Origin of the sequence: Paraburkholderia polaris (assembly GCF_012927345.1) — a bacterium.
Classification (GTDB): Bacteria; Pseudomonadota; Gammaproteobacteria; order Burkholderiales; family Burkholderiaceae; genus Paraburkholderia; species Paraburkholderia polaris.
On sequence record NZ_JABBGJ010000017.1, the window covers coordinates 112,856 to 166,411 of the forward strand.

Consider the following 53,556-nt stretch of genomic DNA (forward strand, 5'->3'; position numbering starts at 1 on the left):
AGCGCCTCGTGGCCAGCGGTTTCAGCGGCCGTTTTTCCGCACAATCCGCTTGAGCCAGATTCCCGGCGCGTAGACTGCCGGACACGTCGCGTACAGAAACATGCGGATGCGCAATCCGAGCTTCACTTTGGGACTGCGTGTAAGCAGGCCAATACGTTCTCCGATGCCGCCGGCTTCGAACATCGCGTGAATGAATTGTTCGCGTGCGAGCTTGGGCGCCATCGCCGCGCGCATGCGTTCGCCCACACCGCCGATCTCAGCGTCGCGCTGCAACTGCGCGAGTTCCGCCAGCCCATAGCGATTACTTTGGCGCATTCGCGCAATCAACTCATCCACCGATCCATAACGGCGTTTGCGCGACAGTCCGCCGCGCCGGTAGCGCACCAATGGCTCGCGCAGACTCGCGGCCCCGCCTGACAGGATTGCGCGCAGCACCATGAGCTGATCTTCCGCGGCGGCGCCTGGCAGCATGGGTCCGAAGCGCTCGAACAACCGTCGCGACCATGTGTGCGCGGCGCCGATGAGCCACGGGCGGCCGGCGAGCCAGTCGTCGAAACTGCGATAGGTGTCGAGTTCGGTTGGCGTCATCCGTTCGTGGACGTTGCCGGCTTCGTCCATGTCCGCGAGGTCGGTGGCGATCAGGTCGGGGCGGCGATCGTGCGCGAGCCAGAAGTCGACCACCCGCTCACAGCGATTCGGCGCGGACATGTCGTCGCCTGCGGCAACGAACAGCAGTTCTCCCTCAGCCAATTGCGCGAGTTGCGACAGATGTGCGCTGATGCCCTGATTGGCCGCGTTGCGGCGCGCAATGACCTTGTGCGGTCCGCGGTAGCCGGCGATCGCAGCTTCGATCGTGGTGAACGTGGCGTCGCTGGAGGCGTCGTCCGAGATAATGATTTCGAGCGGCGTATAGGTTTGTGCGAGGGCGCTGCACACTGCGTCGGCAATCTGCTTTTCCTGGTTGTAGGCGATCAGCAGGATCGATACGAGCGGGCGGTCAGTGTCCGACGGTGCAGGGGCAAGGTTGGTCGACGGGCTATCGGTCATGGAATAGGGTGGGATGCGGTTCGGCTAGATTCTAATCGGTGACGGGAGGGCTGCGACATGTAGCACCCCCAAGCCCATCCTTTACAATTGCCGCTGTCCTGAAATCCAGGCCGCACGGTCTTTCGCCGCGCGGGCGCTTCATAGAGAACCGATCCTTGTCCGACCCGACCCGCCGTCCTGTCACCGACATCGCCCTGACCGCCCAGGCGCTGAAAAATAGCGGCGGCGCCGAACGCTACACGCGTGACGTGATTGCCGGCTTGCATCGGATGGGCCTGCGTCCTACGCTCTTCGCCCGCGAGATCGATCGCGCGCTGCCTGAGGCGGCATGGATCGACGCTCAACCGCTCAATGTCCGCTGGGCGCCGCGCAAGCTTCGCAATCTGGCGTTCGACTGGCGTCTCAAGCAACGGCTGAAACGGCATCGTCCGGCATGCGTCTTTTCGATCAATCACTCCACGCATGCCGACGTCGCGTTGTGCGGCGGCACGCATCCGGGTTCGCTCGAGGCTGCCGGCCGCGTCGCGCGCCGCAGCGACGAATGGCAGATCGACATGGAGCGGCGCGTCTATTCGCAGGCGCGTTCGATCGTCGCGCATTCGCAATTGATGAGCCGCGAGTTGCAACGCTTTTACGGCGTGCCCGCCGACCGTATCGACGTGCTTTATCCGCCGGTGGACACAGCACGCTTTCAGCCGCTGAACGATGCCGAACGAGCGGCGGTGCGCCGCCAGTTCGATCTGCCCGAAGACCGCGTGATCTTCGTGTTTTCGTCGACCAGTCACGAACGCAAAGGCTATCCCTTGCTGGAAGCGTTTTTTGCTCAGACCACGCTGCCGGTTTGCCTTGTGGTGGCCGGCCGTCCGGTGCCGAAAACCAGTGACACGATTCGCTATGTCGGGTACTGCAAAGAAATCGAAAAATTGTTCGCCGCAGCCGATTTCACCGTGGTGGCGTCGGCGTACGAGCCGTTCGGACTGGTGGGTGTCGAGTCGGTGATGTGCGGCACGCCGCTTGTGATCGCCGATAACGTCGGATCGGCGGAGACGGTCACCGGCGCGGCGAAGATCGAGTTTTCGCGGCAGTCGGCGGGGAGTTTCGATCGTGCCATTCAGGCCGCGGTGGAGCGTGTGCAGGGCGGTGACGCGCGTATCGCCGAGCCGCTGCGCAGCCTGGTCTACGACCCGAGCGTCGATGCGCATGTCGCCGCGCTCTACGAGATGTTCACGCGTTGAGGCCGCCGCGCCGAGCGCAGATGCCGGGTGCGGCTGAAATAGGGGTGAAGTCGGGCGAAGTCAGCTGGACGTCGAGTTCGAGCCGGCCGAGGTGAACCGGAGCCGGATCGACGTCAACCCCACGCCGTGCTCGAATCAGGCCTTGACGCCTGTCGTGGGTTGACGGGCGGCGCGTGTCCCTACAGGTTGCGCCGTAGCCAATTCACGCTTGCGTGCATCGATCACCGCCAAAAACGTAGCGACCAGCAACGCCAGCAGCACCGTGACCATGATCGGCACGAGGACATCGATGGTCAGTCCGAAAATCACCGTGCTGGTGGCGACCGCCAGACCCGCATAGGACGCCGCGCGAATCGTCGGATCGTTCGACAGCCTGTGACGCCAGAAGTACACCGAGATGCCGTAGTAGAACAGCAACAGGCACATCACGCCGATTGCGCCCATCTCGGCGAGGGTCGAGAAAAAGTCGCTATGGGCGCGCTCGTTGACGATCTCGGTCTTCACTTCGCCACGCTTGGCCAGCAGACCTAGCTCGTCCACCAGACGCCCCTTGCCGACGCCGTACACCGGATGATGCGTAAAGATCAGCCGCGATGCATCCCACAACTGAAGGCGCAGGCCAACCGACGTGTAGTCTTCGCCCTGATGCATCATCGAGACATCGTTCGTCACTTCGCCGAGGCGCTTCTGAATCCGCTCGGTCGACAGCAGCGCACTCGCGCCGATCACGATCGCCAGCGTCGTAATCAGGAGACGCTTCTTGTGCGCATACCACTGATACTGCATGCCGAGCAGCACGACGAACACGGGCACGGCCAGCCAGCCGCCGCGGCTGCCCGACAGGTACGACGCGTAACCGCCGCCCACTATGGCCAGCAGTCGAAGCCCCAGCACGCGCCAGTCACGCGGCTTGTCCCAGCCTACCGTGAAGATCGAAAGAAAACCGAGCAGCAATGCGGTGTCGCCGAACGGAATCGCATTCGTATAAGAATTGGCCAGACGATTCGCATCCGTCCAGCCGCCGGCGGGCTGATCGACGAGTGCCCAGATGCCCACCGCCAGTGCGCCGGCGGCGCAACCCCAACCGATCACGCGCAGATGCCGGGACGGCAATTGCCGCAGCAGCAGAAAGATCGGCAGGGCAAGGACGAAGCGCGACAACGCGTCGAACTGACGCGGCAGCCAATAACCGAACAAGGCTTGCTGGACGGCGATTGCTACGACGAAAGCGAGCATGCCGATCGTGAACCAACGATAGGTGCGCAGGCCGGAGAAATAGCCGGGCGTGCGGCGGTTGGCCACCGCGGCGCCGAGCGCCAACGCGAGAATTGCGAAAAAGCAGTAGCCGGTGCCGCCGCGCCACACGAGATTGACCGCGGGCGCGAAAAACAGCAGGGCTGTGCTGAGCCAGACCAGACTGGGAGCAAAAATCATAGGGCAACAATATGTAAGAACACTACCGTTCCGGTGGTGGAGTTGCTATAGCCGGATCCTTGGGGGCACTTTTTAAGACGGTAGAGCGATGGCGATTATAACCGTGCGTCTCCTTGCAAAATGCTTGCCGATGCACACAGTAAGTTGCCCCTCGGCGAGGCCCGGCGACCGGTGTCGTCTTACACGGAAGTCCTGCTCAAGGACGGCCGCCATGGCTTTCAAACCGGGGATTTGTCATACGAGCGGGCGACGGCGGTACAATCCCCGGCGAAACTTATTAGCGACGCTGTTTGGGCCACCGGCGCGGTGCCAGGTTCCCGCGGCGCTCGCAGGCACTCGCGCCGTCAGCGCTTCTCCGACGCCGCGCCCGGACGAAGTCGCCGTGACGGCGGCCATTTAAATTGCATTGCACTGCACCACGCCGGATTGCCAATGCGGAGTTGAACCGCGTTCGCACCGACGCCAAGCCCAACGGACCGAATCGATGTTCTCAATCATCATCCCGACCTGGAACAACCTGCCTTACCTGCGGCTCGTGATCGAGAGCCTGCGGCGCCATTCCACACACGCGCATCAGATCATCGTGCATGTGAACGACGGCTCGGACGGCACGCTGGCCTGGGTGCGCGACGAGGGCATTGAACACACCGCGTCGCCCGGCAACATCGGCATCTGTCACGCGGTCAATATCGCGGCGGCGCGCGCCACGCAGGACTACATCGTTTACATGAACGACGATATGTACTGCTGCCCCGGCTGGGACGACGCGCTCGTCAGGCGTCTCGCGCAGATGCCGGCCGACAATCTGTTCATGCTGTCCGGCACGATGATCGAACCGGTCGACTCCGGCAATCCGTGCGTCGTCGTGCAAAATTTCGGCCGCGACGTGGAAAATTTCCGCGCCGAAGACCTGGTGGCTGCCGCGCCGAAACTCGTGCGCGCCGACTGGCGTGGCGCCACGTGGCCGCCGACACTCGTGCATCGCGACTGGTGGCATAAGGTCGGCGGCTACAGCAGCGAATTGAGCCCCGGCATGAGCAGCGACAACGACTTTTCGATGAAGCTGTGGGACGCCGGCTGCCGGGTGTTTCTCGGCGTCGGCGACAGTCTGGTTTATCACTTCCAGCAGAAGAGTACCGGGAAGGTCGTCAAGAACGATGGGCGCCGACAGTTCCTGAACAAGTGGGGCATGACGCAAGCCACCTTCGATCGTTATTTTCTGCGGCGCGGCACGGCGGTGCAAGGCGGTCTGGCGGTCAGCGAACCGGAGCGGACCGGCCGCTTGCAGCGCGCGCTGCTCAAGTCGCGCATCAAGCGTGCGTTCAGTTGACGCAGGCGTGCGTGTTCGCCGGGCGCACATGCACTATGTTCCGCAACGTGTAGCGGCGTAAGCCTGGCGGAGGCCTCGCACGTGCAAAAGCACGGGCGTTACACGCCGCCCGTCACCAGCGGCAGCACCGTCAAATCCGGGTGCGTGCCATCGACGATGCTGCGCCCCACATGTACCCCTTCGTAGAGCGCCTCTTCCATGCCGGCGAAGCTCTCCTCGCCGTCCGCATGGAACGGCACCGCATGCCCCGGGATGGCCGGATCGGCGCCAGGATGGCACACGTAACCGACATACGTGTAGCGGTTATCAGCCACGGCTGACGGCTTCGTTTCGTCGGGCGGGTTTTTCTGAAAGGGCGCCACGTGAATTTCGAATCCCTCGTACTCCACCATCTGCCAGGGTGCGGTTTCATCGGCCATGGCCGCCTCCGTCTATGTCAAGCGCCTCTCAAAAAGTCTAGATGATTTGAACGCAAAGCGCGCCCCAAGACTGATGCGGCTAAACCACTATGGCGTGATCGCGCCGAGTTGCTTGAGCAGCGTCAGATTGTCTTCGAGATGCCAGTTTTCGACGATGCGGCTGTTCTTCGACACGGCACGCTCGCTCCAGAGAAGTTGATTTGATGGAGCGCATTTTCTGGCTAACGGCTGCGTTTGATAATTGGTCTGTCACTTAAAGGGTTTTCGGGTTGTATTTGAAAATGCTCGTTGCGGCGGCGCCGCTTCGGCGTAGCGCGCGAGTACGCCCCCGACCGCGCCATCGTCGCCGCGTCATATAGAATGACGCGCTTTGCCCGTACAAGACCCTGCCCATGTGGTTCAAAAACCTTCAGTTGCACCGTCTTCCCGCTCCGTGGTCCGTCCCCCCTGAACAAATGGAGAAATGGCTCGCGCCGCATGCGTTCGCGCCCGGCAACAGCGTCGAGATGCAAAGCCACGGCTGGGCGTCGCCGCGCGACAACGACTCGCTGGTCTATTCGCTCAATGGCCAGATGCTGCTGGTGTTTCGCGCGGAAAAGAAACTGCTGCCTGCTTCGGTCGTCACGCAAGTGACCAAGGCGCGTGCGCTCGAACTCGAAGAGCAGCAGGGCTTCAAACCCGGCCGCAAGCAGATGCGCGAACTCAAGGAGCAGGTGACCGACGAACTGCTGCCGCGCGCCTTCAGCATCCGCCGCGACACGCGTGTGTGGATCGATACCAAAAACGGTTGGCTCGTGATCGATGCGGGCTCGCAAGCGGTCGCCGACGAAGTGCGCGGCCTGCTGGTGAAATCGATCGATCAACTGCCGCTCGGCACCGTGCGCGTCACGCAATCGCCGGTTGCGGCGATGACTGAATGGCTGCTTTCCGGTGAAGGTCCCGCGGGCTTCACGCTCGACCAGGACACCGAGTTGCGCTCGCCGACGGAAGGCAACGCGACCGTGCGCTACGTCGGACATACTTTGGACGCCGAAGATATGCGCCGCCATATCGAAGCCGGCAAGCAATGCATGCGGCTCGCGATGACGTGGAACGATCGCGTCTCCTTCGTGCTGACCCCCTCGCTGATAATCAAGCGTATCGCACCGCTCGATGTCCTCAAGGAAGCGAGCGATCCCACCGCGCAGAACGACGATGAGCGCTTCGATTCCGACGTTACGCTGATGACCGCCGAACTCGACTGCATGCTGTGCGATCTGCTCGACGCGTTGGGCGGCGAGCAGGGCGTGGAAATGCCGCAAGCCGTGGCTGCCTGAGTTACGTTCGCCCTGGTTACGTTTGTTCGAGTTACGTTTGTTCGAGCTACGTTTGCTTGAGCCGCGTTCGCCGGGGCTGCGTTTATCCGCTGTAAGCCGGCGCGACAGGATCCCTGCGAGGCGCAGGACCCAGACCGGCTACCGCCAAACGCCTCGATATACTCTTGCGACGATGCGGCCGTGCATGGGGCCGCAATGTCGCAAGGCGCGGTGATGCTCCATGAATGCGTCGGCGTACGCAAACATGACCCGCGTAGCTGAGCGTCTGCTCCTGTACCGTGAATATGGTTAAGATTGCGATCAGAAAGGCGCATCGATCACGGAGGGCTTGCGATGGTTCGGCTGGTTATGATCCTGCTGGGTGTCGATTACCTGCGCACGCGCTGGCGCTCGTTGCAGTTGATCGGCTGGGTGAGCCTGGTGCTCGGCGTCGCGGTGTTCATCGATGCACTCGATAGCGCACTCTATTTCCCGATCACGCCGTTTGCTTTATTGCTGCTGCTCGAAGGGCTCGCCACGCTGGCCGTCGCCTGGACCGGCATGGGCGGGCAACGCACGCTGCGCTATGTGAAGGGCCTCGCATTCTGCTTTGCGGCGGCGCTGATTCTCGCCGGCCATCATCACGGCAACTTCATTCTGTCGATGATCTTCGGCACGCTCTTTCTGGCCGACGGTCTGCTGCAGATCGTCTCCGCGAAGGTTGTCCGCTATCGCACCTGGCGCCTCGCGATGATCGGCGGGGGCGTTGAAATCGCGCTGGCGGTCTTCTTCTATCAACCTTATCCGACGCACTATGTGGGCACCGTGCCGTACTGTCTCGGCCTCGGCCTGATATTCGGCGGCTGGAACATGATTTTGCTGAGTACGCGCGTGCGGCGTCTCGCGTCGAATCCCGCGGTTGCTTCGGATGATGCAACCGCGGATGCAGCCAACTCCGCTGCGAGTGCGGTTGCTCCCGGTCGGCTGAGTGCGGTCGAATGGGACGGCCCGCCCACTGCTGATGAAGACGCATTGACTGTCCATGTGTGGACGCCGGTGGGTTCGTCCAAGGGCGAGGCGCGGCGGCAATTGATCGTCGACCGCTATATCGCGGCGGTGGATCGTAACGGCGTGATTTCGACCGGGCATGCCGCGCTCGAATCGCCTGAGGGCATCTATATCAGCTTGTATCCGGGCGTCGAGATCGATCGTTCGCCCGACGATTTCGCGCGGCTTCTGCGAGCGACGCGCGAGAACGACGTGCCCGGCGTATTCCAGCCCGATTACCTGACCGAGTCGAAAGCGTGGTGTCCGTCGACAGTTCAGGTGCGCATACGCAATTACGATCCGGCGCGGTTGCGCCGCTTCTGGGACACCTATCGTCAGGACACGACCTACAACCTGACGCATCGCAATTGCTCCAGCAGCGTATCGCGCGCGCTGGAAGCGGCGATCGAAGGCGCGTCGGCGCGCGTATGGGGGAGCCTCGGCGGCTGGCGGCCGTTTTTGCGTGTGATTACGACGCCGGAATTGTGGGTGGCCGCGCAATTGCGCAAACGCGCCGCGACGATGGCGTGGACGCCCGGTCTCACGCTCGATTACGCCCGCGCGCTCAGCATGCTCGCCGACCCGCGGCCGTCGGGATGGGTCAAGATGGCGCGTCTCGCCGTGCGCAGAATGGTGCGTTCTCGGCAGCAATGGCGCGAAGAAGAGCGCGGCGCGCCGACCTCACAGGATGCCGGGCCCGGGCATGCCGCGGGCGCGGTGCGCGATTGATGTGCTTGACGCGTTTGACGCCGGCAGGCGGAGGCGGAGATTCGACGGCAAAGTGCAGTCCCCGCAGCGATTTAGCCACAACTCAGCCACAACCTCCGCACGACACGGCCAGGCGCCTGGTTTGCCCAAGTTCGATGAAGCGGTAAAAAGAGCAGATGTATCAAGTGCTTGCCGATTTTGCCGGTTAGTTATACACAGATTTCTGAACAGATTCTGTTGATAACTCCCCCGTGCGCGGCGTCGCTATCAAATGAGTGATTTCAATCAATATGGCGGGTGTATGCTCAAAGCGAAAGCTGCTCGTTGAGCGCACTCGACCACGCCGAAGCTTGGCCGTGGCTCATTCAGGATCAAACCGTGCCGGGCGCTCAGCGCCTGCTGCGGCAGCGGGTTTTACCAGCGTGAACGTGATGCCCAGGACGAACCCAGTTGCATCCATCGGCCTGTCAGATGATTGAGCCCCAGCGTTTCACGGTGCGTCACGTCAGCGTCTACCGATACTCGGAACCCGTGCGGTTTGGCGAACACCGGATGATGTTCCACCCGCGTGCCAGCCACGATTTGCGCCTCGTCACGAACCGGTTGGTGATTACGCCGACGCCGTCGCGGCTGCACTGGCTGCACGACGTGTTCGACAACTCCGTGGCGGTCGCGAGTTTCGCGGGGAGGGCGAGCGAATTGCGCTTCGATAGCGAAGTGACACTCGAACACTTCGAAACGCCCATGCCCGATTACGCGCTCGAGCCGTACGCGGTGAAGTGGCCGTTTGCGTACACCAACGAGGAAGCTTCCGATCTCGTGAATGCGCGCAGCCGCCAGTATCCGGACAACGACGTGGACGAGTGGGCTCGGCGCTTCGTTCCTGTGCCGGGAACCGGCGGCGCGAGCGGCAAGAATGGCAACGGCGGCACGATGGCGCTGCTGCGCGCGATGACGCTCGAAATCAAGAGCACGTTTTTTTATGTACGCCGCACGGAGAAGGGCGTGCACCGTCCTGGCGACACCTTGCGCAACCGCAGCGGCAGTTGCCGCGATTTCGCGGTGCTGATGATGGACGCAGTGCGCTCGCTCGGTCTCGCGGCGCGCTTTGTGAGCGGTTATCTGTTCGTGCCCGAGCACGACGCGACACAAGGCGGCGGTGCGACGCATGCATGGCTGCAGATCTATTTGCCGGGCGCCGGCTGGGTCGATTTCGATCCGACCAATAGCATCGTCGGCAATCGCCATCTGATTCGGGTGGCGGTGGCGTGGAACTACTACCAGGCCTTGCCGTTGTGGGGCACATGGCATGGCGCGCCGCATTCGTTTCGCGGTTTGCAGGTCGATGTGAGCGTGACCGAAGGTAAGTGACGGTGCAGGCCGGGCGGCTTGGGCTTGTACGAATCGAACGTGTTAGCTGGGAGCGTCAACCCGGGTTGCTCATCGGGCGCGTCAACTGAACGTTTCAACTGGAAGAGGGTGTCGCGATGAAATTGCGCGTTGGCTACGAGCTGGTCTATGAGTGCGTGCAACCGACGCCGATGATGTTGATGTTGAACACGCACTATTCGCATGCGAAGGAAGTGCTGAGTCCGGATTTACTGGCGGTCAATCCGCCGGTTCCGATCAGCCAGTATCGGGACGGCTTCGGCAATCTGTGCAGCCGGATCGTGGCGCCGCAGGGACTGATTGCGTTGTCGACGAGTGCCGTACTCGATGTGTCGTCCGAGCCGGAGAGGCGGCCGCCGTTTACCGAGCAGCATGCGGTGGAGGCGTTGCCTGACGATACGCTGGTATTTCTGCTGGGCAGTCGCTATTGCGAAACTGATTTGCTATCCGAATTCGCGTGGCAGACGTTCGGCAAGATGCCGCTCGGGCGCGGGCGGGTCGATGCAATTTGCAACTATGTGCACGAGCACATTGTGTTTGGATATGATTTTGCGCGCCCGACCAAGACGGCGTGGCAGGCATGGCAGGAGAGAAAGGGTGTGTGCCGCGATTTTGCGCATCTGGCCGTGACGTTATGCCGGGCGATGAATATACCGGCGCGGTATTGCACGGGATATATCAGCGATGTCGGCACGCCGCCGCCGTATGCGACGATGGATTTCGCCGCGTGGTTCGAAGCGTATGTTGGCGGCTGTTGGCAGACCTTCGATCCCCGGAATAATGTGCCTCGCACGGGGCGGGTTTTGATGGCGCGTGGGAGAGATGCCGCCGATGTCGCGATCAGCAATGCGTTCGGGGCGACGCAGCTAATGAAGTTCGATGTTGTCTGTGAGGCGATATAGGTTTTTTGCCTTTACCGACGCGCAAGGCGTGCGCGGCGTCATTCCCCAAGCGCCAGCGCGCGCTTGCGCCGCAACAGCGCCGAGCTGACCGACACCACCCCGCCGATGCAGCCCATCGCTACCGAAAGAGCCACGATCAGCAAGCCGATTTGTGCCCGCGCCGAAAACACGCCAACCAGCAAACCGGCGAGTGGTTGCGTCATGTTGTTCAACAGAATCACCACGCCGGTCGTCTTGCCGTAGTCCTCGGGCGGAATGATTTTCTGCCGCGCGCTGCGGATGTAGACATTGAACATCTTGTCGAAGCCCACAATCAGCAGAAAGCCGAGCGCATAGCCCCAGGGCGCCGCGCTTGCACCGGCGATCACGCCACCGGCACAGATTGAAATGAACGCGACCCGGCCGAGTGTCTGCGCAGGCCAGGCGTTACGCGCGATCGTCAAAAGAATCAGCACCGTGGCCACGGCGCCGGCGGTTTGCAAGCCGGCATAGTAGCGGTTCGATTGCGCGTGAAAGCCGGTCACCATCGCAGCGGATGTTGCGAGGGTCACGCCGATCACCAGATTTTCGGCGGCGGCGAGCAGCACGACTTTTTTCAGACCGGGTAGCACCAGCACATGGCGCAGCGCGATGCGCAGGGGCATCGTCCAGTGACCCGGTGCGGCGGGAGAGGGATTGCCGGCGCGGAAGGCGCTGGTGCGTTGCCACAGCAGCAGCGCCGCATCGGCAAGCAGAAACAGCACGCCGGTTGCGCCGACTACCCACTCCCAGCGCCAGAGACCGAGCAGCAGTGCCGCCAGCATCGGGCCCAGTACGGAGCCCAACTGGTCGGCCAACTGCGAGTAGGCGAGCACACGCTGGAACTGCTGTGTGCTGAAAATCTGCGGCAGCATCACTTCGCGCGCGACCAGCCCCTGGCTCGTGAGCACACCGCATAACGCCGACAGCGCGATCAGCCAGCCGATGCCGCCAAACAGCGCATAAGCCAGCACGCCGCCGAAACATACCAGCGCGCGCACCGTCTGACTGACCCGCATCAGCCGCAGAGGCGGGATGCGATCGCATAAGGCGCCGAAGAAGGGGAAGACCAGGTAGCGCGGCAGCGTTTCGATAAAGAACGCGAGACCTGACCACGATACCTGGTGTGTCGTCTGAAACACGACGAGCGGCACGAGAAACAGCAGCACCTGATCGGCGAGACGCGCGACAAACAGCGAGCAGAAGAAAGCCTGATGGTTGACGCGCACCGTTCATGTCCCGCCGTTTATGGGTCAAGACCGATCCTATCAAAGATCGCGTCAGCCGCCCCGATAAGCCTGTTCGAGCAACGCGATATCGAGCTTGACCATTTTCATCATGGCCTGCATCACACGGCTCGCTTTCGCGGCATCCGGGTCGCGCAGCATCTGGGGGAGTGCGTCCGGCACGATCTGCCACGACACGCCGAACTTGTCCTGAAGCCAGCCGCATTGCATCGGCGCGCCGCCGTCCAGGAGCTTCGCCCAATAGCCATCGACTTCCTGTTGCGACGCACAGTGCACGAACAGCGAAATGGCCGGCGTGAAGCTGTATTGCGGGCCGCCATTCAAGGCCATGAACTCCTGACCTTCCAGCTCGAAGGTGACGAACAGCACGTCCCCCTTCGGGCCGGGGCCGGCATCCGTGTAGTGCATCGTGGTGGTGATGCGCGAATCGGGGAACACCGACGTGTAGAAGTGTGCGGCTTCTTCCGCGTTACCGTCGAACCACAGGCATGGCGAAATCTTTTGCATACGACCTCCTCGTGCTAAATGGCGTGCGCGGCTTATTTCTGGCCGCCCTCCATAGCCTGCATACCTTGCTGAATCTGTTCCGGGCTCAGGTCGCGCTTGTGCGTGGCGAGCGACCAGCTGTGGCCGAACGGGTCCTTCAACTGACCGTAGCGGTCGCCCCAGAACATGTCGGTAAGCGGCATGACGACGGTCGCGCCGGCCTCGACGGCCTGCTTGAAGCTGGCGTCGACGTCTTCCACATAGTGGTGAATCGTGACCGGCGTGCCTTTCAGCGCGTGCGGGCCGAATGTATTGTGATCAGGCCATTCGTCGGTCAGCATCAGCATGGAGTCGCCGATTTTCAGGCAGGCATGCATCACTTTGCCGCCGGGGCCGGGCAGGCGGAACTGCTCGACGGCGTTAAAAGCCTTCGCGTAGAACGCGATGGCGTCCGCGGCGTTGGCGCAAATCAGATACGGGGTCAGCGAGTGCATCCCGTCCGGGATCGGTTTGACAGCGGGGCTGGACATGACGGCGACTCCTTGAAGTAACAGGTTCGTGAGTTGAAAGACCGGCTGCGTGAGCCAGGCCTTCAACGTTACGACGAGTGCATCGCCTTTGAATCGACACTCCGGAAAAAATATTTTCAGCACGCCTGTGCGGCTTGCAGCTTGAGGCTTGCAGTTTGCGGCGTGGGCGCGCCGGTCGCGCCGAGGGCGCCGGCGAGTGTCAGAACGCGGGCGCGCAAGGCGGCATGGCAGTGCGGCGGTGCGGCGCGTGGTTGTCGCGCAGGTTCAATCAGTCGAGTCGTCTTTTTCCGGCAGTGTTTCAACCGGCCGGATTGTCGTCGTCCGGCGGCGTTGCGGGGGTGAACGGAGCTTGCGGCGTCGCCGCTGCGCCGCCCGGTGCGCCAAGGATGCTGATCTGGAACGTCGGGGTCGCCGCGAGCGATTGCAACGTCGCGTCTTCCGGAATGTGTTCGAACAGCGGCAGGATCACCGAGCCGCCGATCACCGCGCGCCGGCTATTGTCGGCCGGACGTAAGCCCCATACGTCCTGGTAGACCACCGGCACGGCGACGCCGTTGCGGGTCGTGTTGCCGATGTACAGCATCACATGGCCGCCGATGTAGATCAGCGTGCGCAACGGTTCGCCATGCAGGGCGAGGTAGTCGAGCCGTTGCGCCGGCGTCGATGCGGATAAATCAATCATGCGTCCCGCGCTCATCTGCGTCGACGAATGGCGCGGCAGCCACACGCCGAACGTCGCGAAGATGCTTTGCAGTTCCGACGAACAATCGTTGTAGAGACCGCTATTGCCCCAGCCGTACGGCCGCCCGATCAGCGTTTTCATCAGCATCGCCAGATGCCGCGGGGTGGCGGCGAGTGGCATGGGGGCGATCTGCGCATCGCTCAGTTCGGCGGTGCGGATGATCGCCTGGCCGTCCACATCGCGGGCCGGGACCAGGAGTGTGCGGGAGGCGGGGGCGTCGGCGGCTGCGCTTGCTGTTTTATTGGCCTGTGTCGCGGGTCGCGCGGCGTTGTCCGGGGCGAGCGGCAGCAGCGTGCCGGCGGGCGCGTCGAAGCGGAACACGCCGCGGCTGTCGCGCACCGGCGCCGAGGCTACCGTCACCGCGCCCAGCGACTTCGCGGAGGCGGCGCGCCACCTGTCGACGAAGGTGTCGTCGGTCATGCCGACGCCGTCGCTGCGCACCCAGCCTTGCACGTCGGGCGTCTGCACGTAGCGCCATGCGCCGTCGACGCTGCTGCCCAGCACATACAGCGGCGTGCCAGGGCGTACTGCTGAGATCTGCAGGTTGTCGAACGGATAGCCTTCGCCGGCCAGGCGGTGATCGTAGAACGACGGGTCGATGGTCGGCAGTTCGCGCACCATCAGATTGCCGGTGGCGATCGCGCGGCGTTCGGGCTTGTAGACGGCCTCCTGCGTGAACTGGTCGACCGCCATGTTTTGCGCGATGGCGTCGATCCACGCCTTGTCGTGCGGCCGGAAATTCTCGCCGTAGCCGAGCGCCGCGCCGCTCTTGCCGGTGTTGTCGAACTTGTCGATGCGGCGCTGCTGCAGCGCGACAATGTCCGCGCCTTGCTGACGGTAGACGCGCATCGTTACGTATGCGGAATTCCACGGCGACGGCGCGGTCGTGCCGGTGCCGAAATAGCGCGCGTAGAGGGCGCTGAAGTGCGCCTTCTGCTCCGCTGGACTCAGGAACGGCTGGTCGTAGTCGGGGCTGTCCGGTTCAAGCCAGTGGTCGACGTTCTGGTCGTAATTGGCGATCGGGAACAGCGCGACCGTGTCGACATTCGCGTGGGCATCGCGTGTCGGCGACGGATTGCTGCAGGCGGTGAGGGTCGCGGCGACTGCGATGATGGCGCATAACGTGGCGGCACGGCGGTCGTGCGGCAATCGGGCGGCAAAGCGTGCGGCAGTGCAGGGCAGGACGGCGACGGGCATAGGGTTCGACGGTAATGGTCCAAGGGCACGATGATACGGTGTCGCGCGACGGGCCAGGCGGTGGATGTATATCGCACCTCAGGCGGAAACGACCGCACACCGCGGCAGTTTCGTTACACTCAGCACATCGCCTCGAATCGTCTTTCACGAGGCTCCACAACCAGGAGAACAACATGCAAACCAGCGCACGCAATCAATTCGCCGGCGAAGTCGCCGAAGTCAAACACGGTGCCGTGAACGACGAAGTCACATTGCGCACCCAGGACGGTCTCGAGATCGTTGCGATCATCACGCACGGCAGCGCGACGTCGCTCGGCCTCGCTGCCGGTAAGAAGGCGTTCGCGCTGGTCAAGGCGTCGTCGGTGATCGTGATGGTCGACGTGGCGAAGAGCCAGGTGTCGGCGCGCAACTGCATCGCCGGCACCGTGTCGGCTGTCACCAAGGGCGCAGTGAATTCGGAAGTGTCCATCAGCGCGGGCAACGCGCAGATTGCCGCGATCATCACCAATGAAAGCGTCGACCGCCTCGGCCTTGCTAGCGGCAAAGCGGCGACGGCGATTTTCAAGGCATCGAGTGTGATCATCGGCATCGAATGACGCTTCGGGCATGGTGTTGTCCACAGGGCTAACGTCTGGACAAAGCCATCAGGCCGCACGTAGAGCGGACGGAAAGAGCGCGGCATGCGCAGCAGGGCGTGCCGTGAAGGAAACGGCGGCTTGATTTACACTGCACGCCTCGCTGTTCCTCTTTCCGCTTTCATTACGGACACCGTCATGTTCGAAGTCTCCTCCGCCTCGCATCTCCCCAAAGCCGCGCAATACGAAGAACTGGTCGCCCAGGCGCGCGCGCTGCTCGCCGGCGAAACCGACTGGATCGCCAACGCCGCGAATTTCTCCGCGTTCGTGTTCCATTCCCTAAGTGATCTGAACTGGGCCGGCTTCTACTTCCACGACGGTCGCGAACTGGTGGTCGGGCCGTTCCAGGGCAAGCCCGCTTGCGTACGCATCGCGCTCGGCAAGGGCGTGTGCGGCACGGCAGCACAAACCCGTCAGACACAAGTGGTGCGCGACGTGCATGAATTCCCCGGCCATATCGCTTGCGATTCGGCATCGCAATCGGAAATCGTCGTGCCGCTCGTCGCGCCGGACGGCACGCTGATCGGCGTGTGGGACGTTGATAGCCCGGTCGTCGCGCGCTTCGACGCAGAAGACGCGAAGGGCATGGAAGCGCTGTGCGCGGTGTTTATCGAAGCCGCGCTGCCGCGCGCGTCGTAGGCGTTTCAGGAAGCGTTGATCCAGCGGTGCGGCGGCACCCTATGCTTTTTCGTACATAGACTAGATGCACTTCAGGGGATGGGTCGGCGGACCTCATCCCGCTATCGTTCTCTCCACGCGCTCAAGACGCCCCGTAGGAAGTCCCCTTGGGAGACAGCACATGAGCGCGACGAACCCCCACCAGGTTTTGGAGACATGCATGAGTTCCGCTACTGCTACAGCCACCACTTCGCCGCTGACATTCCAACGTTCCCCCGCTTTACCCCGCAATTGCACCTTCGATAGCCACGACTGGGAGATTCTCAGCCGCTACTGGCATCCGGTAGCGTTCGCCGCCGACGTGACCGACAAACCCATCAGCGTGACGCTGCTCGACGAACCTTTGGTCGTGTTCCGCTCGAACGGTCAACTGGTGAGCGCGCGCGACATCTGTCCGCATCGCGGTGCGCCGCTCAGCCAGGGGTGGGTCGATAACGGCAACATCGTGTGCCCCTATCACGGCCTCGCGTACGGTAGCGACGGCAAGTGCAAGCACATTCCGTCGCAATCGGACGGCCCGATTCCTGATCGTCTGCGTCTCGTCACGTATACAACGCAGGAAGCCTACGGACTCGTGTGGGTCTCGCTGGGCGGCGGCACCGAAGCCTTGCCTGCGTTTCCCAGCTGGGACGATCCCGATTTCCAGCAGATTCTGCCGCCCTCGATCGACATCAATGCTTCGGCGGGACGTCAGACCGAAGGCTTCATCGATGTCGCACATTTCGCGTGGATTCACCACGACAGCTTCGCCGACCGGCACAACCCGGTGGTGCCGCAGTATTCCGTCGAGCGGCGCGAACGCGGCATGCATGCGGAGTATGTAAGCACGGTCAGCAACTTCCCGAAGTCGATGCAGCATCGCGCACCGGAGGGTTATCTGTGGCGCCGTTTCTTCGACGTGGATGTGCCGTTCTTTGCGCGCCTGACCGTGCACTTTCCCGATAACGGCCGCCTGTCGATCCTGAATGCCGCGAGCCCGGTATCCGCGCGTAAGACGCGTCTGTTCGTGCCGATCGTGCGTAACTTCGACAAGGATTTGCCGCTCGAGGACGTCTACGCGTTCAATCGTCAGGTGTTCGAAGAAGATCGCGCGATCGTCGAACTGCAGTGTCCGGAAGATTTGCCGATCGACCGTGCGGCTGAAGCGCCGATTCTCGCCGACCGTTCGTCGGGTGCCTACCGTCGAGCGTTGGCCGAGATCGGCCTCGGCCAGGCCTATGTGCGCTAGTTCGCGGTGCAGGTTCGTGATCGGTGATTGGTGATTCTGGAGAGAAGCCATGAAAGTATGGGAATGCGTGATCTGCGGCTTTCGCTATGACGAAGCACTGGGTCTGCCGGAAGCAGGCATTGCAGCGGGAACGCGCTGGGAAGACGTGCCGGACGACTGGCTGTGCCCGGACTGTGCGACCGGCAAACACGATTTTGAAATGCAGGTGATCGCATGACGGCCGCTCAGCACGAGGAAAATGGACAGCCGGTAGTGATCGTCGGCACCGGCATGGCGGGCTATACGGTCGCGCGCGAATTGCGCAAGCTCGACAGCACGGTGCCGATCGTGATGATCAGCCGCGACGACGGCAGCTTCTATTCGAAGCCGATGTTGTCGAATGCATTGGCGATGAAGAAAGAGCCGCAAACGCTAGCGAGTTTCGACGCCATGGCGATGGCCGCGCAGCTGGGCGCGTGGATTCGTGTCAATCAGCGTGTGGAGCGCATTGTGCCGGCTGAGCACACGCTGGTTGTCGATAATGCGTTGCTCGGCTACAGCAAGCTGGTGCTGGCCACGGGCGCGGACCCACGACGCCTGAAGGTGGCGGGTGATGGCGCTGCCGACGTGATGTCGATCAACGATCTCGGCGACTACGCGCGCTTCAGGTTGGCGCTCACGCGTTGCCGCTCAGTGGCGATTCTGGGCGCGGGTCTGATCGGCTGCGAGTTCGCCAACGATCTGGCGGCCGCCGGTTATGCGGTCAGTCTGATCGATCCCGCTTCGACGCCGCTGGCTCGCTTGCTTCCGCGAGACGTGGGCGAGATCTTCGCTCGCGCGCTGGACGACGGCGGCATCCGCTTTCATCCTGGCCGCAGTGTGGATCGTATCGACCGCTTGTCGGACGGTTACCGTTTGACGTTCGCCGAAGGTGAGCCGATCGACGCGGATCTGGTCGTGTCGGCGGTGGGCCTCGTGCCACGTACGGCGCTTGCCGCGGCAGCAGGTCTTGAAATCGATCAGGGCATACGAACCGATGCGTGGTGCCGCACCAGCGCGCCGGATATCTATGCACTCGGCGACTGTGCCGCGATCGACGGCAAAGTGCAGCCGTATGTCCTGCCGATCATGCACGCCGCGCGAGCGCTCGCGCGCACCCTGGCCGGGCAGCCGACGCGCGTCGCCTTTCCGGTGATGCCGATTACCGTGAAGACGCCCGCGAGTCCCGCCGTCGTTGTGACGCCCGAGGGCGAGGGCGCATGGTCGATCGAAACCGCCGGCGACGCGGCGAAGCACGCAGCGCGCGCCGTGTGTCGGCATGCCAGCAGCGAGCGTCCGTTGGGCTTTGCCCTGCTAGGCGCGGCGATCGAGGGCAAAGCCGCGCTGATCAAGGCCATGACAGAAGGGCCATTAGCTACGAGCTAACCCATAACAATCTTCCGTCTGACCGACCTCACTTTGTGATCGCTCGGTGTTTTTAAAGGGCCTGTCACCTGGAATACATCCGTTGATCGCATTCGCGCCGCAAGCTTTGCTTGCGGCGTTTTTTTATCTGCTTGAAGGATGTGCGTTTCGCGTAGCTAATGCTTAGGAAGCCAGATCTTTGGCGACGTTGGCAATCAACCTGCGCAGCCAGATTGCGGCGACGCTGCGATGCGTGCGGTCGTGCCAGAGCTGATAGTAAGTGAGCGCCTGCGGCTCACCAGGAATCGGCTCGATACGCAGTGGCAGCAGCTTCGTGTAGTGCGTGGCGAGCGCGCGGGTGGTGGTGAACAGCAGATTGGAGCGCGCCAGCACGTAGGGTGCCATGCCGAAGTAGGGCAGCGTCGTGGTGACGGTGCGCGATAAGCCATTGCGGGCGAGTTCGACATCGACCGTGCCCCACGACGTCGTGTTGTAGGTCATCACGGCCAGGTGTTCCGCTTCTTCGTAGACGGGCTTGCTGAGCCGCCCCGGTTTGATTGGGTGGCCGTTGCGCATCAGGCACACCAGTTCGTCCTTGCACAGCGGCTGCAAATGCAGATGCTCCGGCGGCGTGCGCCAGTTGCCGATCACCAGATCGAGAAAACCGCTTTCCAGTCCGTGTTCGTAGCCGCCGTCCACCATCATCAGATGCCTGAACTCGAGCTTTGCGCCCGGCGCTTCGCGATGAAATGCGTCGACTACGGCGGGGACGAAGAACGCATCGAGATAATCCGGCGAGCCGATCCGAAAGGTCTGGCTGGTGGTGGCCGGATTGAACGACGTGGTGGGATGCAGAATGGCCGCGATATTGTTTAATGCTTGCGCCGCGGGTTCGATCAGCGTGAGTGCGTGCGCGGTGAGAACCATCCGGCTGCCGCTTCGCACCAGCAGCGGATCGCCGGTCATGTCGCGAAGTTTGCGCAGCGCCACGCTGACGGTTGGCTGCGATTGTCCAAGCAAGGTTGCCGTGCGCGATACGCTCGATTCGGTCAGAAGCGTGTGCAACACTTTGAGAAGGTGCGAATCGATGATTTCCTTGGACATGAAAAGCGGGATCCTGTTTCGTGCGGATCCATGCAGTGAGGCGGTGGTTTTTTACTGAAGGATCGCGAGCAAAATATATCGACGGATATAACGGTCGTCAATCCGGCGAAGCCCTGTGCGAAGGCGACGAAAGCCGGTGCGCGTTGGGTCATGAGGCGCGGAGTATCCCGGCAATAGCGAACGCTTTATGATGTGCGCGATGACAGGCGCGCTGCCGCCGGAATTGGGGAAATACACCAAGGGCAACGATTGCCGCCAGGACGGCGAGGCTGGCGCGGCGGCTCCGGCCAGGAAAGCCGCTATCATACTCACCGTTGCCCGGCGGATTGGACCGAATCTGCCGGCTTTGCCGGTTGCGCCGTACGCGTCAAGAAAAACGTCATTCGCTTTCAATACCCAGGAAATTCAAAGGCCGGCGCGATGCAAGATCATTACTACGCCGAAGCGCGCACACGCGACGCCGCGCTTGCGGCGGCGCCCTACGGCATGTTCATCTGCACAGCCGACGGCACGCTCCACTCCGTCAACGCTGCTTTCGAAAGGCTGACTGGTTTTACCGCCGAAGAATTGATCGGCCGGCTTACCTTTGAGTCCTTGCTCGACCCGGCTGAACTTGCGAGGCGGCGCGCCGAATTGCCGCCGTTGTCGGCGGTAGGCTCACGCTATGAAGGCGAATGGACCTATGTGCGGCGCAACGGCACCTCGATTCGCGTGGTGTTCGCCCTCGCGCCGCTCGCCGCCGAGCCGGCGCATGCAGGCGGTGTAGCCACGGGGCCCGCCCGCTATGTCGGCATCGCCATTGACATGACGCGTTACGCGCAGTCCGAAGCGCGCCTGTGGTACGTCGCGCACCACGACGGCGTGACTCGCCTGCCGAATCAGACACTTTTCACCGAACGCCTCGAACTGACGATCGCGCGTTGTCAGCGTAGCGGCAACGGCTTTACGGTGCTGATCGCCGAGCTCGACCATTTGCGCAAACTGCGCGATGCACTCGGTTTGCACGCGGCCGAGCTGGTGTTGCAGATCGTCGGCGAGCGGCTGCGCGGCCTCTTCCCTAATGACGGTACGATCGCCTCGATCGGTGGCACGCAATTCGCGCTGCTGGTCAATGAAACCGGCGCGGCGGCCGATGCTTTCGCGGCTGAGGCGCTGGGCCGCATCGCCGAATCGATCGACTACGCGGGCACCGCGCTGAACATCACGGCGAGTATCGGCATCGTCGCCTATCCTGCCGACGGTGCCGATGCGCCGACGCTGATGCGCCGCGCGGGTGTGGCGTTGTCGGCGGCTTCGGCGGTGAGCGGCAATGCGGTGCGGCGCTTTTCCACCGCGCTCGAAGGCCAGGCGGCGCGCCGCTTCGAACTGGAGGCGATGCTGCGCGAAGCGCTCGAACGTCAGCAACTGCATCTCGTGTATCAACCGCAGGTGACGCTCGCCAACGGACGCATCGCGCAAGTGGAGACGCTGCTGCGCTGGAATCATCCGCAGCGTGGTTTGATCAGCCCGGTCGAATTCGTTCCGGTGGCGGAAGAGGCAGGCCTGATCGAGCAGATCGGCGAGTGGGTGATCCGTACCGCGTGCCGCGACGCCGGCAAATTGCTGCGGCTCACCGGTACCTTGCCAAGGGTTGCGGTGAACGTGTCCCCGCAGCAATTCCAGCGGCACAATCTGTTCGAAACGATTCGCGACGCGCTCGAAGACGCCGCGCTCGACCCTTCGTACCTTGAAGTGGAGATCACAGAAGGCGTGCTGCTCGGCGACACCGAGCAGGCGTTGCAGACGCTGCATGCGTTGCGCGAATTGGGTGTTGAAGTCGCGGTGGATGACTTCGGCACCGGCTATTCGAGTCTCGCTTATCTCACGCGTTTTCCACTGAACCGCCTGAAAATCGATCGCTCGTTTGTGATGCGCATGAGTACCGATCCGCAATGCGCGGCGCTGGTCGGCGCCATTATTGCCATGGCACATGCGTTGAAGCTACGGGTGACGGCCGAAGGCGTGGAGACAGCCGAACAGGCCGCGCAACTGGAAGCGCTCGGCTGCGACGAGGCACAAGGATTCTGGTTCTCGCGACCCATCACCATCGCGGCGTTGCGCAATTTGCTGAAGCCGTTGGGCACCGCTTGACGATCCGGTTCAAGTCGGTAGTCCCGCTGCCAACTTAAAGTCGCAGTCCGTCAGCCGTCGCAGCGCGTCGCGCACCGTGCAAGACGCGAGTGTTCCAGCTATGCGGAAAAGAGAAAGGGGCCAATTGGCCCCTTTTCGTCTGCTCGCGTTACGACGCGAAACTCATTTTGCAGCTTCGTCCACAGTAGTGATCGCCGTGCCGGCCATGCCCGATGCACGCTTGATGCTGTCCTGCACCACATTGCCCGAATGGATCATCGAAGCCATTACGGACTGCATTGCGCCGAATGCGCTATCCGAGCTGAACGGCGTGGTCTGGCCGAAGCCCGAACCGAGCTGCGCCACGTTGGCGCCGAACTCTTCGCGCAGTGATTCACCCGCCTTGGTCAACGCCGCGGTGAATTGCGCGTCAATTTCCTTGACGTGCTGCGCGTACGATAACGTGCGTTGAACCAGTTGCTGTTGCAAATCGGACGCGCCGGCGAACGGCGCGACGTTGAACTGGCCGGCCGACAATGCGCTCTTGCTTTCGGTGACGGTTGCCTTCAGTGCCGCGAGATTGAGCTCGCCGAGTTTTTGCAGACACGCCAGCCCTTCGAGTTGCAGGTCGGTGAAGATGTTGAAAGTGCGTTGGCCAAAGGCGGCGCTATGTTCGATCGCGGGGCTGTGCATGGTGATCTCCAAAGTGACCCAGCGCAGGCGTCCAAAGGATTTCGGAGGCCAGGTCTCAGGCGAGACGGCAGGTCGACGCGGCGCAGTGATTTTGCTGCGCTGCAACATGGGCCACTCTATACCTTTGCAGCAGGATGTACAGCGTTTTCGTCAAGATGATTCGTCAGTCAAAAGGCGCTCAGTGTGTGCCTGACAGACGCGGATGGGCGAAAAAGAAGCGCAGCATCTCGGCTGCCGCATCGGGGCCGGATGGGTCCGTATACGTGCCGCGCTGACTGCCGCCTGCCCATGCGTGGCCCGCGCCATGAATCGACCAGTACTCCGCGTCGACGCCATTCGCCGCAACAAGCCGCTGCACTGTGCAACCGCGCAGGCCGCTTGCCGTGCCTGTTGCATGTGGCGACGGGCTGACTGTCGTGACGCCGGCATCGAAGGCCGCTACGAGCGCTGTGGCGTTCGAAGGATGCACGGTCGTGTCCGCATCGCCATGAAACACAATGAGCGGGCGCTGCGGTTCGACGCGTGAGCGGCTGCGATGCGCTTTGCCGCCCTTCATCGCGGCGAGCGCCGAGGGCAGGTCCTTCGCACTTCCGTAGGCGAGGCCGGAATGCACGCAGGCTGCCGCGTACAGATCGGGCGAGGTCTTCAGCATGATGTCCGCCATGGCGCCGCCTGCCGACAGACCCGCCACGTACACCCGCGCCCGATCGATGCGATAACGCGCAATCACCTCACGCGTGATGCCCGCGATCAACGACGGCTCGCCCTGGCCGCGCTGCTGATCGGCAGGCTTGAACCAGTTCCAGCATGTCGAATGATTGGCCGCCTGCGACTGATTCGGATACACGACGATGAAGCCGTGACGCTCGGCCATTTCGTTCATGCGCGTGCCGGCCGCGAAGTCGTCGGCGTTTTGCGTGCAGCCATGCAGCATCACGATCAGCGGCAACGGTTCACTCTTGTAGACGGCGGGCACGTAGAGCTTGTATTGGCGTTGGCCCGCGCTGTTGCTGAAGGTGTGGGTGCTGAAGGTGCCAGGCGTGTCGGCGTCGAAAATGCGCTCGGCAGGGGAGTGCGGCGTGGCGTTGGCGTGTGATTGCGTCTGACTTTGTGCTTGAGTTTGCGCCTGCGTCCACGCTTGTGCCCATTCGTTGACACCCTGCGGCATGTGCGGGGTTTGCGCATGGCCTGCTTCGGCCGTGCTGCCCGCGAGCGCGCGCTGAACCGCAGCGGTCGCTTCCTTCGGCCCCTTCGTGCGCAGCAGGTCGAAGGCTTCTTTCATCGACTTCAGGAAATCTTCATTTATTTTCATGATCGTAGGCTCTTATGTTGATCTGCGTAGGGCGGTGGCTGGGTCAGGCGATCAGCTTCACGGGTTTAACCACGTGTTCAATCGCGTGTTCAACCATAGGACCAGCGATGCCAGGGGCGGCTACCGGATGCGGCCGGCGAGCGCTGCCTTGACCGCGGGCGACGCGTGAAATGCGCCAAGCACCGCGACCGATGCGATCGTGGCCACCGCGAGTTCCGGCGGCACATCGGCTGCAATGCTGGCGAGGCCGAGCACATGAATGTCCAGTTGTTCGTTCGCGGCTCGAGCGGCTTCGAGATCCTCCTTGGAGAAGTGCTGCAAGCCGAGCACCAGCGCGCGCCGGGTCACCGTTTCCGTAAGGACCTGCGCGTGCACCGAGAGCTGGTTGCGGATCGCGGTGCGAATCAGGTCGGTGCGGTTCGAGTAAAAGCCTTCTTCGACGAGTAAGTCGATCTGGCCCAGGTCGATTGGACCGAGGTTGATGGTGATTTTTTCGGTTTCGCCGCCTTTGGGACGGGAGGTGTCGATGAGTTTGAGGTTGGCCATTTCTATCCTGTCTGGTGTTCAGCTGGCATCCGTATGCCATCCAATTAACATCCAATAGGATGGTTATACGCTTCTGGTTCGGTTGACGTCAATGCCGAAATTGAGGGCCGGTAGAGGTTCTGTGGGCGATGCCGCGTAGATGTCTCGCGATGCCGACCGTTTGGATAACGGCGCGCTGTTGCTGGTGGGTTGATGGCGGAGCCCAGCGATGAGGTAGCCAAAGCGGATATTGACGTTTTTCGCCCCAGCCGTTAGCATTCCTCCACGGCTTTTCGAGAGTTAGCCGCCCGTCGAACGGGGGATCCCCTGGCGACAAATACGGTCTTAGACCGCCAAACAGCCGCTTTAGCGGCTGTTTTCATTTGAGGAATAAATTTAGGATGACATACATTTGTTATATCGACGAAGCGGGCTGCGCCACTCCGCTCGCTACGAAGAAAACAGATGTACGCCCCATCCTTGCGATCGCTGGCCTGATCGTCGACCAACGTGTGCTGACCGAGTTGACTACCGAGTTCCTCACGCTCAAACGCAGTTATTTTCCAAAACTGTTCACATCAGCACATTTGCTCGACGACATACGCGAAGAGATCAAAGGATCAGATGTCCGCGGTGCTATTCGCCGGCGCGGACTTAAGGCCCGGACCGAGTTGCGGTATGTCGACGACCTCTTGGCGTTGCTCGAACGATTGGATTGCCGTGTTCTTGCCGCGTTATGGGCCAAAGGCGTGGGAAAGCCTTTCAAGGCTCGTGAGATTTATACACGGTCGGTGCAGATGGCTTGTCAGCGCTTTCAAGCTTTTCTTGATGAGAAGAACGCTGAGGGCTTGATCGTTGCGGATTTCCGGACGACGCAACTGAACGATCAGGTCGCGCATTCAATCTTCACGCAAAAGTATCGAGCGAAGGGCGATCCGTTCGCTCGCATTCTCGAGCTGCCGACCTTTGGTATCAGTAACAATCACGTCGGTCTGCAGCTAACGGATATGTTGTGCAGCACACTACTCTTCCCGATGGCGTCGTCCGCATATTGATTCGGGCACGTGATGGGTGTGCACGTGCAAGGAAGAGATTTGTTGATTCGTCGACGCTATGCAAAGCGAATCAAGCGGCTCCAGTTCCGCGCCGGGCCCCATTGGAGCATCGGCGTGGTCGACTTGCACGAAGGGCGTTCTACGGCGGAGTTGTTTGCCGTCCCGCCGGTGGCGCACAGTATGCCGACGCGGGACAGAGGACGATTGGAGGGGGAATTGACGGAGGTCACTGAGCATGTGGCTGAAAAACATCCGGTCGAGCCTCCTGTCGCAACCCCGCTGCTGCCGATCGGCATTGAGGCGTGACGATGTTCGTATTGAGAGCGGCTGGCTGCTACTTTGCACTGAATCACTGCTGTAGCCCATGGGTAAATCGTGCAAATGTGAGCAGCCGTCCCTGATGCCACCGTCGACTACATCAGCACAATATCGTATCGTTTTGATGTGGCGATTTTGACGTCTAGCGACATCTCAAGTGTCTCTATATATCATTGAAAGTAAAGTGATTTTTTATATCGTCATCCATTGACGTCTTGTAGTGTCGCCAATATTATGAGTAGCTAGCCGTGTAGCTGGGACCGCCGGCTACTCATTGAGACGACATATGCCAAAACAGAACGGAACAAGACAAGGCCTTGAACCCCTGCTGCTACAGCGCTGGACGCGCGACGTACAAGACGGACGCACTCCGACAGTCATTGATCCTGAAACTCGTGAGATTGTAGAACTTCCCATGCCGTTGGCGCGCTCGGACGGTGGAGGGTTGACGTTCACACTGTCTCGCGCTGGCACGGCGACGTGGATTCTGAGGTATCGGTATGGTGGACGGCAGAAGGAACTGACGATTGGCAGCTACCCCGACATCAGTCTTGCGCAAGCACGCAAGATTGCAAGGGAAGAGCGGGTAAAGGTGGACGGCGGCGGCGATCCAGCGTCAGACAAACGGCGAGCTATTGCCCAGTCCTATCAGGATCTGACCGTCAGGAATCTGATCGCGGACTATCGCGACAAGGTGCTGAGCGGTCTGGCCGCTAGCACTCAAAACAGCTATGGACGTAATCTTGATCGGGCGGAGTTCAAGCTCGGTTCGCTAACAGTTTCGCAGGTCACTCCGCTCGACATTGTGGCAGTGCTAGAGGAAACGCATTCCACGTGGAGCGAGTCGTACACGTTGCTATGCGCAATCAAGGCGGTATTCCGTCATGCTGTTGGCAAGCGCTTGATCGCAGTGAACCCTTGCGCTGGCATCGAACTGAATGCCGTAGTCGGACGGCGACCTCCAATTCGACAGCGTCTAATGCTTTCCAACGATGAACTGTGCGTTGTGTTCAAGGGGAGCTTCCGGCGTGAGAACGCGCTTGCAATCCGATTGTTGCTCGGAACTGCAGTTCGGTCCGAGGAACTGTACAACGCTCGTTGGGAGAGCATCGATTTCGAGCAAGAAGTCTGGACAATCGACGCCACGAAAATGCGGCGTGGAATGCAGGTTCCGCTGACGTATCCGGTCAAAGAGTGGCTTCTTGAGTTGAAGGAGCTTGGCGGCAGTTCGGCATATGTTTTGCCAACCCGTGCTGAGAGCCGGCGGAGGCGCCAAGGCGGGGATGCGCAAATTAACCGGAACACGATCGGGGGCGCAATCGAATACTGGTTCGTTGAGCATGGGCCAAAAATCCGTCGCTTCACGCCCCACGATCTACGCTCAACAGCGAAAAGCCATATGAGGGCGCTCGGCGTTTCCCGGGATATTTCGGAAATGTGTCTCAATCATAGGTTGCCTGGTGTCGAAGGTATCTACGACATTCACACCTACTTCGAAGAGCGGAAGCAGGCGCTAACGATATGGGGCGCACATTTGGCGAAGCTAGATGGTCTGATTTCCTAGTCGACGTGCCGCGCAATTATGTTGAGTCTGGCGGGAAACGCTTAGCCCATACGGAGTGGCTAGCGAAAAGTAGCTCGTATACCGTCAGAAATACCGTCAGCCGGTGGCTACTGTAGCTAGGGGCGATAGACGGGGCCAGTTAGCTGTCTCCCGGGGTTGTGTTGGGTTTTGACACGAGCAGACCGTCTGGATTCAATAGCGTCCAGAAGCGCTGGAGTTTCTCCTCTTGTGTCGCAAAGCCACCATCGACAAATAGGGCAGTGAGCAGCCCCCTGGCATCTAAGATGTCGTGGTTGAGCTTCTTTAGTGCGTTCGGAGATTTTTTGAGTATCTCAAGATCCGGATACCGCACGGCTATATCAAGCGCAAAGAGCGCGTTCACTTGGAACCAGCGAAAGTTTGCCCATTCGCGGGTGAGGAGATCGACCGGAACGGGTTTCCGATGTACTGACCACGGCTGACTGACGGCATGCGCATATTTGGGCAAGACAAAATCTTCGGAGCAAATTTCTTGGTCTAGCATCTGGCGTCCCTTTGAGCGTTCCTCATCGCTTCCGCTAAACGAGTCGGCGTGGTTGACTTGCCAATCCTTTGCGAGCCACAAGACCGTGTTCATGTCGCTCTCAACCTCACGAAGTACATTCTCCGTTGCAGATCTTTGGGATTCAGTCAATTCATATTCAGGATTGGCTAGCGAGTCATGGATGGAAAGATCTCTCGGACGTGCTCCTTCATGACAGTATGGTTTGTGCTGCTCCATCTCTCGCGCTAACGCTAGCGGAATTGAAACTGCGACCGTATACGGATCAGGCGATCGAGGAAATTTCCGAAACAGCGAGGCCCTAGAAGTTGCAGAATCTTTTACAACCTCGTAGACCAATGCTTCGGGCAAGACAAAGCGATAGTCAGTGGAATATTGAATCAAATCGTCGGCGCGGCATGCCCGAAGATAGCTTTTGTCGATTGTAAGGAACGGCGTCTTTCGCTGTGCCATATATGTCGATTAGATTTAGTATTAGTCGGGTCGGGTTCCAACAGAAGGCGCTTGAGGACTAGATGCAGCGTAGGAACGTGCCACTGATTCACGCGGTACGTTCGTTGACATTCTGCAAATGATGGATCGTCGCCCTGCGCTTCGCGAGACGTCGCAGACTCGAACACGCGTCGACATTCTCGGGTCCTATCAACTCGGCGACCCATTCGAACTGATGCTCTCGGACCTGCATTCTTGCGAGCCGAAGTGCCCGAAAAGTTGCGTCGGCCAGCAGTTCGTCGCCAAGCAACGTCCGCACGGATTCGTGAGCAAGAATATCGATTGTCGTTACGAGTCTTAGTGATTCGAACCGAACTGCGGCGAGTCGCGTTGCCTTCTTCTCATCGATGGCCGCATAGAAGCCGCTACCGTACGCGAAAGCAAGGGTTGCGGCCTCGCCGTCATCGAGGGACTCCTCGGTGCCGCCTGATACGAGATCGAACAAGGTCGCCAGCACCTCGCCCCCAAGTTCCTCGACGCGCACGATGCCTTCGTTCACCATCGCTGTCAGGAGTTCAAACTCTGGGCGACCGTTAACTGCGCCGCGTTCGATTTCACGAACAACGTTCCCGGTCACAACGATAGGCACCTCCAACGCCTTTAGGATAGGCACCGCGTGCTCCGTCGCCAGCAGATTAATAATGACGCTGGTATCGAGAACGAGCTCGGTATCCTTAGTGAGGCAGCTTAAAAAGGTCATCGGCCTCTTCCTGTTCCGCTGCTGCTTCGTCAAGCAGTTCACGAATTTGTTCTCGACCAAGCTTCAGCATGTCCGACATTTGACCTTCGCTGATCAAGTCCTTCTTCCATGCATCGATCGCCAGCAAGAAAAGCCGCGATGATTGTGCTTCATCGATGAAAGGTGCGTTGGACGTGGCCGCCCCAAGTACTTGGCGAGCATGTTCGTCGGTGATGCTTCCGTTGTCCTTGAACCACTCCCACGTGCCTTTCTTGGTCAGACCAAGTTCTTCGAGACGCATAACCATGGCCTGGCGGGATACGCCGAAGAAGTGTGCCAGCAGGATGATATGTCGGCGGGTGAGGTGGCTGGCACCCATCGTCAATTCCTTGAACTTCTCCATGACCGCACGCGCGGGCGTCAGGAAGGCTCTGCCGAACGCGTTCGCATAGCGCTCCTCGCGAGAGTTTTCATATTTTTCATCCTGGTAAATCTCGGGTCGCCGCCGCGTCGCGGTGAAATGGCCGAGTTCGTGCCCCCCCGTCTGGGTCTGGCGATCCTTGCGGTGCGTGCAGTTGATCAACATACAGGCACCGATGGCGTCATCGTAGGCAAATAGTCCAGAGATCTTCGGATCGAGCTTGCGACTATATACCCGCACACCAAGCTGAAGCTCCATGAGCGAGAAGAGGTTTTGAACGGGACCCTCACCGAGCCCGAGCCAGTTCCGTAGGTTTTGCGCGTCATTCTCGGCTTGCGTGCGTACGTCGCCGGGCAGGATCGTTTTTTCTGCCGGATAGTTGCGCGCTTTTTGCACACCCAGGATGTTTTCGAGCTCGACCTCGGCCCTGACAAGGTCATTCAACAACCGCGCAGCCTTTTCAATGCCACCGTTGTCGGTTTCCGGGAGCGAGCGGAATCGAGGAACGAGGTCAACGTGAACTGCTTCGCGCCGAAGTAGCGAATTGAGCGATACGTCGTAATAGCGACTTAGCGCTTGCAACTCGTCAATTCGGGCACTGCGCTGTCCTTTCTCGATAGCGACAAGCGTGGTACGCGCGATGCCAACAGCCTTCGCGCTAGCATCCTGAGTAATGTTTGCGGTTTCCCGCGCGACCTTCAATCTTTCACCCAGCTCAGCCGGGTCTAGTTCATAAGTTGGCTTGATCATGATGCAGTGTCTATCCATTTACGCACGAATGACTCTGGTCCCAGGTCGTCCGTGAACGCCGCCCATTCTCTACCGTGCTGTTGCAGGAGCCGATCGAGTCCATTGACAACTATGTCCGGGGACTCTGTCAGCGCGCGAGCCAGTTCAGTAGCAGTGCGGCGTTTAAGCATTTCGTATGTGGGTGATTCCCGAATCGAAGAGAAGTGCTCGAAGTGGAGCACTCCCGCGATGGCATACTCGCGCAAAGCTTCAGTGATAAGGTTGAATCCTTCCGCCACTCCAGCTTCGAAGGTAGAAGCTTTCAGTGTCTCCCACACGTAGTTCTCTTTAGGTTCATCCAGTCGGGCAGCGTGAACGCTAAGACGCCGTAACATACACGCCGCGCAGATTCCGCACTGTCGCCACGATTTCGACACGGAAACTTGCCGCTGCTTTTGCCAGCAGGATCGCGTCGTTGCCCAGTTAGCTGAATCGCCACAATTGTCGACGAATTCGCGCAGTGTCTCGCCTTTTGTCATCCACAGACGAGGGAACCGGTAGCGAAGCCGATGGCCAAACAGCGCGTAGACAAACTTTTCCATCAGCACAGTGAAAGCCGGATGGTTCCGGTAGTCGGCGTAGCCTTGTCCAACAGGAAGGATCGCGGGTGCGAGTGCCCCTTGGCCACTCTCGGGGACTATCGCGTACGGCGCGTTAATCATGTAGGCGGCGATGGCGGCCACGAGACTGAACTTGAAACCCCGACTTCGTGCACTGTTCTCGGAATTGTCGCAGCCCAGTTTTACTTCATAGGGCAGCGCAGCGAACGGAGTGCTGAGTTGTACTTTTCGCGGTATATCTCGCTGTTTTGTTCCGACTCTCACACGTACCAGCCTTTGGCCGAGACGCTTACGTTCAAGCCCGGCGACGGCACGTGAATCCATGCCCTCGCTGTAGGCAATAACCGCTTCACCGTCAGATGGAAACTCCATGCGATTCTGAGCCGGCTTCGCTGCCTGCGCTTTGCGAGCGCGGAATATAAAATGCCAATCATCTCCCGTAAGAAAATTGAGAGCCTCGACGAGTGCACGGCTTACCGTGAACTCTGACCATCTGGCGGGATCATGGACTGGAATGTGGACGTGGAAGCGCCGACCCCAATTCATCGAACTGCGGCCAAGACTGCGGTCGCAGAATTCGACCGCCGCCGCCACGACCAACGCGTCGTAGACGACGGGTTGCCAGTTAGTCGACGAAAACGTCTCAAGAATTTCAGTATCGAAACGGAGGTGGCGCTCGAGCTCACATACGTGCGTGCCCCTACGCGGCCTGCTACCAGGCTCAACGACATCAACAGTGAGTTCTTTGAGTTCCAGATATCCTGACCGTACGCCCGTCATAGCGGCACCCCGTCGTTAAGTCCGGTTCTCTTTCGCGATGCTCGTGACCTGGTCGGTTGTGGATTCACAAGCATTGACCCTAATTGGGTCTCTGACAGTCCCGAGATTGCCCCTTGGAGTCTTACGCTCACACCATTTGCGCGTCGCTGATTCGATTCACGGATGTAATGTTCCTCAACTGATCTCGTGTTTGCGAGCCCGCGCTCTTTCGCGGCGAACCCGATGGCGTCGTAGAACGCATCCATACCTAGTCGGCCTTCATGAACCAGCTGGATGCTCCAGGCGACAGCATTCATGCCGAACACTGAACCTGCGGCCAAAGACCGCGCTTCTTCAAGCTGGTGGGTAGCGATTTCAGGAATCCCCAGCGAATTGTCACGGCCAGCGAAGATATCTTTCAGGGCTTTGACGAGAGGATATGAAACTTCATTCTTGAAGTCGCTGGCGAGCGCATCCTTCGCGGCCTCCGCAATCTGGCCAGAATCGTAGGCAAGCTTGTCTCCACGCTTGGCCAGCTCTCTCCAAGGCTTCCGCATTGGCAGACTTCTATGTGGACCATCGCTCATCGCTTGCCCTCCGATGTCATATTTTTAATGGAAAAATATGACAATGTCAACGTGGCTGATGCGAACCCGACTATCGATCTTCAAATCGTCTCCCGCGGAGCCTCCTGAAGCTCAACTTTGTTGTCTTTTGCGCTGCCTAGCCAAAGTTATTTGGCTGTTGAGGGCGTGATTTGACCCTGGTAAAATACCAATACGACCAAAAAACCGGCCAAAAGCTGGTTTTCGGCTCGTCGCTCGCGCCGCAACGCATGCCTGAGCAAATCCGCCGGAATTTAGCCGGATTTCGCTTCGAATTTTCTCTCCCTGGTTCCCCCAAATTGTCCGATGCCGCCAGGCAGGCGTAGCTGCGCGTTTTTTTCGCGTTACCACGGAGCTTCCATGCCTACCAAGAGCATTCCAACGACGGTCGAGAGTACCCCGACAACCTTCACGCCTGCATTTCCGTTCGTTACGCAGACCAACGACTTCGATGATGTCTTCGCGTGCACGGCCATGCTCTCGGGCAAGACGATCGAGGAAGTGCGCGAGATCGCTATCGCGAAGACGCGGCACCCCGCCTGGGGACCGTACTACTTCGGCGAGACCCACGTTGCAGCGTTGCTCGCACAGCTAGGGTTCGTCGCGACCTTGTACAAGGAGATCGGTCGTGTGGCCGATATTCCCGACGTCGCCCTCCTGTTGGTCGACTACAACCCTGACATGGAGGTCGGGCGGCACATCCTCTTTCACCGTGCGAAGGCCTCGCACTCATCGGGCACCACGATTGAGTACGCACTCGATCCGGCGCCGTGGTGCAAGCCAGCCGATCGCGTTCGCACCAACTTCAAGAACGTCGCTGGTACCTGGGTGATCGGTATCCACGCGATGAACACCAAGGCCGGGGCCAGCAAATAACCCTCGACAGCAATCAACCTTTTCCCGTCCCCGTTGCATCGAAAGCCAGAGCGTCAAGCCTGGCTTTTCGCGTTTACGGACCCGGTGGTTTCCGGTGGCGGGCTTCTTCCAATACGGAGCAGCTTATGTCCTGCAACTGTTCAGCTTCACACAGCCCGAACCAGCCGCCGCAGCCGCTGTTTCGGCTCGGGCAGATTGTTGCTACGCGCGGCGTACTTGCCCATCTCGAACACCACGGCATTGCGGCCGACCCGTTTCTCAGGCGGCACGTTACCGGCGACTGGGGTGACGTGCCACCCGAAGATGCAAAGTCGAACTGGCTGGCCGTGCGGTACGGCTCGCGCATCCTGTCGAGCTTTGAGGTTGGGGGCCAGCGCATCTGGGTCATCACTGAAGCCGACCGCAGCGTGACGACGTTGCTGTTCCCGTCGGAGTATTGACCATGCCTGCCATCCCTACCACCGTCACTATGATCGGAGCCGGGTTCGTGCCAGCGTTCCGACGCGTGCAGCAAAGCGGTGATTTCGATTGCTCGTTCGCGGTAATCGCCATGATCTGCGGCACGACCCTCGAAGACGTGCGCAACGTCGCAATTGAGCGGTTTCAGCATCCGGCTCATGGCCCTTACTGGATAACCGGCGACTTCATCGCGCGATTGCTCGCGCACTACGGATACGACACGGGCATGTACGAAGAGCCAGCTTCGGTCAGCGACATACCCGATCTGGCGATTGCCGTCCTGGACTATGACGACCACACCAACCTCGGGCGGCACGTGCTGTTCCACCGCGCCCGCGCCAGTCACGACTCAGGCATCAAGGTTGAGTATGTGATTGATCCCGCGTACTGGATCGAGCCGCAGGGCTACGTGCGAACCCGCCTGCCACCTATTCAGTGGTATCTCGGCATTCGAGTCGTGACTGAAGGGCGGACTAAGGTGCCTTCGCCGGTGCATCGGCGGATTCTGCCCCAGTGTCGGGCACCGGTTCGGCGACAAGCGCGGCCATCGTCACTCCCAGCGCTCTTGCAATGCGATCGATGTTGCAGATCGAGATGTTGCGCTCGCCGCGCTCGGCCGAACTGACGTAGTTCGGATGCAGGTCCGCAGCTTCGGCGACCTTTTCCTGCGTCAGCTCCTTCGCCTTGCGGATGCGGCGCATATTGGCCGCGAACAGAAGCTGGGCATCACACTTTTGAGTTGGGTTAGGCATGCCGGAAGTGTTCCGACGTCGCCCATACAAGACCACACACTTTGAGTTTGGTTTCGGTTAAAGTACGCCCGATAATCAAACCCAAAGTGTGAATTACTACTTTTTGAGCATTTAGCCACTCGGCTGAACTATGGAAATCGGGGGAAAACAACGTGAAGAAACGTAATCGGATTTCGGTGGGTATATCGATCGCGCTCGTGTCCGCTGCCATGCTGGCGGGATGCGATAGAGGACATGGTTCAGGATCGCAGCAGACGTCCACAAGCGCATCCGCCACGAGCGCCGACCCAGATCAGGCAAAGAAGCTGGCGCTTCTGAACGAAATTTCCGGTGTCTGGAATGCCGAAGACAACTCCGGACTCTGGCTGCTTTACTACGCCGACAACAGATTCCAGTCCGTTCTCGGCGACCACTTCGTGCCGGTAACGGTCGGAGACGTGGACGTTACCAATGAGACGGTCAACCTGAAGCTGGGCGGGCAGAGCGGCGAATCGCACATCGTCACGATCCGCAGGATCTGGGATTCGTCGCACACCACGTTTCATCTTCATACAACGTTATGGGACGGCTCCCAGACGTCGCTTTCATTTGTTCGAAAGGTGTCGGCCGACGACCTGAACCGCATTACGCAACTTGCATCGGACTCGCAACCCCAGTCCGGACAATCGACGCTCGCGTCAGCGGTATCCGCCGCTCAGGTGCCATCGTCAACTCCATCGGCTGCCGTGGCTGCAGCGCCCACGAGCGGGACCGTGCAGGCTACTTCGCCCGGTCCCGCGCCAGACGCGGCTGGAGCGACCTATGAGACGAGCTTCGACTGCGGTACTGCAAGCACGCTTGCCCAGTATCTGATTTGCCACGACTCGACGCTCGCTGAGTCCGACGTGGACCTGGAGAAGCCACTTGAACTGGCAAGGACATCTGCGCGCGATCAGCAGGCCTTCGCCGACAGAATCCGCAAGCAATGGAACTATCGCGAAAGCCATTGCAAGGACGTGGCCTGCCTGACCGCCTGGTACCAGTATGAAAACAACGTCTTGACGAAGATTGCCCAGACGGGCGACGTCAACGCACAGTAAGACGACAGGAAACGGGGAATTCACATCATGTCATTCTGTGAGCAATGCGGTACCCAGTTGGGAGAGGGCGCGGCTTTCTGCGCCGGGTGTGGCAACGCAGCCTCAATCGCCGCGTCGCGCGAAATGCGCGAGAGCGCTTTACGGTCGACCCTCGATCCCTCTTCACCGGTAGCGGCTGGCGATTTCACGGGCCTCGCACAAAAATGGCAGCGACGCTTTGCGGCTATCGACAAAGCGGGTGGTGAGCGCGTCAGATGGTGGAAATGGCCGGAAGCGAAACAACTAAGTGCGAAAGAGAAAAGGCTGATCACGTCGAACCTGTGGGCGTTCGTGTTCGGGCCGTTCTATTACCTGTATCTCGGCATGTGGCGCAAGGCCATTACGCTGACGCTCATTGCGGTACTGATTGACGTCATCCTCGGCATGGCCGGTGACGCGTTGAATTATCCCGTTGACCACTTCCTCTGGATCGTATCAGCCGTCATGTTTAAGCAATGTGCGAACGTGGACTATTACCGAAAAACCGTGTTGAAGCGGCGGGAATGGTGGTGAGACTGGCGATGTGGCTGCCATGGTCGAAGGTAAACAGGATGCCCGACGCTGGCGGTGCATCCGATAATCGCGACGCAAAGGTTACCCGCTGATCGTTCTATATCAAGGAAACTCATTCATGATGCGAATCTTTTGCTTACTGGCAGCTTCCCTTGCCGTTATCCATTCGCATGCGGCTCCGCTCGATCACGGCGACCTCGTGACGATCCCGACGCGGGATGGGGTGACGCAGAGCGTCTTCGTCGAGTCGCCGTCGTCGAACCCGCCGTGGGTGATTGCCCTGTTCGGCGGCACGCCGGGGGCCCTCCATCTGGATGCCACTGGCGCGACCACGCTCAGAGGCAATTTTGTGATCCGTTCGGCCCGCCACTGGGTTGAACAGGGGGACGCAGTGGCACTGGTCGATACGCCGTCAGATCATCCGAACGGCGTCGATGACACCTTCCGGTTGAGCAAGGAATCGTTCACGGATACGCAAGCGGTCGTGGCCGCCCTTCGCCAACGCTTCCCGCACTCGAAGATTGCACTGGTCAGCACGAGCGCAGGAACCATGTCGGTGGGAAACGCACTAGACCGCGATCCGACGGTGGCCGACGCGTTCGTGCTGACGTCGCCGGTGACCGTTCCTCACAAGGGCAGCCCTAGTCTCGCCAGTCTTGGCTTTGACAGTGTGAGGAGCTCGAAGTACCGGGTGCTGACCGTGTCAAATGCCGACGATGGTTGCGTATCCTCTCCTGCTTTTTCTGGCAAGCGCTTTGCCCAGCGAAATGACTTCGATTACGTCGAAGTCGAGTCGTCGGAAGGCGCTGGTGATCGGGGCGAGCAATGTGGCGCCCACTCGCCGCACGGCTTTCTTGGCATAGAGAAGGAAGTGCTTGGCGATATCAGCGACTGGCTGAAGGGCAGCCGGTCGCTGCCCAATAGACGATAAGGCGAAGGGTTTCCTGCCGGATTCGCGTTCGCGGATTCCTTCCTTTTGACGTAACTCGCCGACGCGTAGCGCTTAATCTTTCCTACTACCGGATTATCCATGCCAAGGCCAGCGCAATGCGCTGGCTTTTACGTTTACCGCATGGGCGTTTCCGGGGCAGGTTTTCCCTTTCTCAATCAGCGGAGCAACTGACGCCCTGCGCCTGTCAGCCATTTAGCAGTGGCTACATACCATGCGAGTCGAGGCATTCATGAGCATGATTTCATACCTGCGCGTATCAACGGCAGGCCAAACCGTCGAAAACCAGCGTCAGGCGATAGCGACCGCAGGTTACGAGATTGATCGGGAATTTTCGGACGCGGCGACGAGCGGAACGACTGCTGCCGATAGCCGCAGCGGCTGGAGCGCGTGCGCCGGATATCTGCGGGAAGGCGATACCCTCGTGGTTTATGCGCTCGACCGGCTTGGCCGCAGCACCGTTGACGTACTTTCGACCATTAACGCGCTTGATGCGCGCGGCGTGCGGCTGGTGATCCTTCAGCAGCAGTTCGATACCGGCACGCCGGCGGGCAAGCTGGCGCTGACCATGTTCGCGGCATTCGCCGAGTTCGAGAACAGCATCAGGAAGGCGCGGCAGCGGGAGGGGATTGCCCGCGCGCGCATGGAGGGTGGCAAGTATCAGGGACGCAAGCCTAAGCTCACTACCGAACAACAGGCCGACCTAAAGCGACGATTCAATGCCGGTGAGAATCGCAGTCAGCTTGCCCGCGACTTTGGCATTGACCGTGTGACGGTCCACAGATATTGCTCCGAACCGGGCGGCTAACGACCGAGCCTGCGTGAAAACGCACTCATCGCCCAAACTGAGTCAACGCACTGAGACCGGGTGACTCATGAAGCGATTCGTTGAAGGCGCCGCTCAGCGCGCATCAAACAATTCACGTGACTTCACGGACGGCCCCCCCGTATGATCGACGCCGAATCAAGGAGACCGCCAAACCATGAGAAAACCACCAAAACCTCACGTAATCGCCGAAACGCAAAGCGATGGCAGCGTAAAGCTCACCCCCATGTGGGCCTGGGTCCGGGCGCATCCGGGGAGCAGCCGGTGTGACCTAGATGACCCGAATACCAATACGCACAAGATCCGCGACGATTTCCACCGGCAAGGCTGGGACGTCGCTGATCTCGACAACCAGGTGCGCATTACACCGCCAGAATCGGCGGAACGCGTCGCCGAAGTGCTGGGGGTCACGGGCCACGACGAAACGACTGTCGAAGACGAAGACATTGAGGGCGCGTGGTTCGCTTTCGAGCGCGAGTTGCAGGCGTTTGTCGCGGGCAATCTCGCCGCGATCGACGTAGGCGGCAAGCGCCTGAAGCTGTATTCGGATGAACGTGGCGGCGGTATCGAATATCCAACGGGCGTAGGCGACATTGATATTCTGGCGTGCGACGAAAGCGATGGTGCGCTCGTCGTGTTCGAACTGAAGCGGGCAACGTCGCCGGATCGCGCCGTGGGCCAGATCGCCCGATGCATGGGTTGGGTCAGGGTACACCTCGCCAATGGACGCCCTGTGCGCGGCGTGATCGTCGCCCGCCGGACGAGCGAGTACCTGCGATATGCGACGGTCGCCGTGCCGGATGTGTCCGTGTACGAATACAGCGTCAAATTTGCGCTGACGCCCGCGCGCGCGCCCGACGCAGAGTGACGGCTGCGTGGATCGGTCTCGTACCCAGACCGGTCGGCTCGGAGCGGGACCGCTGGCAGCAGCGCCGCTCAGGGCGTTTCGGTTGGCAGGACGAAAACGTAGAGGCGTTCAGCACGCTCGAAAGTATAGGCAACGGAATGCCGGAGGATGACGGCCGCGTTTACCGTGCACGCTTGCAGTGCCACCCGCAGGCGGATGACCGCAAACGAGCAAACCCAAGGACGCTTGCCGACCCACAACTGCCCTTCGATCCCGCGTACCCTTAACGGCGGCTTCCAAGGTACAACGGCCGTTCGAGCAATCACGTCGGTCGGCGGGTCCTCGGCCAAAGCCGCCGCTCGCATGTCGACACTGGCATGCCCGCTCACTGCAGCACAGCGGTCGTTCGACAGCGGCAATCGCGAAAGGCCGCTATAACATCAACGAATGCGTACTTTCGTTAAGGGTTATTCGACGCCTGCCGGCACGCGCCGAGGTACCGTCACGTTCCTGTGGCCGACGGCAGGCATCGAATAACCCTTAACGAACCCGGTCTGCCGTTGTCCTAGCGAAGTGGCTCGCCGTTGATCGGTCCGCATCCGGCACGAATCGACTCACAACAGCCCTTCAGCTTGTTGCTCACGAACGGCCGTAACTAGGCCTTTTTGCGAACGTTCCGCTCTCTCGCAGTTGCGACCGTTCGGCAAATTCCGGCTCTGAAATGAAGGTGGTAAAAATCAAATGACATCTTGTTCGAAATTGCCAAAGGCTGCTCGCTCGAGCGGTTCCCATGTGAAGGCCTGTCCAACTGTGGTGCGCTTTCCGTTCGAGAAGGACGACAGAAACAATCTCGATCGATATATCACATTGCCCGCCGGCGATGCGCCGGAGAAGGACAAGTCACGATAGATGTCACGACTGAATCCGATTCGCTTGTCTTCGTCGTCGACGATGACTCTGTGCGCCGCGCGTTGGCGCGTTCGAACGAGTCCGCCGGCTATCGGGTGGAGAGGTTCGGATCGGTACGTGCGTTTCTTGACAGGATAGGCGCCTCTAATTGCCCCGCGTGCCTGGCCCTTGATATCAGGTAGCCGGATCTCAGCGGTCTGGAACTGCAGCGCGAACACCATGTGGCGCTGCCGGTCATTTTCATCACCGGATACGGCGACATCGCCATGACCGTGGAGCGATGACGGCGGGGGCAATGGACTTTCTGCCGAAACCGGTGCGCGATACCGATTTACTTCGCGCGATTGGGCAAGCGCTCGAGCACACCGTTCAACCGCATGCCATCTGGTCCGAACTGGACGAGATCCGTCAACGGCTCGGACGACTGACACCGCGCGAGCGGCAAGTGATGGTTCTTGTTGTGATCGGCCGCTTAAACAAGCAGGTGACGGCCGAACTGGGTACGGTCGAAAAGACGACCAAAGCTCATCGCGCGCGTGATGGTGAAGATGGAAGTCACGTCGCTGGCCGAGCTAGTCCGCATCGCAGACAAGGCCGGTCTCAGTGGTGCTGCCGAAACACACGTATCGCGCTACTCAGCGGCAATCGGGCGCGCACGATAGTCCGTGCCGGCGCGCGCTTCGCTTTCCGGTGTACACACGGGACCAAGGTCCAATAGCAGCATTCCCACTCGCCTCGTAGGCTATTGTCTGGAGAAGTGCGCTTACCGGTCGTCGCCCCGGCTTTTTGAAAGATAGCGATGCGACGCTGCGCAGATGTCGTCTGGCGTCAATGGCCATGGGGGCAGCGGCGCTTTCAGACCCAAAAGGCGAACATCGATGAGTAGCCCGACGCGCCGGCTAGCCTTGGCTGTCAACGCCCTGCTGGTCAAAGCGAGGGTGCGATGCGGCCAGTCCGTCCCAGGCAACGCCCGTCTGGTTGCTCTCCTGACCATCGCGCGACTGTTGCTGATCGGAGCAACCATGACGGCTGTGGTGGCGCAAGGGGAGCCCCCCGGCGTTCGTTCGAACGCTGACTTGACCGTCGAACAGGTGCGACGCACAGCCAGGGAAGCAGAGGCCCGCAAGGACATCGATGTGCCCACAAAGGCACGCATAGCGGAGCTGTCCCGCGCAGCACTCGCGGATCTGGAGCGTGTACCCGAGTTGCGTGCCCAGGCGGAGAACTATCGTCAGTTGGTGCGGGATGCGCCGGACCAGATCCGTGACGTGGAGCGGACGCTGGAACGGCTGCGCTCAGAGTCAGACCAGGTCGTGTCCGGCCCTTCGAGTTCCGGCAGCACGCTTAATGAACTGGAGCAGGTGCTGGCCCAGACCGAGACTCGCCAGGCTGCCGCGCGCGCCGAACTCGCGGGGCTCGACCTCGAAATCGAACGTATCGACACGGAGCCCGCGGAGTTGCGCAACACGCAGCGCGAGGCGCAAGCCGGTCTGGAGCGGTTGCGCGAAAACATCCAGAATGCTGCAGGTGCGTCACGTCAGACGTTGCTCGCGCAAACAGAGTTACAGGCGAAGCGGGCCGCGCTGCTGGTTCGCCAGGTTGAGGCTGACGTCTTGCGCGACCGCATCGATGCGCAACCTGTGTTGGCGCGTCTGACGCAACTGCGGCAGGCAGTTGTTCGGGCGCAATTGCAGCGCGGCGATACTGACCTGAAGCAACTGGTGGCGCTGGTCGATCAACGTCGAGTAGATGACGCAAGGAGGGCCGAGGAGGACGCTGCCGGTCGCCAACGGCAGTTGGTGAGCCGCAGTCCCTCCTTGAGTCGATTGGCGGCAGCCAATGTGCAAACATCTGCACAGCTTGCCAGGACGGCCAAGGAAATCGAGTCATTACGGCAAGCTCGCGATCAGCGCGCTACAGAGGCGCAGAACCTGGAGGTCGATTTTCAGCGAGCGCGCCTGCGTCTGGAGCGCAGCAAGCTAACGGAAACAATGGCCCGGGTCCTCGCGGAGCGCGCTGCCGCGCTGCCTGAAGCGGAGCAGTTCCGTCGCGCGCGCGGCGAACGGGCGCGGGCCGCCGAGTCGATCGCCGCGGCTGCCTTCCAGGTCGAGCGTGAGCAACGTCACCTCGCAAACCCGGACCAGGAGCTCGACACCATCATGCGCAACGAGGCTGCACGCACGCAGTCGGCCGAAGTGGTGACCCTGCGCGACGAGGCTGGTGTCCTGATTGCTGATCGCAAGGAACTGCTTGATCGGCTATCGACTTCGCAGCGAACCTATCTGAACACGCTGGACGAACTTGTCACTGCGGAGGACCAGCTCCTGAGCACGGCGCAAGACTATCGCAGCCTGATCGACAAAGCGTTGTTCTGGGTGCCTGTGGCCCCCCTGTCCGAACGGTCCTTCAGTGATCTGCCGCAGGCGCTGCTGCTGCTGGCCTCGCCAGAGGGCTGGCGCGAGGTGGGCGAAACCATTGAGGCCCAGGCGCAGCAACGCTTGCTGCAAGTGCTGGTCCTGTTTGGCGCAGTCCTCGCCATCCTTGCCGCGCGAAAGCGGCTGCTTGCGCGGCTGCAGCGCCTGGACGAGTGCAAGGATGCGGCGGGCGATCGCAACGTTGCTGCCACCGTGCAGGCCCTTGGCACAACCCTACTCGTCGTCGCGCCGCTGCCGCTGGCGATCTGGACGATCGGCAACCTGATTGTCGTTTCGTCCACGGCTTCGGAATTTGCCAATGCCATCGGCCAGGGGCTCGACCTGACTGCGTGGGCTGTACTCGTAGGGATGTTCTTCTCGAGGCTGTTTCGTCGAGATGGCATTGCCGAGCGGCATTTCGGACGCGACGCCCGGTCAGTGCGTGTGCTGCGCCGCGCATCACACGTGTTCACGTTCCTCGTGGTGCCGCTTGGCTTCGTTAACCTGACCGCGTCCCACTTCGATGATCCCATCGTGCGGGCCTCGCTGGGGCGGCTAAGCCATATGCTGGCGCTTATCGTATGCACCGCAGTGATCAGCTTGACCTTCCGACCGGGCGGCCAGGTTCTCACGCGGTATTTTGGTCCCAGGGCAGAGGACCGGGGCGTGGTCTTGAAATATGCCATCTACCTGTTCGCTTGTATGGTGCCGCTGTCACTCGCGGTGCTATCGGCGGTTGGCTTTTACAATGCCGCGCAGGTCTTCGGCCGGCTCACGCTGTTCAGTTGCCTGATTGCGGCAGCGATCGCGCTGTTCCATACGCTTGCAGCGCGCTGGTTGCGCAACCAGCGTGACGAGCTTGCGCGTGCGCGAACTCAAGGCAAGGACCGGGAGGTAGAAGTCGTCATCGACGGAGTGCGTAAAAACCTGGATCGACCTGACCTGGTGTCGATCGGAGCCCAAGCGACGCGGTTGTTGCGAGCCTTATCCGCGATACTGCTGCTGGTTGGCGTGCTGGTGGTCTGGCGCGGCGCATTGCCTGGCTTGAGCCTGCTGAACGAGATTTCTCTATGGACCTATGCCGATGTCGAGGAGGGCCAAACGGTCGAGCGTGCCGTCACCCTCGGGGGCGTGATGCTCGCCCTGTCGATAGGATTTGTCGCGGTCATTGCGGTCAAAAACATCGGGGGCTTCCTTGAAATTGCGTTTCCGGAGCGGGTGCAGCTGTCAGGCGGCAGCCGCTATGCAATCAGGACCGTGGCCCGCTACGTCATTGTAGGTGGGGCGGTCATGACGGTGTTCAGTGTGCTCGGTGGCAACTGGTCCCGGATTCAGTGGCTGGTTGCGGCCATGGGCGTAGGCCTCGGCTTCGGCCTGCAAGAGATCTTCGCAAATTTCGTCTCCGGTTTGATCATATTGTTCGAGCGGCCGATCCGCATTGGCGATACCGTGACTGTCGCAGACGTGACCGGCGTCGTGACCCGTGTGCAGGCGCGTGCCACGACAGTGACGGACTTCGATCGCAAGGAGGTGGTGATACCGAACAAGACCGTCATCACCGAGCGAGTCACCAACTGGACTCTGAGTGATCCCGTCACGCGGGTGGTGCTGAAGGTCGGCGTCGCCTATGGATCCGATACCGCGGCCACCTGCGAATTAATCCTGCAAGCTGTGCGCTCGGTGCCCTACGTCCTCGCGGATCCTGCCCCCAGCGTATTCTTCCTCGATTTCGGTGACAGTTCCCTTGATTTTGAGGCGCGTTTCTTTGTCGAGGGCGTGGATCAACGAACTCCCGCCACCCACGACGTGCTCACGGCGATCGAACGTGAGTTGCGGCAAGCGGGCATTGAAATTCCGTTCCCTCAGCGTGACATTCATTTCAAGTCCGTACTCCCGGCGCTTGCGGCGCACGACGCGATACAGCGCAAAGAGGACGACGCTTCAGCGGGTGTTACAGCCTCTCGCACAATGGGCCACAAACCATAGCGAGCTTTCTGACCTTGCCGCGTCAACGGGTTATCAGCCATTTTCCCCAACAAAAAAGACGTTTACTTCCTCCTTTTCCGGGCTTAGCGTGACGCACAAGGATGCGAGCGTCTCGGGATCATCTGGGCTGCAGCTGACACTCCCGACCCGGCCAGCGTTCGTGACGCAACCCGGCCGCGTCCACTTCGTGGATCATGAACACAGTTATTGGACTGCTATGACTTTCGCCAGCGGAAAGTGGAATCGGAGATTTGTGCTGCTTCGCACATTGTTGACTGTAGTACCGGTTCTGATTTCGGGTCTTTCGCCCGCCTCTGCACAGGCGGCCGCGATGGTAGCCACCGCAGAAATCTGCATGCGTGAAGGGACGTATCCAATGATTGGCGGTGGTATGACCGTTTTCTCTAGCAATAAGACCTGCTTTAGCCGCCCCGTAACTGACACCTATCCGTTCCCGCGCCCGAAGAAAAGCGCCCCAGACCCGTTCAATGGAACCCGGGTGGCGCGGTACGACTACCACGACGCGCTGTACCACTGCGCGAAGCGTCATATGCGGCTACCGACGGTCGATGAACTGAAGGCGCTGTTCGCCTACGCGAACACTGATAACAGTACAGCGGCGGGGAGCAAATACGCGATCGTCGCGCCAAAAAACGATTCGCGTTATCCAGGTGGTCTCTATGGCTGGGGAGGCGGCACCCTATATTGGTCGCACACCTTCGCCGGTACGGGCTTCCACAAGGTGGTCAATCTTGGCAACGGTCGAGTGAGCATTTACTACGATTCGTATAGAAGCTACGTATCGTGTGTACGCTGAAGGGGGCTCGCCACGGTGTCGGTTCGGCTGCCTTCGCCATGCCGGTTTAGTGATAACGAACAGTCACCGCGTCTCGTTAGCACGCAGACGCTAGATTCTGGTGGCGGCCAATGAGTCCACCTCTACCCGTAAATTGGCAGCAGCAGGAACAGTTTGATGACGATTGCATTCGCGATGTCGATGAAGAACGCGCCTACCATCGGCACCACAAGGAAGGCTAGGCGGGAGGGGCCGAACCGCGCCGTAATCGCCTGCATGTTGGCGATCGCGGTCGGCGTGGCCCCGAGGCCGAACCCGCAGTGCCCGGCGGCCAGCACCGCCGCGTCATAGTTGCGCCCCATGACCCGAAAGGTGACGAAGATGGCGTAGGCGGCCATCGCCACCGCCTGCACCACCAGCATTGCGAGAAGCGGCAGCGCAAGCGAGGCCAGGTCCCCTAAGCGTAGGCTCATCAGCGCGATCGCGAGAAAGAGCCCGAGGCTTACATTGCCGAGCAGCGACACTTCGCGCTCCAGGACCTGATACCAGCCGGGCACGGCGAGGCCGTTGCGCAGAACGACGCCAACGAACAATACACACACGAACGCGGGCAGCTCGAACGCTGTGCCGGCCAGCCACGTTGCAAGCGCCGAGCCGACAGCGAGGCAAACGGCAATCAGCGCCACTGTTTCGATGAAGGCGTCTGCCGTGATGGGTTGAACAGCTTTGGGTTGCTCGAAACCGGTCGCGCCTGCGATATCGGATTCCGGGGCGGGCACAAGGCCATAGCGCGTGATCAGGAAACGCGCGACCGGGCCGCCGATCAATCCCCCCAGTATCAAGCCGAAGGTGGCACAGGCAATTGCAATCTCCGTCGCAGCTGCGAGCCCATGACGCTCTGCGAACACCTTCGCCCATGCTGCGCCGGTGCCATGGCCACCGGAGAGGGTCACCGACGCCCCAAGCAGGCCGAGAATGCGCTCCTGTCCCAACGCCCAGGCGAGGCCGATGCCGAGCGCGTCCTGCATCACGAGCAGGCCGACCACGGCGCCGAGAAAGACAATCAGCGAACGCCCGCCAGCTTTCAGCCCGGCCAGTTCGGCGTTAAGGCCAATAGTGGCGAAGAAGGTGAGCATCAGCGGCGCCTGAAGCGCCGCATCGAAACGTACGTCGATTTGCAAGACCTGGCGTAACGCAAAAACCAGCAGTGCTACAAGTAGCCCGCCGATCACCGGTTCGGGGATGCTGTAAGTTCGCAGTATGGTCGTCCGTGCAAGGATCTGCCGCCCGACCAGAAGTACGAGTGAAGCGGCCATCAGCGTTTCCAGCGTGTCGAGGCTCATGATGGTCTTCTGTACTTGAATGAACGGCTAGTTAGTCCCGTTCGATGAGGTTGTTCCAGAATTACCTTGCACGAACCGGAGAAGCAGATAGCCCATCACGCCCGATAGCATCGAGCCCACGATCACACCCAGCCGGACAGGTGTGAAATATTCGGGACCCTCGAAAGCGAGGGAGCCGATGAACAGACTCATGGTGAAGCCGACACCACACAGTGCAGCGATTCCAACCAACTGAGGCCAGTTAGCGCCCTCGGGTAGCCTGGCCAGACCGAGCCCAACCAGCGCGGCGCTCGCCCCGCAAACGCCGACGAGCTTTCCGACGAACAGACCTGCGGCGATGCCAAGCGGCAGTGGCTCCGCCAGCGCCGTGAGCGTCACGCCAGCGAACGAGACGCCGGCATTGGCAAAAGCAAAGATCGGCAAAACGGCGAAGGCCACCCAGGGGTGGAGTCCATGTTCCATCTGGTGAAGCGGAGTGTGGCCTTGCGCGTCCTTCGTCCTCAACGGCACGGCGAAAGCGAGCGCAACGCCTGCGAGCGTTGCGTGAACGCCGGACTTCAGCACGCATACCCACAAGATCACACCGACAATAGCGTAAGGTGCAATTCGTGTGATTTTGAGCAGATTCAAGGCAATCAGCACTGCAATTGCCACGATCGCGAAAAGTAGCATCGGGATGGAAAGATCCGCTGTGTAAAACAGCGCGATGATGACGATCGCGCCCAGATCGTCGGCGATCGCCACTGCGGTGAGGAATATTTTCAGCGACACCGGCACGCGGTTGCCGAGCAGCGAAAGAATGCCGAGCGCAAATGCAATGTCTGTGGCCGTTGGAATGGCCCAGCCATTCAGGGCCGCGCCATGCCCACGGTTGATAAGGAAGTAGATGAGTGCGGGCACTACCATTCCGCCGACTCCAGCGACGACAGGCAGCACGACCTGTGCGGGCGTGGAAAGCTCTCCTTCAATGACCTCGCGTTTGACCTCCAGTCCGACCAGGAGAAAGAAGATGGCCATCAACCCGTCGTTGACCCACAGTAGCAGCGGCTTCGCGATGATTAACGATCCAAAGCGCACCTCCACGGGGATCTTCAGCAGATCGTCGTACGCGTGTCGAAGCGGCGAGTTGCTGCAGACCAACGCGAGTACTGCGGTGGCCATGAGCAGCAGTCCGCCCGCCGATTCCAGTTTGAGGAAGGTGGAGATTCCATCGGTCGCCTTGCGAAACGCGTTGTCGATCACGATGCCCGTCCATTGTCAGCGCATGAACTCGTGAAGGTATCTGGGTCGCCCGGTCAGCATTGGTGGCATGGGGCTGTCCCGCGACTGCTTCTGGAACAACCCAAAACACATGGTATTTTTAATGAAACTCGCAGGCTAGTGGACTTTGGTCCTATATTGGGAGGCATCTCACCGCCCATCGCGCGCAGCGAAATTCATCGGTACCTGACGGCGATGGCTGTGTATCATCAGCGCATAGTCGACGCCTTCAGCGCGGTCGTCACATTGCTCGTGGTAGTTGCCGCTACCCACCGCGTGCAGCAGGACTCACCTAATTTCGCAAGAGCCAGAACGATCATGCAAGACGCACATGTGCTGTTGCCCGACGCGCTGGTAGTGCTTGCGATCGTGATCGCTTCCCGGTTGGGAGACTTCTGCTCCGAGGCAACGAACCGGCGTCTTACTTACCTCGTCGCTCTCCTGGCGTCGACCGCGGCGTGCGTGGGGTTCGCGATCCAATCGTTCGATTCGAACCAGTACTATTTCTTCTCGCGGATGATCGTGGTCGATCCATTCGCCAGCGTGATGAAGGCGACCGTGTCGCTTGGCTTCGCTGTCGCGCTCGTCTATTCGCGCCGATATCTCGAAGATCGGGACATGTTTCGCGACCACGTGTTCCTGCTCGGCATGTTCTCGCTGCTCGGCCAGCTGATCATGATTTCGGGCAACCACTTCCTGATGCTGTATCTCGGTCTCGAGTTGATGTCGCTGTCGCTGTACGCAATGGTCGCGTTGCGCCGCGACGTCGCGCGATCGAGCGAAGCGGCGATGAAGTACTACGTGCTTGGCGCACTGGCTACGGGTTTCCTGCTGTACGGCATCTCGATGCTCTACGGCGCGACGGGCTCGCTCGAACTGAACGAGGTACTGAAGGCGGTAGCTTCGGGCCGCAGCAACGATGCCGTGCTGCTGTTTGGCGTGGTTTTCATCGTCGCAGGCGTGGCATTCAAGATGGGCGCGGTGCCGTTCCATATGTGGGTGCCGGACGTCTATGAGGGGGCGCCGACCGCAATGACGCTGTTCGTCGGCGGCGGTCCGAAGGTCGCGGCGTTCGCGTGGGGCCTGCGCTTCCTCGTGATGGGTCTACTGCCGCTCGCAGTCGGCTGGCAGGGAATGCTCGTGATTCTGGCGGCGCTGTCGATGGTCGTCGGCAACATCACCGGTATCGTCCAGCCTAACGTCAAGCGGATGCTCGCGTACTCGGCCATTGCGAACATGGGGTTCGTGCTGCTGGGCCTGCTGGCGGGCGTTGTCGACGGCAAGACCGCAGGCGCGGCCAGCGCGTACGGCTCGGCGACGTTCTACAGCATCGTGTATCTGGTTACGACGACAGGCGCGTTCGGTGTGATCATGCTGCTCGCGCGCCGCGATTTCGAAGCGGATACGCTCGAGGACTTCAAGGGCCTGAATCAACGCAGCCCGGTGTTCGCGTTCGTGATGATGATGATGATGTTCTCGCTCGCCGGCATTCCACCGACGGTCGGCTTCTACGCGAAGCTTGCGGTGCTCGAAGCCACGATGAACTCCGGTCTCACATGGCTCGCGGTGCTGGCCGTGATTACGTCGCTGGTCGGCGCGTTTTACTACCTGCGCATCGTCAAGCTGATGTACTTCGACGCCCCACAGGACACGACGCCACTCTCGGCCGGCGCAGGCAAACGCACACTGCTTGCGCTGAACGGCGTGGCCGTGCTGGTGCTTGGCATCGTTCCAGGTCCGCTGATGACGGTCTGCCTGCAGGCGATCTCGCACACGCTGCCGCGCTGATGCCGGCAGCACAGTGTCGGCCCATACGTAACGCCTGACCGTGTTTCTGGATACGCCTAGTCGTTTGGCGATCTCGCGCATCGAGACATGATCGCGAAATTGCCAGCGTAGGATGATGCTCAATATAGCCACGTCGATCGCTCCGTTCCCCTGCCCGTTACCGAGCACGTCAGTGTTCTACGTGGGTGAATATTCGATGCAAATTACAACGTGCGGTGGGCCAGAATTCGTGCAAATCAACAACATTGCCCATCGCGTGGACAGGAAGCGCTCTGGCGCCCGCAGGGTATCTGCTCGCCCTTTCTCTCATGAGTTCGTGTCGGTATCCGACCGGACACTCCCTCAACTCTGTTGAGCGACTCAAAGTGTTTGGGCTTGTACGATGCCGGCCCGCATGTGCCTGTGGCGCGCGCCCATGCCGGTGGTTGAGGGCAGGCCCCCTACAAACCGAAACATTTGCGGACCATCGGCAAGCTCCGATTCTGACGTGACGGCGGCAAAATCAAATGACGTCTCGTCTGAAATCGCCAAAGGCTGCTCGCTCGACCATTTCCCAATTGAAAGCCCGTCCGACCGTGATGTGCTCGCTGTCCGAGAAGGACGATAGAAACAAGCAGTACCCCTCGTCCACGCACTCATCAGCAAGTTGTCTAATCGGATCCAGGTACTGGAACTGATGCACGTTCCATTTCACATGCTCGCGGGAAAAGTCTGTTTTGTGTAGCGCGCACAGATGGGCAAGGAATAACTGATGATAGCCATCCTCGACATGCGCAAAGATGAGGCCGCTCTTTTTATGATAAAGAAAACGGCCGGTTGACCCCGAGCGCACGTCGTCTAAAGCGTCCGCAAGCTGCTCCGCGTAACCGAAGCGGGCGTGCTGCCAGAGATAGCGGTGCAAACCGTTCTCTATGGCCGGTTGCGGTACTTCCGTAAAAGCCGACAGAAGCAGATGCGTAAGCTTTGGGGCGTCACCAATCTGGTATCGCATACGCCATTTTCGTAGTGGTTTAGCGGACGCTTCAGTCTACTTTAGCATGACGGCTGCTTTTCGAAGCCTACCAGGCTTCGCGGCAAGGTGGTTCAGCGTCGCCGACAAGCTCATACGCGCGTCAGATCGCGGTCATGCCGTCAACGGAGTAGATTAATGTCTTGGTCACGCCCCCGGCGTTTGACTTGGGAGAGAACCATGAACAAACGTTACCCAGTTTCGCTCGTAATCGCTGCAAGTCTTGCCGTTTCATTCGCATTTGCCCCAGAAATCGCGGCACAGGCAGGCACCCCCGGGACGAAGCAGATGCAGGATGCACAACGGAATGCCGAACAAAAGGCTCGTAGCACAAGCAAAAAACCTCACAAGAAAGTCGTGCCTCCAAAGGCTGGAAGCGCCATGTCGGCATCCGCCCCCTAGTTTCCCTGATTGTCAGTCGATTAAACCGTTGTGTTCAGGATCTTACGCGATGGTCCGGTGATGGACTCCAGGCGGCCACTCGACATGCAATCTTCGAACGTCGCTTCTTGGCCGGTTGTACTCGCTGAGCTTCGACGCCACAAAGCGGCCACCGGTCTGAGCGAATTTTCCCGACCGGCGGCTTACGAGGCAGAAGGCTGGATGAGTACAGTCGACCATCTTCCGCCCTTCGCCATCGCGTTCACACGGTTATTCAGGTGACTGCTTCGCATTCGAAAGCCACCATTCTGCGTACGGGCTTTGCCCCTACCCGCCCTGCACAAGTGCTGGTCCGCCGCAGGGTAAGCGCGCGCGGTAATATATGATCGCTCCCCCCACCTAATGGAGATACCGCGATGCAAGTGCTGGTTGACGCAGACGCCTGCCCGGCTGCCGTCAAGGACATGCTGTTTCGGGCCGCGCGTCGCACCGAAGTGTGCGTGACGCTCGTCGCGAACCAGCATTTGCGCACGCCGCCATCGCCCTATATCAAGGCACTGCAAGTGCCGGCGGGGTTCGACACCGCCGATGCCCGTATCGTCGAACTGGTCGCGGCCGGCGACTTGGTGATTACCGCGGACATACCGCTTGCCGCCGCTACGCTCGACAAGGACGCGTATGCACTCGATCCGCGTGGAAACTGGTTTAGTCGTGAGAATATCGACGAACGCCTGACGATGCGTGCAGTGATGGAACAACTGCGCAGCGCGGGCGTCGATACGGGCGGTCCGGCGCCGTACAGCCCGCGCGACAGCAAGACGTTCGCGGGACAGTTGGATCGGTTTCTCGCGCGCCATCGCGCGCCGCCAGGCGCAGCTGTTTGACGATGCGAGCCGCAGTACCACAAGAGGATAGCGCCCATTGACGAGAGATCAGGTTCAACTGCGGCTCGGTCAGAGATAGCTGTGAGACCACCTCGTGGTATCCCGGCATCGCATGTTCGTGACGTCTACACAGCCTTTTCGGTTCACCCGAGTCGAGAATTTCGCTGTTCCCGCTATGCATTGGAGACCCGCCCCATGACACCCACCGCTTGGGAGCTCGAACGAATCAGCACCGTTACGCTGCGGCACTACAACGCGCACGCGGAAGATTTCCGGGAAGGCACGAGCGACCACGACGTCACGCAGAACATCGATGCGCTACTGCGTCATATCGTCGTCGAGCCGCCTTTTGCGATCCTCGATTTTGGCTGCGGGCCCGGGCGAGATCTTAAGGCCTTCACCTCGCTGGGTCATCACGCGGTTGGTCTCGATGGTGCCGAACGCTTCGTCGCGATGGCGCGCGACGAGACCGGCTGCGAGGTGTGGCAGCAGGATTTTCTGCACCTCGATTTGCCGCTCGCACGCTTTGACGGCGTTTTCGCCAACGCCTCCCTGTTTCATGTCCCGAATCGGAATCTGGCACGCGTGCTGCAGCAAATGCACTCGACGCTGAAGCCCGGCGGCGTGCTATTTAGCTCCAATCCGCGTGGTGCGAACCAGGAAGGCTGGAGCCATGGCCGCTATGGTGCTTTCCACGATCTCGACGCGTGGTGCCGATACATGGTGGATGCGGGGTTCTTCGAACTCGAGCACTATTACCGGCCTGCCGGCTTGCCGCGCGAGCAACAGCCTTGGCTCGCCAGCGTGTGGCGCAAGCAGGCCACCTGAAGTGCCGGGCTAGTTCGCGACAGAGATAACCGGCTGCGGTTCGCAGGCAGGCACGGGACCGTTCGCGCGCGCGTTGCGCGTACGGCGCGTCGACCGGAAAGATCAACCGTTGCCGCTGGGTCGAGCGGTAACTCGTCGCCGCCATTTTGCACCGCGGGCAGGATCGTCTGGCTCATTCATCGTGGGGCGGCCCACCGGGAAGCCCAAAGTACTTTGATATCGGCCGGGGCGCAGTCGTTTGCCCCGTCCAGCGGACAGATATCGTTCGCTACACCGCATTTCGTCCATCGATGACTGTCAATTCGGGTGTTGAACGTCCGCCTCCTACCGGTACGACTGGCAGTCTCCGGGTCGAGAGTTCGCATCCCCTTGCAGTGAACCTGACATTCGCGGCTGACGAGGCGCGAATGTCAGGAAACCAACCCGTAGCCGCCTCACCAACTCCGACACCTGAACGTCAGCAATGGCCGATGAAGGAGCGTTCGCCTTCGACAATCGGATGGCCGGTTACAGGGTGGAGCCGACGCCTGAACGCCCCACCGACGACGCATGTGAACGGCGGTTTGTGGCCGATTGTTGCCGGACGAACACGCGAGCCGGAACTGCCTGATAGCCGGTTGATGCTCTGGGAGGGGAGTTTTGCGTGCTACAGATCGGCTGCAGCAAAGGTAGAAACCTATATCTAACAGGCTTTGCGCCTGTCATTCCATCTCCTGAACTTTAGGGCGCAGCAAAGTAACTTTTCTTTCCCGTTGGGTGAAAAGGTCCGGGAGAGCCGCCGCTTCGGGAATGCGTGGGCGCGAAGGATAAAGGAGGGCCATCGCACGATGAGCAGCAGGCTTGGTGTCACGGATCGGCGTAATCAAGCCGGGGATGATCGGCATAATGAGGCCACTCAGAGTGGCCCCGAAACGCGATTTCGAAGGGGTTCAAGAATGCGGTTTTTTGCCGGATTTGGCAACCGCATTTTCGCCGTTTTCAGGCATCGGTTTGGGCTTGCGGAAGCTCTCGCCCTCGATGACGACGCGATAGGCACCGTGGCGTAGCCGGTCGAGCGTGGCGGCGCCAAGAACCCGGTTGTCGGGGAACGCATCGCCCCATTCGCTGAGGTCTAAATTTGAAGTCAAGATCGAGGCCGCGCG

52 protein-coding genes and 1 pseudogene are annotated in these 53,556 nt (G+C 60.5%); 29 read left to right on the top strand and 24 right to left on the bottom strand.

The features are described from left to right. Positions 1 to 21 precede the first annotated feature (21 nt). Positions 22 to 1,047 (bottom strand): glycosyltransferase, encoded by a 1,026-nt coding sequence (locus HHL24_RS17485; protein WP_169486686.1) that lies wholly within the window; start codon positions 1,045 to 1,047, stop codon positions 22 to 24. Positions 1,048 to 1,202: 155 nt separating this feature from the next. Here HHL24_RS17485 and HHL24_RS17490 point away from each other — a divergent pair, with 155 nt between their 5' ends. Next, positions 1,203 to 2,282, top strand: a complete 1,080-nt coding sequence (locus tag HHL24_RS17490; RefSeq protein ID WP_169486687.1) for a glycosyltransferase family 4 protein — start codon at positions 1,203 to 1,205, stop codon at positions 2,280 to 2,282. 135 nt (positions 2,283 to 2,417) lie between these two features. Here the strand turns inward: HHL24_RS17490 and HHL24_RS17495 are convergent, their stop codons facing one another. Next, entirely contained in the window at positions 2,418 to 3,716 is a 1,299-nt protein-coding gene (locus HHL24_RS17495; protein WP_169486688.1) for an O-antigen ligase family protein, read from the bottom strand. Positions 3,717 to 4,200: 484 nt separating this feature from the next. Here HHL24_RS17495 and HHL24_RS17500 point away from each other — a divergent pair, with 484 nt between their 5' ends. Next, the gene (locus HHL24_RS17500) at positions 4,201 to 5,046 is read left to right on the top strand and encodes a glycosyltransferase family 2 protein (protein WP_169486689.1); all 846 of its coding nucleotides are present in this window, start codon (positions 4,201 to 4,203) and stop codon (positions 5,044 to 5,046) included. 98 nt (positions 5,047 to 5,144) lie between these two features. Here HHL24_RS17500 and HHL24_RS17505 read toward each other — a convergent pair whose 3' ends face one another. After that, positions 5,145 to 5,465 (bottom strand): hypothetical protein, encoded by a 321-nt coding sequence (locus HHL24_RS17505; RefSeq protein ID WP_169486690.1) that lies wholly within the window; start codon positions 5,463 to 5,465, stop codon positions 5,145 to 5,147. 392 nt (positions 5,466 to 5,857) lie between these two features. Between HHL24_RS17505 and HHL24_RS17510 the strand changes: the two genes are divergently transcribed. From HHL24_RS17510 to HHL24_RS17525, 4 genes are all read left to right on the top strand, one after another. Further along, positions 5,858 to 6,781 carry a recombination-associated protein RdgC gene (locus HHL24_RS17510; protein WP_169486691.1) on the top strand — a complete coding sequence of 308 codons (924 nt, stop codon included), beginning with the start codon at positions 5,858 to 5,860 and terminating at the stop codon, positions 6,779 to 6,781. A gap of 333 nt (positions 6,782 to 7,114) precedes the next feature. Further along, on the top strand, positions 7,115 to 8,536 hold the full coding sequence (locus HHL24_RS17515) for an HdeD family acid-resistance protein (protein WP_230417494.1): 1,422 nt from the start codon (positions 7,115 to 7,117) through the stop codon (positions 8,534 to 8,536). Positions 8,537 to 8,986: 450 nt separating this feature from the next. Further along, a complete protein-coding gene (locus HHL24_RS17520; protein WP_169486692.1) occupies positions 8,987 to 9,886 on the top strand; it encodes a transglutaminase family protein in 900 nt (299 codons plus the stop codon). A 116-nt stretch (positions 9,887 to 10,002) separates the two neighbouring features. Further along, a complete protein-coding gene (locus tag HHL24_RS17525; protein WP_169486693.1) occupies positions 10,003 to 10,806 on the top strand; it encodes a transglutaminase-like domain-containing protein in 804 nt (267 codons plus the stop codon). Positions 10,807 to 10,844: 38 nt separating this feature from the next. On the opposite strand, the gene HHL24_RS17530 is transcribed toward HHL24_RS17525, so the two are convergent. From HHL24_RS17530 to HHL24_RS17545, 4 genes are all read right to left on the bottom strand, one after another. Beyond that, the gene (locus HHL24_RS17530) at positions 10,845 to 12,053 is read right to left on the bottom strand and encodes an MFS transporter (RefSeq protein WP_169486694.1); all 1,209 of its coding nucleotides are present in this window, start codon (positions 12,051 to 12,053) and stop codon (positions 10,845 to 10,847) included. Between the two features lie 51 nt (positions 12,054 to 12,104). Next, positions 12,105 to 12,578, bottom strand: a complete 474-nt coding sequence (locus HHL24_RS17535) for a VOC family protein (protein WP_169486695.1) — start codon at positions 12,576 to 12,578, stop codon at positions 12,105 to 12,107. A gap of 32 nt (positions 12,579 to 12,610) precedes the next feature. Beyond that, the gene (locus tag HHL24_RS17540) at positions 12,611 to 13,087 is read right to left on the bottom strand and encodes a VOC family protein (protein WP_169486696.1); all 477 of its coding nucleotides are present in this window, start codon (positions 13,085 to 13,087) and stop codon (positions 12,611 to 12,613) included. Positions 13,088 to 13,385: 298 nt separating this feature from the next. Continuing rightward, the gene (locus tag HHL24_RS17545; RefSeq protein ID WP_169486697.1) at positions 13,386 to 15,026 is read right to left on the bottom strand and encodes an SH3 domain-containing C40 family peptidase; all 1,641 of its coding nucleotides are present in this window, start codon (positions 15,024 to 15,026) and stop codon (positions 13,386 to 13,388) included. Positions 15,027 to 15,199: 173 nt separating this feature from the next. On the opposite strand from HHL24_RS17545, the gene HHL24_RS17550 reads away from it, so the two are divergent. The 5 genes from HHL24_RS17550 (at position 15,200) to HHL24_RS17570 (ending at position 18,971) form a co-directional block, all read left to right on the top strand. After that, positions 15,200 to 15,622, top strand: coding sequence for a TOBE domain-containing protein (locus tag HHL24_RS17550; RefSeq protein WP_169486698.1), 423 nt, complete (start codon positions 15,200 to 15,202; stop codon positions 15,620 to 15,622). 177 nt (positions 15,623 to 15,799) lie between these two features. After that, positions 15,800 to 16,300: a GAF domain-containing protein gene (locus HHL24_RS17555; RefSeq protein WP_169486699.1), complete on the top strand. Its 501-nt coding sequence runs from the start codon at positions 15,800 to 15,802 to the stop codon at positions 16,298 to 16,300. A 199-nt stretch (positions 16,301 to 16,499) separates the two neighbouring features. Beyond that, on the top strand, positions 16,500 to 17,567 hold the full coding sequence (locus HHL24_RS17560; protein ID WP_169486700.1) for an aromatic ring-hydroxylating oxygenase subunit alpha: 1,068 nt from the start codon (positions 16,500 to 16,502) through the stop codon (positions 17,565 to 17,567). A gap of 49 nt (positions 17,568 to 17,616) precedes the next feature. Continuing rightward, complete coding sequence (locus HHL24_RS17565; protein ID WP_169486701.1) at positions 17,617 to 17,784, top strand: rubredoxin; 168 nt, start codon at positions 17,617 to 17,619, stop codon at positions 17,782 to 17,784. Beyond that, positions 17,781 to 18,971 (top strand): NAD(P)/FAD-dependent oxidoreductase, encoded by a 1,191-nt coding sequence (locus tag HHL24_RS17570; protein ID WP_169486702.1) that lies wholly within the window; start codon positions 17,781 to 17,783, stop codon positions 18,969 to 18,971. The genes HHL24_RS17565 and HHL24_RS17570 overlap by 4 nt, the downstream gene beginning before the upstream one ends. A 162-nt stretch (positions 18,972 to 19,133) precedes the next feature. Here HHL24_RS17570 and HHL24_RS17575 read toward each other — a convergent pair whose 3' ends face one another. Then, entirely contained in the window at positions 19,134 to 20,054 is a 921-nt protein-coding gene (locus HHL24_RS17575) for a LysR family transcriptional regulator (RefSeq protein WP_169486703.1), read from the bottom strand. Positions 20,055 to 20,474: 420 nt separating this feature from the next. On the opposite strand from HHL24_RS17575, the gene HHL24_RS17580 reads away from it, so the two are divergent. Beyond that, positions 20,475 to 22,184, top strand: coding sequence for a putative bifunctional diguanylate cyclase/phosphodiesterase (locus tag HHL24_RS17580; protein ID WP_169486704.1), 1,710 nt, complete (start codon positions 20,475 to 20,477; stop codon positions 22,182 to 22,184). 162 nt (positions 22,185 to 22,346) lie between these two features. Here the strand turns inward: HHL24_RS17580 and HHL24_RS17585 are convergent, their stop codons facing one another. The 3 genes from HHL24_RS17585 to HHL24_RS17595 form a co-directional block, all read right to left on the bottom strand. Beyond that, on the bottom strand, positions 22,347 to 22,856 hold the full coding sequence (locus HHL24_RS17585) for a phasin family protein (RefSeq protein ID WP_169486705.1): 510 nt from the start codon (positions 22,854 to 22,856) through the stop codon (positions 22,347 to 22,349). Positions 22,857 to 23,034: 178 nt separating this feature from the next. Then, positions 23,035 to 24,168 carry an extracellular catalytic domain type 1 short-chain-length polyhydroxyalkanoate depolymerase gene (locus tag HHL24_RS17590; RefSeq protein WP_169486706.1) on the bottom strand — a complete coding sequence of 378 codons (1,134 nt, stop codon included), beginning with the start codon at positions 24,166 to 24,168 and terminating at the stop codon, positions 23,035 to 23,037. Between the two features lie 120 nt (positions 24,169 to 24,288). Beyond that, entirely contained in the window at positions 24,289 to 24,714 is a 426-nt protein-coding gene (locus HHL24_RS17595) for a CopG family transcriptional regulator (protein ID WP_169486707.1), read from the bottom strand. Between the two features lie 380 nt (positions 24,715 to 25,094). Here HHL24_RS17595 and HHL24_RS17600 point away from each other — a divergent pair, with 380 nt between their 5' ends. From HHL24_RS17600 to HHL24_RS17605, 3 genes are all read left to right on the top strand, one after another. Further along, on the top strand, positions 25,095 to 25,748 hold the full coding sequence (locus HHL24_RS17600; protein WP_230417495.1) for a DUF3800 domain-containing protein: 654 nt from the start codon (positions 25,095 to 25,097) through the stop codon (positions 25,746 to 25,748). A gap of 39 nt (positions 25,749 to 25,787) precedes the next feature. Continuing rightward, positions 25,788 to 26,054, top strand: coding sequence for a hypothetical protein (locus HHL24_RS44070; RefSeq protein ID WP_230417496.1), 267 nt, complete (start codon positions 25,788 to 25,790; stop codon positions 26,052 to 26,054). A gap of 298 nt (positions 26,055 to 26,352) precedes the next feature. Next, complete coding sequence (locus HHL24_RS17605; protein WP_230417497.1) at positions 26,353 to 27,630, top strand: tyrosine-type recombinase/integrase; 1,278 nt, start codon at positions 26,353 to 26,355, stop codon at positions 27,628 to 27,630. 139 nt (positions 27,631 to 27,769) lie between these two features. Here the strand turns inward: HHL24_RS17605 and HHL24_RS17610 are convergent, their stop codons facing one another. From HHL24_RS17610 to HHL24_RS17630, 5 genes are all read right to left on the bottom strand, one after another. Further along, positions 27,770 to 28,624, bottom strand: a complete 855-nt coding sequence (locus HHL24_RS17610; protein ID WP_169486708.1) for a hypothetical protein — start codon at positions 28,622 to 28,624, stop codon at positions 27,770 to 27,772. 88 nt (positions 28,625 to 28,712) lie between these two features. Next, positions 28,713 to 29,363 carry a hypothetical protein gene (locus tag HHL24_RS17615; RefSeq protein WP_169486709.1) on the bottom strand — a complete coding sequence of 217 codons (651 nt, stop codon included), beginning with the start codon at positions 29,361 to 29,363 and terminating at the stop codon, positions 28,713 to 28,715. Then, the gene (locus tag HHL24_RS17620) at positions 29,338 to 30,513 is read right to left on the bottom strand and encodes an XRE family transcriptional regulator (protein ID WP_169486710.1); all 1,176 of its coding nucleotides are present in this window, start codon (positions 30,511 to 30,513) and stop codon (positions 29,338 to 29,340) included. Before HHL24_RS17620 ends, HHL24_RS17615 begins: the two co-directional genes overlap by 26 nt. Continuing rightward, the gene (locus HHL24_RS17625) at positions 30,510 to 31,892 is read right to left on the bottom strand and encodes an adenine nucleotide alpha hydrolase family protein (protein ID WP_169486711.1); all 1,383 of its coding nucleotides are present in this window, start codon (positions 31,890 to 31,892) and stop codon (positions 30,510 to 30,512) included. The genes HHL24_RS17620 and HHL24_RS17625 overlap by 4 nt, the downstream gene beginning before the upstream one ends. Further along, positions 31,889 to 32,458, bottom strand: a complete 570-nt coding sequence (locus tag HHL24_RS17630) for a hypothetical protein (protein WP_169486712.1) — start codon at positions 32,456 to 32,458, stop codon at positions 31,889 to 31,891. The genes HHL24_RS17625 and HHL24_RS17630 overlap by 4 nt, the downstream gene beginning before the upstream one ends. 378 nt (positions 32,459 to 32,836) lie before the next feature. Between HHL24_RS17630 and HHL24_RS17635 the strand changes: the two genes are divergently transcribed. Both HHL24_RS17635 and HHL24_RS17640 read left to right on the top strand, forming a co-directional pair. Beyond that, a complete protein-coding gene (locus tag HHL24_RS17635; protein WP_169486713.1) occupies positions 32,837 to 33,352 on the top strand; it encodes a hypothetical protein in 516 nt (171 codons plus the stop codon). Positions 33,353 to 33,477: 125 nt separating this feature from the next. Further along, on the top strand, positions 33,478 to 33,792 hold the full coding sequence (locus HHL24_RS17640) for a hypothetical protein (RefSeq protein ID WP_169486714.1): 315 nt from the start codon (positions 33,478 to 33,480) through the stop codon (positions 33,790 to 33,792). A gap of 492 nt (positions 33,793 to 34,284) precedes the next feature. Here HHL24_RS17640 and HHL24_RS17645 read toward each other — a convergent pair whose 3' ends face one another. After that, complete coding sequence (locus HHL24_RS17645; protein WP_169486715.1) at positions 34,285 to 34,563, bottom strand: helix-turn-helix domain-containing protein; 279 nt, start codon at positions 34,561 to 34,563, stop codon at positions 34,285 to 34,287. A 152-nt stretch (positions 34,564 to 34,715) separates the two neighbouring features. Between HHL24_RS17645 and HHL24_RS17650 the strand changes: the two genes are divergently transcribed. From HHL24_RS17650 to HHL24_RS17670, 5 genes are all read left to right on the top strand, one after another. Next, positions 34,716 to 35,642 carry a lysozyme inhibitor LprI family protein gene (locus tag HHL24_RS17650; protein ID WP_169486716.1) on the top strand — a complete coding sequence of 309 codons (927 nt, stop codon included), beginning with the start codon at positions 34,716 to 34,718 and terminating at the stop codon, positions 35,640 to 35,642. A gap of 123 nt (positions 35,643 to 35,765) precedes the next feature. Then, positions 35,766 to 36,194, top strand: coding sequence for a DUF2628 domain-containing protein (locus HHL24_RS17655; RefSeq protein ID WP_169486717.1), 429 nt, complete (start codon positions 35,766 to 35,768; stop codon positions 36,192 to 36,194). Between the two features lie 199 nt (positions 36,195 to 36,393). Next, a complete protein-coding gene (locus HHL24_RS17660) occupies positions 36,394 to 37,125 on the top strand; it encodes an alpha/beta hydrolase family protein (RefSeq protein ID WP_206002901.1) in 732 nt (243 codons plus the stop codon). Between the two features lie 250 nt (positions 37,126 to 37,375). Next, entirely contained in the window at positions 37,376 to 37,951 is a 576-nt protein-coding gene (locus HHL24_RS17665; protein ID WP_169486719.1) for a recombinase family protein, read from the top strand. Between the two features lie 175 nt (positions 37,952 to 38,126). Further along, positions 38,127 to 38,837, top strand: coding sequence for an endonuclease NucS domain-containing protein (locus HHL24_RS17670; protein WP_169486720.1), 711 nt, complete (start codon positions 38,127 to 38,129; stop codon positions 38,835 to 38,837). Positions 38,838 to 39,553: 716 nt separating this feature from the next. Here the strand turns inward: HHL24_RS17670 and HHL24_RS44810 are convergent. Next, positions 39,554 to 39,946 carry a hypothetical protein gene (locus tag HHL24_RS44810; RefSeq protein ID WP_329606696.1) on the bottom strand — a complete coding sequence of 131 codons (393 nt, stop codon included), beginning with the start codon at positions 39,944 to 39,946 and terminating at the stop codon, positions 39,554 to 39,556. A gap of 74 nt (positions 39,947 to 40,020) precedes the next feature. On the opposite strand from HHL24_RS44810, the gene HHL24_RS44815 reads away from it, so the two are divergent. The 3 genes from HHL24_RS44815 to HHL24_RS17685 all read left to right on the top strand — a co-directional run bounded on the left by HHL24_RS44815 (position 40,021) and on the right by HHL24_RS17685 (position 44,942). Next, complete coding sequence (locus HHL24_RS44815; RefSeq protein WP_329606697.1) at positions 40,021 to 40,443, top strand: response regulator transcription factor; 423 nt, start codon at positions 40,021 to 40,023, stop codon at positions 40,441 to 40,443. Between the two features lie 160 nt (positions 40,444 to 40,603). Next, entirely contained in the window at positions 40,604 to 44,125 is a 3,522-nt protein-coding gene (locus HHL24_RS17680; RefSeq protein WP_169486721.1) for a mechanosensitive ion channel domain-containing protein, read from the top strand. 217 nt (positions 44,126 to 44,342) lie between these two features. Then, complete coding sequence (locus HHL24_RS17685; protein ID WP_169486722.1) at positions 44,343 to 44,942, top strand: hypothetical protein; 600 nt, start codon at positions 44,343 to 44,345, stop codon at positions 44,940 to 44,942. Between the two features lie 122 nt (positions 44,943 to 45,064). Here the strand turns inward: HHL24_RS17685 and gltS are convergent, their stop codons facing one another. Beyond that, on the bottom strand, positions 45,065 to 46,264 hold the full coding sequence (gltS, locus tag HHL24_RS17690; protein WP_206002902.1) for a sodium/glutamate symporter: 1,200 nt from the start codon (positions 46,262 to 46,264) through the stop codon (positions 45,065 to 45,067). Between the two features lie 27 nt (positions 46,265 to 46,291). Next, positions 46,292 to 47,509: a Na+/H+ antiporter NhaA gene (nhaA, locus tag HHL24_RS17695; protein WP_169486739.1), complete on the bottom strand. Its 1,218-nt coding sequence runs from the start codon at positions 47,507 to 47,509 to the stop codon at positions 46,292 to 46,294. A gap of 333 nt (positions 47,510 to 47,842) precedes the next feature. Here nhaA and nuoN point away from each other — a divergent pair, with 333 nt between their 5' ends. Continuing rightward, on the top strand, positions 47,843 to 49,312 hold the full coding sequence (gene nuoN / locus HHL24_RS17700) for an NADH-quinone oxidoreductase subunit NuoN (protein WP_169486723.1): 1,470 nt from the start codon (positions 47,843 to 47,845) through the stop codon (positions 49,310 to 49,312). On the opposite strand, the pseudogene HHL24_RS17705 reads toward nuoN, so the two are convergent. Together HHL24_RS17705 and HHL24_RS17710 are read right to left on the bottom strand one after the other, a co-directional pair. After that, a pseudogene (locus tag HHL24_RS17705) lies at positions 49,313 to 49,444 on the bottom strand (HTH domain-containing protein); the annotation flags it as partial. A gap of 370 nt (positions 49,445 to 49,814) precedes the next feature. Next, positions 49,815 to 50,303, bottom strand: coding sequence for a hypothetical protein (locus tag HHL24_RS17710; RefSeq protein WP_169486724.1), 489 nt, complete (start codon positions 50,301 to 50,303; stop codon positions 49,815 to 49,817). 198 nt (positions 50,304 to 50,501) lie between these two features. Between HHL24_RS17710 and HHL24_RS17715 the strand changes: the two genes are divergently transcribed. From HHL24_RS17715 to HHL24_RS17725, 3 genes are all read left to right on the top strand, one after another. Then, entirely contained in the window at positions 50,502 to 50,723 is a 222-nt protein-coding gene (locus HHL24_RS17715) for a hypothetical protein (protein WP_169486725.1), read from the top strand. 395 nt (positions 50,724 to 51,118) lie between these two features. After that, positions 51,119 to 51,586 carry a YaiI/YqxD family protein gene (locus HHL24_RS17720; protein WP_169486726.1) on the top strand — a complete coding sequence of 156 codons (468 nt, stop codon included), beginning with the start codon at positions 51,119 to 51,121 and terminating at the stop codon, positions 51,584 to 51,586. Positions 51,587 to 51,781: 195 nt separating this feature from the next. Next, positions 51,782 to 52,414: a class I SAM-dependent methyltransferase gene (locus tag HHL24_RS17725; protein WP_169486727.1), complete on the top strand. Its 633-nt coding sequence runs from the start codon at positions 51,782 to 51,784 to the stop codon at positions 52,412 to 52,414. A 701-nt stretch (positions 52,415 to 53,115) separates the two neighbouring features. Here the strand turns inward: HHL24_RS17725 and HHL24_RS17730 are convergent. Both HHL24_RS17730 and HHL24_RS17735 read right to left on the bottom strand, forming a co-directional pair. Then, positions 53,116 to 53,298 (bottom strand): hypothetical protein, encoded by a 183-nt coding sequence (locus HHL24_RS17730; protein ID WP_169486728.1) that lies wholly within the window; start codon positions 53,296 to 53,298, stop codon positions 53,116 to 53,118. 45 nt (positions 53,299 to 53,343) lie between these two features. Next, a partial coding sequence (locus HHL24_RS17735) for an ATP-binding protein (protein WP_169486729.1) occupies positions 53,344 to 53,556 on the bottom strand: 213 nt, incomplete at its 5' end.

Excerpts from the sequence above, each read along its gene's own strand:
- HHL24_RS17485 (WP_169486686.1), bottom strand. The coding sequence starts at position 1,047 with ATGACCGATAGCCCGTCGACCAACCTTGCCCCTGCACCGTCGGACACT.
- HHL24_RS17495 (WP_169486688.1), bottom strand. The coding sequence starts at position 3,716 with ATGATTTTTGCTCCCAGTCTGGTCTGGCTCAGCACAGCCCTGCTGTTT.
- HHL24_RS17500 (WP_169486689.1), top strand. The coding sequence starts at position 4,201 with ATGTTCTCAATCATCATCCCGACCTGGAACAACCTGCCTTACCTGCGG.
- HHL24_RS17505 (WP_169486690.1), bottom strand. The coding sequence starts at position 5,465 with ATGGCCGATGAAACCGCACCCTGGCAGATGGTGGAGTACGAGGGATTC.
- HHL24_RS17510 (WP_169486691.1), top strand. The coding sequence starts at position 5,858 with ATGTGGTTCAAAAACCTTCAGTTGCACCGTCTTCCCGCTCCGTGGTCC.
- HHL24_RS17515 (WP_230417494.1), top strand. The coding sequence starts at position 7,115 with ATGGTTCGGCTGGTTATGATCCTGCTGGGTGTCGATTACCTGCGCACG.
- HHL24_RS17520 (WP_169486692.1), top strand. The coding sequence starts at position 8,987 with ATGATTGAGCCCCAGCGTTTCACGGTGCGTCACGTCAGCGTCTACCGA.
- HHL24_RS17525 (WP_169486693.1), top strand. The coding sequence starts at position 10,003 with ATGAAATTGCGCGTTGGCTACGAGCTGGTCTATGAGTGCGTGCAACCG.
- HHL24_RS17535 (WP_169486695.1), bottom strand. The coding sequence starts at position 12,578 with ATGCAAAAGATTTCGCCATGCCTGTGGTTCGACGGTAACGCGGAAGAA.
- HHL24_RS17540 (WP_169486696.1), bottom strand. The coding sequence starts at position 13,087 with ATGTCCAGCCCCGCTGTCAAACCGATCCCGGACGGGATGCACTCGCTG.
- HHL24_RS17545 (WP_169486697.1), bottom strand. The coding sequence starts at position 15,026 with ATGCCCGTCGCCGTCCTGCCCTGCACTGCCGCACGCTTTGCCGCCCGA.
- HHL24_RS17550 (WP_169486698.1), top strand. The coding sequence starts at position 15,200 with ATGCAAACCAGCGCACGCAATCAATTCGCCGGCGAAGTCGCCGAAGTC.
- HHL24_RS17555 (WP_169486699.1), top strand. The coding sequence starts at position 15,800 with ATGTTCGAAGTCTCCTCCGCCTCGCATCTCCCCAAAGCCGCGCAATAC.
- HHL24_RS17560 (WP_169486700.1), top strand. The coding sequence starts at position 16,500 with ATGAGTTCCGCTACTGCTACAGCCACCACTTCGCCGCTGACATTCCAA.
- HHL24_RS17565 (WP_169486701.1), top strand. The coding sequence starts at position 17,617 with ATGAAAGTATGGGAATGCGTGATCTGCGGCTTTCGCTATGACGAAGCA.
- HHL24_RS17570 (WP_169486702.1), top strand. The coding sequence starts at position 17,781 with ATGACGGCCGCTCAGCACGAGGAAAATGGACAGCCGGTAGTGATCGTC.
- HHL24_RS17575 (WP_169486703.1), bottom strand. The coding sequence starts at position 20,054 with ATGTCCAAGGAAATCATCGATTCGCACCTTCTCAAAGTGTTGCACACG.
- HHL24_RS17580 (WP_169486704.1), top strand. The coding sequence starts at position 20,475 with ATGCAAGATCATTACTACGCCGAAGCGCGCACACGCGACGCCGCGCTT.
- HHL24_RS17585 (WP_169486705.1), bottom strand. The coding sequence starts at position 22,856 with ATGCACAGCCCCGCGATCGAACATAGCGCCGCCTTTGGCCAACGCACT.
- HHL24_RS17590 (WP_169486706.1), bottom strand. The coding sequence starts at position 24,168 with ATGAAAATAAATGAAGATTTCCTGAAGTCGATGAAAGAAGCCTTCGAC.
- HHL24_RS17595 (WP_169486707.1), bottom strand. The coding sequence starts at position 24,714 with ATGGCCAACCTCAAACTCATCGACACCTCCCGTCCCAAAGGCGGCGAA.
- HHL24_RS17600 (WP_230417495.1), top strand. The coding sequence starts at position 25,095 with ATGACATACATTTGTTATATCGACGAAGCGGGCTGCGCCACTCCGCTC.
- HHL24_RS17605 (WP_230417497.1), top strand. The coding sequence starts at position 26,353 with ATGCCAAAACAGAACGGAACAAGACAAGGCCTTGAACCCCTGCTGCTA.
- HHL24_RS17610 (WP_169486708.1), bottom strand. The coding sequence starts at position 28,624 with ATGGCACAGCGAAAGACGCCGTTCCTTACAATCGACAAAAGCTATCTT.
- HHL24_RS17615 (WP_169486709.1), bottom strand. The coding sequence starts at position 29,363 with ATGACCTTTTTAAGCTGCCTCACTAAGGATACCGAGCTCGTTCTCGAT.
- HHL24_RS17620 (WP_169486710.1), bottom strand. The coding sequence starts at position 30,513 with ATGATCAAGCCAACTTATGAACTAGACCCGGCTGAGCTGGGTGAAAGA.
- HHL24_RS17625 (WP_169486711.1), bottom strand. The coding sequence starts at position 31,892 with ATGACGGGCGTACGGTCAGGATATCTGGAACTCAAAGAACTCACTGTT.
- HHL24_RS17630 (WP_169486712.1), bottom strand. The coding sequence starts at position 32,458 with ATGAGCGATGGTCCACATAGAAGTCTGCCAATGCGGAAGCCTTGGAGA.
- HHL24_RS17635 (WP_169486713.1), top strand. The coding sequence starts at position 32,837 with ATGCCTACCAAGAGCATTCCAACGACGGTCGAGAGTACCCCGACAACC.
- HHL24_RS17640 (WP_169486714.1), top strand. The coding sequence starts at position 33,478 with ATGTCCTGCAACTGTTCAGCTTCACACAGCCCGAACCAGCCGCCGCAG.
- HHL24_RS17645 (WP_169486715.1), bottom strand. The coding sequence starts at position 34,563 with ATGCCTAACCCAACTCAAAAGTGTGATGCCCAGCTTCTGTTCGCGGCC.
- HHL24_RS17655 (WP_169486717.1), top strand. The coding sequence starts at position 35,766 with ATGCGCGAGAGCGCTTTACGGTCGACCCTCGATCCCTCTTCACCGGTA.
- HHL24_RS17665 (WP_169486719.1), top strand. The coding sequence starts at position 37,376 with ATGAGCATGATTTCATACCTGCGCGTATCAACGGCAGGCCAAACCGTC.
- HHL24_RS17670 (WP_169486720.1), top strand. The coding sequence starts at position 38,127 with ATGAGAAAACCACCAAAACCTCACGTAATCGCCGAAACGCAAAGCGAT.
- HHL24_RS44810 (WP_329606696.1), bottom strand. The coding sequence starts at position 39,946 with ATGGTGTTCGCGCTGCAGTTCCAGACCGCTGAGATCCGGCTACCTGAT.
- HHL24_RS44815 (WP_329606697.1), top strand. The coding sequence starts at position 40,021 with ATGGACTTTCTGCCGAAACCGGTGCGCGATACCGATTTACTTCGCGCG.
- HHL24_RS17680 (WP_169486721.1), top strand. The coding sequence starts at position 40,604 with ATGAGTAGCCCGACGCGCCGGCTAGCCTTGGCTGTCAACGCCCTGCTG.
- HHL24_RS17685 (WP_169486722.1), top strand. The coding sequence starts at position 44,343 with ATGACTTTCGCCAGCGGAAAGTGGAATCGGAGATTTGTGCTGCTTCGC.
- gltS (WP_206002902.1), bottom strand. The coding sequence starts at position 46,264 with ATGAGCCTCGACACGCTGGAAACGCTGATGGCCGCTTCACTCGTACTT.
- nuoN (WP_169486723.1), top strand. The coding sequence starts at position 47,843 with ATGCAAGACGCACATGTGCTGTTGCCCGACGCGCTGGTAGTGCTTGCG.
- HHL24_RS17710 (WP_169486724.1), bottom strand. The coding sequence starts at position 50,303 with ATGCGATACCAGATTGGTGACGCCCCAAAGCTTACGCATCTGCTTCTG.
- HHL24_RS17715 (WP_169486725.1), top strand. The coding sequence starts at position 50,502 with ATGAACAAACGTTACCCAGTTTCGCTCGTAATCGCTGCAAGTCTTGCC.
- HHL24_RS17720 (WP_169486726.1), top strand. The coding sequence starts at position 51,119 with ATGCAAGTGCTGGTTGACGCAGACGCCTGCCCGGCTGCCGTCAAGGAC.
- HHL24_RS17725 (WP_169486727.1), top strand. The coding sequence starts at position 51,782 with ATGACACCCACCGCTTGGGAGCTCGAACGAATCAGCACCGTTACGCTG.
- HHL24_RS17730 (WP_169486728.1), bottom strand. The coding sequence starts at position 53,298 with ATGCCGATCATCCCCGGCTTGATTACGCCGATCCGTGACACCAAGCCT.